Source organism: Collinsella vaginalis, assembly GCF_900176655.1.
GTDB classification, from domain to species: domain Bacteria; phylum Actinomycetota; class Coriobacteriia; order Coriobacteriales; family Coriobacteriaceae; genus Collinsella; species Collinsella vaginalis.
In genome coordinates, this window is sequence record NZ_LT838844.1 from 442,823 (window position 1) to 500,493 (window position 57,671).

Consider the following 57,671-nt stretch of genomic DNA (forward strand, 5'->3'; position numbering starts at 1 on the left):
GCGAGCCACGCTGGCACGACCCTCGCCGAGGCGGGTATCGGTCTTGCGGTGGGCGTCGCCCTGGGCGTGGCATCTGCGGTGGTGATGGACCGGTTCGAGATCCTCTACCGCGCGTTCTACCCCCTCGTGGTCCTCACCCAGACGATCCCCACCGTGGCCATCGCCCCGCTGCTCGTGCTCTGGTTCGGCTACGACATGCTGCCGAAGATCGTCCTCATCGTGATCTCGACCTTCTTCCCGATCACAGTGGGTGTCCTCGGCGGCTTCCGCTCGGTGGACCCCGACGAGATCGACCTCATGCGCTCCATGGGCGCCACGGAGCTCCAGATCCTGCGCCACGTGAAGTTCCCGGCGGCCCTGCCGCAGTTCTTCTCGGGGCTCAAGATCTCGGCCGCCTACGCCCTTGTGGGCGCGGTCATCGCCGAGTGGCTCGGCGGGTTCTCGGGTCTCGGCGTCTACATGACGCGCGTTCGCAAAGCCTATTCGTTCGACAAGATGTTCGCGGTCATCCTGCTCATCTCGGTCCTGAGCCTCGTGCTCATGTGGGCCGTCGAGCTCGTGCGCCGCCTCGCCACCCCCTGGGAGCGCGCCGGCTCGTCCGAGAGCCGCTGAGCGCCCCTGTCAACCTCAATGCGGGCCGCGCATTCGCGCCCGCGGAATTAGGAGTATCACATGTCCCACCAGATGATGAGCCGCCGTGCCTTCGCCCTCTCCGCCCTGGCAGGTGCCGCCGCTCTCACCGGTTGCACCGCAAACCAGGCCGCGAGCAGCGGCTCCACGGCCGGCTCCGGCTCGAGCTCGTCCGATCTCAAGAAGATCACCTTCGCCCTCGACTGGACGCCCAACACCAACCACACGGGCCTCTACGTGGCTCAGGAGCGCGGCTACTTCAAGGATGCCGGTTTCGACGTCACGATTCTCCAGGCCCCTGAGAACGGCGCCGATTCGCTCGTGGCCACGGGTGAGGCCCAGTTCGGCGTCAGCTTCCAGGACTCCATGGCGAGCTACCTCACGGGCGACTCGGTCCTGCCCGTCTCGGCCATCGCGGCGATCATCCAGCACAACACCTCGGGCATCATCAGCCTGGCCGACAAGGGCATCACGAGCCCGGCCAAGATGATGGACCACACGTACGCCACCTGGGAGATGCCCATCGAGCAAGGCGTCATCAAGCGCTGTGTCGAGGCCGACGGCGGCGATTACTCGCGCGTGAAGATGGTCCCCGAGACCATCACCGACGAGGTCAGTGCCCTCTCGTCCAACCAGGTCGACAGCATCTGGATCTTCTGGGCCTGGGCGGGGGAGAAGTGCAAGCTCGCCGGCCTCGATGTGAACTACTTCGCCTTCGCGGATATCGACTCCGTGTTTGACTACTACACGCCGGTGATCATCGCGAACGACGACCTCATCAAGAACGACCCCGACACGGTCCAGGCCTTCATGGATGCAACGCGCAAGGGGTACGAGGACTGCATCAAGGATCCGGACGGCACCGCGGATATCCTGCTTAAGGCCGCGCCCGAGCTCGACCGCGACCTCGTCGTCGCCTCGCAGCGCTACCTCGCCGACCAGTATCAGGCCGACGCCTCCGCCTGGGGCCTCATCGACCAGAACCGCTGGGACGCCTTCTACAGCTGGATCGCCGAGCAGGGATTCGTGCCCGAGCTCGCCTCGGGCGCCGGCCTCTCCACCGATTTCATCAAGGCGTAGGGGATCCGGAACGCGGCAGCAGGGAGGAGGAGCGATGGCTGATCTCGAGGTCATGCATGTGAGTCAGGCGTTCGGCGCCCTCACGGTCATCGAGGACGTGAGCCTCACCGTGGCGGCGGGCGAGATCGCCTGCCTGCTCGGCCCCTCAGGCGCCGGCAAGACGACGCTCTTCCACGTGATCGCCGGTCTCACGCGTCCGAGTGCGGGCCGCGTGCTCCTCGGCGGCCGCGACATCACGGGCGCGCCCGGCGAGCTCGCCTACATGCTGCAGAAAGACCTCCTCCTCGCCCATAAGACCATCCTCGACAACACGGCCCTCCCCCTGGTGCTCAAGGGGGAGCGGCCCGCTGCCGCCCGCGAGCGGGCACGCTCGCTCTTCGGGACCTTCGGGCTCGCGGGCACCGAGGACCGCTGGCCGGCGGAGCTCTCCGGCGGCATGCGCCAGCGCGCGGCCCTGCTGCGCAGCTACCTCTTCAACCAGGAGTTCATGCTGCTCGACGAGCCCTTCTCGGCGCTCGACGCCTTCACGAAGGCCGATATGCACCGCTGGTTCATCGAGGTGACCGAGGCCGTCGGCACCACGGCCCTCGTGGTCACCCACGATATCGACGAGGCCCTAGGGCTCGCCGACGTTATCTACGTCATGAGCGGCGCCCCGCGTGAGGGCGCGCCCACGCATATCGCGGGATCGGTGCGCGTGGGCCGCCCCCGCAGCGAGCGGGAGGACTTCGAGCTCACAGAGGAATTCATCGCCGCCAAGCGCGAGGTGCTCGCGTTGCTCCGGGGCGACCTGCCTGCGGCGTGAGTTTCATTTCAGCACTGCCGCTCGAACTGTGCGGCCACTGTGGTTAGATGCCGGGGCATGCAGGGGGCATGGGGCTGTGGGCGAACGCTGCAGGCCCCAAGCAGGGCCCGTGAAAGACAAGGGCAGGGCAGGAACCTCAAGAGCCCAGTCCCTCCACACATCCCCTCAGTTCCCGCGCGTGGAGGCGCGGACGATCACGCGTCCGGGGGCCACTGCCGTCCGCGCCGGCCCATCCGTGCCCCTCCCATCCAAGAGCGCGTCGAGCGCCGCCGCGGCGAGTCCCGCGGTGTCCTGCACGGCGGTGGTGATCCCGCCGAAAAGCGCACGGTTCCAAGCGTACTCATCGAAGGTTGCGATGCGGAGCGTGCCGGGGGCGGAAAGGTCTGTCTCGCCGAGCGCCTCCACCAAGCGGAGCAGCACGAGGCCGTTCACGGCGATGAGGCCGATGGGGGATACGGCACCTCTTACGAGCTCCTCCAGCTGCCGGGCGGCGTCCGCGGCCGGCGATGCGAGCGCGACCGTCCCGCCCGTCATCCCGCGTGCGGCGAGCTCACGCTCGAAGGATCGCGCACGCTCACGGCGGATGGCGCTCGTGCGGCCCCGCTCATCCAAGAGGTGGCAGATGGCGCATCCACGCCGATGGATCTCCTCAACCATCTCGCGCATGAGTCGGTCGTTGTCGGAGGTGACGAGGGGTAGGCCGCTGCCGGGCACGGCCCGGTCCAGCAGGACGATCGGGACGAGGCGCCCTGCCGCCGCAAGGGAGGCGGCCGCCTCGTCGCCCGCACGGCAGGAGTTGACCACGAGTCCGTCCACGCCGGCTGCGATGAGCCGCTCGCAGGCACGCTCCTCCTGTTCGGCGTCGTTGCCGCTGACGGCGGTCATGAGCGCGAGGCCCCGGTTGCCCGCATCGGCCGCGAGGGCCTCGAGCATGGCGCTCGAGTAGGGGTTGCACATATCGGCGAGGATGAGTCCGATGGCCCCTGTGCGCCCGCGGCGCAGGCTCCGGGCGGCATTGCTCGGCTGGTACCCGGTCCGCTCGATCACGGCCTTGACCCGGGCGCGCGTCTCGTCCGACATGGTGCCTGGCCGGTTGTTGAGGACGCGCGAGACCGTGGCTGGGCTCACGCCCGCCTCAGCCGCGATGTCCTTAATGCGCATGCGCCCCATCGTTCTCCCCTGTGATTCCGTCCCCGGATACGAAGTTTAAGAAATCGGTTTCTCTTTTCCGCTAGGGGGAGTATACTCCACGCGTAGAGAGAAATCGATTTCGTAATGCACGAGACCTTGGGCCGCAGCAGGGAGAGGAGCCACGATGGATACAAACACGACCGTCCTGACCTTCGGTGAGATCATGATGAGGCTCTCGCCGCCCGATCACTTGAGGATCGAGCAGGCCACGAGCTTCGACGTCCGCTATGGCGGCGCCGAGGCGAATGTGGCCCTCTCCCTTGCCTACCAGGGCGATCGGTCGGCATTCGTCTCCATCGTTCCAGCGAATCGCCTGGGTGACTGCGCCCTCAGGAGCCTCAGCGCCTATGGGGTGGACACCGGCCGCGTGGTCCGCGCGGGCGACCGTCTGGGGAGCTACGTCTTCGAGGTGGGCGCCTCCGTGCGCGGCAACGGCGTGGTGTACGACCGCAAGTACTCGGCCATCAGCCGGGCCTCTCACACGGACCTCGATTGGGCATCCATCCTCGACGGTGTCGGCGTCCTCTACCTCTCGGGTGTGACGCCGGCGGTATCGGACGAGATGGCCGTTGCCAGCCGCGAGGCCCTCGCGGCCTGCCGTGAGCGCAGGATCACCACGGTGCTCGACGTGAACTACCGCGGCAAGATGTGGACCCCCGAGCGTTCTCAGGAGGTCATGGCCGGCCTGCTCCCCCTTGTCGACGTCTGCATCGCGAACGATGAGGACGCCCCGCGCGGCCTCGGCATCACCTGCGTCTCGGGCTCGCTCGCGAACGGCATCGAGGAGCGGGACGGCTACGTTGAGATGGCGCGCGAGATCACGGAGCGCTATGGCTGCAAGCAGGTGCTCTCGGTGATCCGAAACATCTCGTCGGTGGAGAGCTCGGAGTGGATGGCCATGCTCTACCGCGCGGAGGGGGACGATCTTCTGCCGGGCACCGTCTCGGCCGGCGGCGCGCATGTCTTCAGCCCCGTCTACCCCGTGCACGTGCTCGAGGGTGTGGCCGCGGGGGATGCCTTCTCCGGTGCCTACCTGCATGCGCTCCTACACGGCTACGCGCCGCAGGAGGCCATCGACTACGCAATCGCCGGATCGGTGCTGAAGCTCACGATCCGCGGGGACTCGAACCTGGTCACCGAGGACGAGATCCGCGCGGTTGCTCAAGCGGGAGGAGGCGGCACCCGCGTGGCCCGGTAGGTCGGGCGCGCCTGAGCCCCCGCCCCCGATGAGCGAGGCGGCGCGCGAAAAGCCACCTGCTCTCTGTGAACGACTTGAGCGTCGCCCCTGGGATGGGGTGGCGTCCATCAGCTGCAGATCACGCACGTCGGTGATGCGGCCGCGCCCCTGCGGATGGGGCAGCACCTATACAACCTGCCGGGCGCCCTGTGCGCCGGACACTGCCTGAGAGGAACCCATTATGTTCGAATCGTTCTACCAGACCTTAGAGGAGCTGCTGATCGTGCCCGTCGTCGTGCTCGATGACGAGGCGGACGCGGCTCCGCTCGCCGATGCCCTCATGGCCGCCGGCATGCGTTCCGCCGAGGTGACCTTCCGCACCGCTGCTGCGGCGGGTTCGATCCGCGCCATGCGCGCCGCCCATCCCGACATGCACGCGGGCGCGGGCACGGTGCTCACGGTCGAGCAGGTGGACGAGGCGCTCGCAGCTGGCGCGGAGTTCATCGTCGCCCCGGGATTCGACGCTGAGGTCGTTTCCCATTGCATCGAGCGTGGCGTGCCGGTGCTGCCGGGCACCGTGACCCCGACCGAGGTGGGCTCGGCGCGCAAGCTCGGCCTCACCGTGACGAAGTTCTTCCCGGCGGCCCAGTACGGCGGCCTCGGCACCATCGCGGCGCTTTGCGCCCCGTTCGTCGGCCATCGCTTCATGCCGACCGGGGGCGTCAGCAAGGAGAACCTGGGCTCGTATCTCGGGAGTCCGGATATCATCGCCGTGGGCGGCACCTGGATGGTCAAGCCGGCGCTGTTCGCCGGGGGCGATTTCAGCCGCGTGTGCGAGCTCGCGGCCGAGGCCATGGCGGCTGCCCGCGCGGCCCGCGGATAGGGGCGCGCCGCCGGCATCGTTCAGGATATCGAGGGAGGCCGCCCGCACGGTTTGCGGGCAGGGGCATCGCTTCCCCGCAGGTGGGGCAACGCTTCTTCGCACGTGGGGCCACCGGCCGATGAAGGCGAGCCCCGCGGCCATGGGATGGCGTCGTTTCCCGGGATTGCGGCCGGTCGGCCGGCTCGGACCGCTCGCGTGTTTTGCATTTTTGCGAGCTATGCATAGATGTATCGGGGAAGAGGGCGCGTTGTGAACCCCGCTATTCATAACGCGCCTTTTTGCACCATAGTTTACCTGCGGTTTTGTGATTGGTACTCGCAGAGGCCCGATCTAGGTGTTCATAACTCAAGAAAATGCAATTTCAGCGGGCCCCGGCGGGCGGAAAGACGGCTTCCGGGGGGGGCAACCCGGGCCGACCGGAAAACCGCTTCAGGACCGAAAGCAACCGCACGTCGAGCAGCCGCCGCCACCAACACCCCGCGTGGCCTGCCGTGGTATAAAACAATACAGGTCAACCGAGGCCGCAGGGAGGATGCCGTGTGGGAGTCATCGCAGCGCGACGCGCGCCGGGTGCCGATCGATGAGCGCCGCGCCATGATCGTCGAGGAGGTCAACCTCCGCTCCTCCATCCGGGTGTCGGACATCTGCGAGCGCTTCAGGGTCTCAGAGGTCACGGCCAGGAATGACCTCGACAAGCTCGAACGCGGCGGCAAGCTCCGCCGCACGCATGGCGGTGCGGTCTCCATCGCGCGCACCATCACGGTGTCCTATCCCGATCAGCGCCTGAACATCAACGTCGAAGCGAAGCGCGCGGTTGCGAAGCGCGCCGCCGCGCTCGTGTCGAACGGCGACTCCCTGCTGGTCGACACGGGGACGACGACCTTCGAGTTCGTGCGCTTCCTGTCCGACAAACGCGATATCACGATCGTCACGAGCGACCTGTCGATCGCCAGCTTCGCGGATTCGAACCTTCCCCATGCCGACGTGCTGCTGCTGGGAGGCGCCCTGCGCAAGAACCACCGGTACATGACCGGCCCCATCACCAACCGCACCTTAGGCGACCTCTACCTCGACAAGGCCTTCCTCGCGACGGACTCCTTCCATCCCGATCACGGGTTCACCACCGAGTTCACCGGGAACGCGGACGTCAAGCGCCTCATGGTCGCGCGCGCCCGCGTCAAGATCATGCTCATGGACGCTTCGAAGGTGCGGTGCCCGTGCTTCGTCCGGTTCGCCGGGATCTCAGACATCGATGCCGTCGTGATCGACGAGGACCCCGGTGGGGCCCTTGCCGGCGCGATCGCCGCGGCCGGCGCCTCCACGGAGCTTGTGATCGCGGGCGATAGGACCACGCCTGGGCGGCGCGCGGCGGGCGCCGGCTCGGATGAGGACGGCGAGCGGGGAAGGCAGTTGACCGGGCACGTGGGTCGCACGCTCTGACGAACCCGTGTCGGAGGGGTCGCCGCAGGTGGTCCCTGCCATTTTATCGAAACGAAATATAACGAAACTATTTGTTCAATTACTTCCCTTGTAGTCGTTATATCTCACAAAAACGAAATATATCGAAATATAAAATATCCTTCGAAATAGTATTATTTCGTGGGTTATTTTCTATAAAGTACCAGGTAAATAGCCTAATTTAGGCAAAACGGGAAGCGCATATCTGAGAACTTTTCGTGATTCACATACCACTTACGTACGAAATAATCCCGTTCACCGACTGTTGGAGGACGAGCCGCCCGTGATCCCGTTCAATAAAGCTGTTCGAAGGCATCCCTCATACGCACGGAGAGAGGCACGGCACATGGATCTGAGCGAGATTCTGAGCGAGGACATCATCGACCTCGACCTCAAGGGGACCACGAAGGATGAGATCCTCCGCGAGCTCTCGGGGCACCTGTTCGAGGCGGGCTACATCTCCGATATCGAGCAGTTCGTGAGGGATATCTACGTCCGCGAGGCCGCCGGCATCACCGGTGCCGGCAACCATATCGCCATCCCGCACGGCAAGAGCGCGGTGGTCAAGAAGATCACGATCGCCATCGGGCGCTCGGAGCACCTGGTCGCATGGGAGAGCTACGACGACGAGCCCGTCAACCTGTTCTTCCTGTTCTGCGTGTCCGATGACGAGGGATTCGCCCAGAACCACATGCGGCTCTTGGCTGAGCTCGCCGGCAAGATCGGCAAAGACAGCCTGGTCGCCGCGCTTCAGGGGGCGAGGACCCCTTCCGAGGTCATTTCGATTCTCACGGCGTGACGAGCGCCGAAGGAACGCGCGCGGCGCGCGCATGGACGCCGGGGGCTGCGGCGTTCGAACCACACGAGAGAGGGGAAGCCAATGAAGATCGTCGGAGTCACCGCCTGCACCGCGGGCATCGCCCACACCTACATCGTCGCCCAGAAGATCAAGGACGCGGCGGAGGCGGCGGGCCACGCCTGCAAGATCGAGACGCAGGGGACGATCGGCGCGGACAACGTGCTCACCGGGGAGGAGATCGCAGCCGCCGATGTGGTGATCATCGCCCATGACATCGCGGTCGATACGGCCCGCTTCACGGGCAAGAAGGTTGTCGACATCCCCATCAGCGTGGCGATGAAGAACCCCAAGAGCCTGATCGCCACCATCGAGAAGAAGCTCACGCAGTAAGGGCAAGTGACCATCGCGCGGGCGGGAGGACGCCTGCGCGAAGAGAGGGGAGAACGATGTCCACCATCAAACGAGTTGGCGTCATGAAGACCATCATGACAGGCATTTCCTACATGATTCCCATGGTCGTGGCCGGCGGAATCCTCGGGGCCCTCGCCAAGGGCTTCGGCGGCTATCTGATCGGCGACTACTACGCTGCGGTCGCCGGTTCCTGGCCCACGCCGTTCACCGGCATGGAGCCCTTCACCTGGGGAGGGTTCTGGTGGGGCGTGAACATGCTCTCGGGCTACGCGATGAACTTCGCCGTCGCGATCCTCTGCGCCTACATGGCCTACTCGATCGCCGAGCGGCCCGGCATCGTGCCCGGCTTCATCATCGGCTACACGTGCACGATGTCGAAGGCCGGGTTCCTCGGCGGCCTGGTCATGGGCTTCGTCATCGGGTACTTCCTGCTGTGGATGAAGACCTGGAAGCTGCCGTCGTGGTGCGCCGGCCTGATGCCCGTCCTGATCATGCCCGTGCTCGCCACCTTCGTGTGCGGCATGCTGTTCCTCGCGGTCTTCGCCCAGCCCCTCGCATGGATCATGGACGTGTTCCAGGCGTGGATCATCTCGCTGAACGGCGGCTCCAAGGCCATCATCGGCGCTGTGATCGGCGCCTGCATGGGCTTCGACATGGGCGGCCCCGTCAACAAGACCGCCTCGATGGCCGCGAACGGCCTCGGTGCCGACGGCATCTACGGCCCCATGTCCGCGAAGATCATAGGCGGTATGACCCCGCCCGTCGGCGCCTTCGTGGCATCCCTCATCGCCCGCGACAAGTTCAGCCAGACGGAGCGCGACACCGCCATCACGGCGTTCCCCATGGGGCTCTGCTTCATCACCGAGGGCGTGCTCCCCTTCGCGGCGGCCGATCCGGTCCGCTTCATCCCGGCCTCGATGCTCGGCTCGGCGACGGCCGGCGCGATCGCCGTCGGCATGGGCGTCGAGTCCGTGGCCGGCCATGGCGGCATCTTCGTGTTCCCCACGATGGTGAACCCGGTGTGGGCCGTCATCGCCCTCGTCGCCGGCTCGCTCGTGACGGGCGTGGTCTACGCGCTCATCAAGCGCAGGCCGGAGGAGACCGAGAAGGTCGAGGAGGAGATCGTCGAACTCGACATCGACCTCTAAGCGCACACAAGGTGCCAGCGGACAGCTGGCACCTTCCATTTTCGTAGAGAAATCGAGGCAGGTCATGCTTGTTTCCATGAAGTCCCTTCTGGATCACGCCGATGAGAACACCTACGCGGTCATGGCGATGAACTCCATCAACATCGAGATGGTCCGCGCCGGCATCGAGGCGGCGACCGAGGAGCGGTCCCCGATCATCATCCAGATGGGCCCGGGCCAGATCGCGAAGCATGCGCATCTGGACGCGATCGTCCCCGTGGTCCGCGCCCTCGCCGAGAAGGCCCCGGTGCCGATCGCCCTGAACCTCGATCACGGGGCCCGGCTCGAGGACGAGGTCCGCGCCATCCAGGAGGGGTTCACCAACGTCATGATCGACGCCTCCTCCCTGCCCTTTGAGGAGAACGTGCAGCGGACCCGCACCGTTGTCACCCTGGCGCATCCCAAGGGCGTCTCCGTCGAGGCGGAGCTCGGCCATGTGGGGCAGGCGGCTGCGGGCGACGGTCGGACGGACGATATGTACACCGATGTCGCCCAGGCCTGCGAGTTCGTGGAGCGCACGGGTTGCGACGCCCTCGCCGTCGCCATCGGGACCGCTCACGGCACCTATCCCAAGGGGTACGTGCCGAAGCTCGACTTCAATCGCCTCGCCGAGTTGAAGCGGGCGCTCCAGATGCCGCTCGTGCTGCACGGCGGCTCCGGCTCGGGCGAGGAGAACCTCAAGGCGGCCGTCGCCGGCGGCATCAACAAGATCAACGTCTGCACCGATGCCTTCCAGGCGGCGAAGGAGGGCATGCTGGCGCTCCTCTCGGAGAACCCGGCCGCCGACTTCCTCGCCCTGCAGATGGCCGCCGAGGCGTCGATCAAGGCGTTCGTCAAAAAGTACCTGCACATCATCGGGTCGAACGACCGCTATACCTACGCGGCGTTCGATTCGGGGTCTAAGGAGTAGCGTCATGAAGATCGCACTGATCCAGGAATTCTCACAGGCGTCGAAGAACGACCTCATCCTCGGGCAGCTCAGAGGGGTCGCGGAGCCGCTGGGGCACACCGTGTTCAACACGGGTATGCACTACGTCGACAACCCCCGCGACCGGCCGGAGGACTATTCAGACGAGAACCCCCGCCTCACCTACCTCCACATCGGGATCCAGGCGGCGCTGCTGCTGAACTCCCGCGCGGTGGACTTCGTGGTCACGGGATGCGGCACCGGCCAGGGGGCGCTGATGAGCTGCAACATGTACCCCGGCGTCGTGTGCGGATACTGCATCGAGCCCACCGACGCCTACCTGTTCCTGCAGATCAACGACGGCAACGCGCTGTCCATCCCCTTTGCCAAGGGGTTCGGGTGGGGCGCCGAGCTCAACCTTGAGGGCATCTTCACCCGTGCCTTCGCCTCGCCGAAGGGGCAGGGGTATCCGGCGGATCGCAAGGAGGCGCAGGGCAGAAACGTGCGCCTGCTCGATGACGTCAAGCGCCGCGTCGCCAAGCCCCTTCCCGAGATCCTGCGCGCGCTCGACCCGGAGATGGTGAGGACGGCCCTCACCAAACCCTTCCTCGACTGCTTCCTCACGGGCTGCGAGGACGGCGAGCTCGAGGCGATCGTGCGCGAGCTCGCGGCATGACGGGGCGGGCGCCCAGGGACCGCGAGCCCTAAGGGGCGCTTGCGTGTGAACGACGATGCGGGGAGGGGACGAATGCAGCTATCGGAGTACGTGCAGATCGCCTGCGCGGCGCTCGGCCTCAGCGGCGTCGCGCTCGTCAGGGTCTCGTACATGAGGCGGCGCCAGGCCGATCCGTCGGTTGGGGCATACGACCGGCGCGAGCGCCTGATACGCGCCCTGTCGTGGGCGCTGATCGCCGTCGGCCTCGTCCTCGTCTTCATCCCCTTCGCGTGAGGGCGGCTGGGCGCGGCGAATCGTATGCGATGGGAGCATGTGATGGATTACCTCGAATTTGATGCACACCGGCCGTTGGACCTCGTGCTGTTGGGACGGATCGCCATCGATTTCAACCCGGCGTACTCCGACACGGTCAAGGAGGCCTTCAAGCCGCTCAAGGAGGTGCGGTACTTCGAGAAGTACGTGGGCGGCTCCCCGGCGAACATCGCGGTGGGCGCGGTGCGCCACGGCATGAAGGCGGGGTTCATCGGGAAGATCTCCAACGACCAGTTTGGCGATTTCGTCCTCGAGTACTTCGAGCGGCAGGGCATCGATACGAGCCATGTGACGCGGTGCCGGGGAGGGGAGAAGCTGGGCCTGACGTTCACGGAGATGCTGTCCCCCTCCGAGAGCCGGATTCTGATGTATAGGAACTGCATCGCGGACCTGCAGCTCTCCGTCGACGACATCGACGGCCCGTATATCGCGGACGCCAAAATGCTGCTGATCTCTGGCACCGCGCTGGCGGAGAGCCCGAGCCGGGAGGCGGCCCTGAAAGCCGCGCTGCTGGCGCGGCAGGTGGGCACGCCGATCCTGTTCGACATCGACTACCGCGCCTACAACTGGAAGAGCGCTGACGAGATCGCGATCTACTATGCGGCCATCGCCCGCCAGGCCGACGTCATCATGGGGTCGCGTGAGGAGTTCGATCTGACGGAGGCGCTGATCAGGCCCGGGATGACGGACGAGGAGAGCGCATCGTATTGGCATGGTGAGCGCGCGAAGATCGTCGTCATCAAACACGGCATGCAGGGCTCGACGGCGTATGTGTCCGACGGGGGCTCGTACTCCATCAAACCGTTCCCGGTGACGGCCCGCAAGGGGTTCGGCGGCGGCGACGGATACGGATCGGGGTTCATCTACGGCCTGCTCAGCGGATGGGACATCCAGCGGTGCCTCGAGTTCGGATCGGCCGAGGCCTCGATGATGGTCCGGGCCAACAACTGCTCCGACGCCCTGCCGACCCCCGAGGAGGTGCGCGCCTTCATCGCCGAGGAGAAGGCGCTGTACGGTGAGATGGTGGCCCAGGTCGCGCCCGATGGCGCTGCGGGGCCAACGAGTGAAGGAGGTGCCTGATGGGGGAGAGCACGGATGTGCGCCCGGTTCAAACTCCGGCGACAAGGAGGCTTCCCGCGGTCCAGCTCGCGGGGGCCTGCGATCGGTTTCTGCTTTCGAACGGCGTTGAGATCCCCTGCCTTGGCTTTGGGACCTACATGGTGCCCCCTGATGAGCGCGGGGCGCGATCCATCCGCTTCGCCCTCGACAGAGGGCTCCGCCATATCGACACGGCGACCTCATACAAGAACGAGCACGTGGTGGGCGAGGTCATACGGGACTCGGGTATCCCGAGGAGCGAGATCTTCATCACGAGCAAGCTGAACAACCCGGATCAGGGCGCGGAGGCGGCGCGTGCGGCATTCGACCGCACGCTCTCGTGGCTGCAGGTGGACTACCTCGACCTCTATCTGATCCACTGGCCCCGCGTGGCCGGCTGGGAGGATGTCTGGGAGGAGCGCATCGCCGAGACCTGGCGGGTTTTCGAGGAGCTGCACCGGTCCGGCCGGATCAGGGCGATCGGCGTGTCGAACTTCCTCGTCCACCATCTCGAGGCGCTCGTCTCCCGCGCCGATATCGCCCCCATGGTCGACCAGATCGAGCATAACCCCGGGTACCAGCAGCGCGACACGGTCGCATGGTGCGAGCGGAACGGGGTGCAGCTGGAGGCGTGGGGCCCGCTCGGCCGGGGCAGGCTCATGGGGCATCCGGTGATCCGGGAGATCGCCGCGAGCCACGGAAAGGACCCGGGTCAGGTTTGCGTGCGGTACGCCCTGCAAAAGGGGTTCGTCACGATGCCGAAGTCGAATCGGGTGGAGCGGATCAGGAGCAACGCCGACGTGTTCGACTTCGCTCTTTCCGAGGACGAGATCGCGGCGCTGGATGCGCTCGACACCGAGGATGGATACACCTTCCATCCGGATCGCCTGGACGAATGGGCCGAGCGCGTCGCCCGCGCCCACGCCGAGTCGGGCGTGGCGTAGGCGAGAGAGGAGAGGGATATGGATGCGTGTCAGCACGGGCCGTGGTCGTTTCTGACCCCGCAGGAGATCCTGTACGGAGACGGCGCCCTTGAGCGCTTGGCGGACGCGTTGCCGAGTTTGGGCACCAAGGCGCTGGTGGTGACCGATGCGACGATGGTGGGGCTCGGCAACGTCGCGCGCGCCTGCGCGGTGCTGGACCGCGCCGGGATAGCCTGGGAGATCTTCGATCAGGTGAGCGGCGAGCCCACCGACACGATGGTGCGCGCGGGCGCGCAGCTGTTCCGGTGCTCCGGCTGCGACTTCATGGTGGGTCTCGGCGGCGGCAGCCCCCTCGACACGATGAAGGCGATCGCCCTGGTCGTCGCAGGCGGCGGCGAGATCTCGTCCTATTTGGGCAGGACCGCGGAGGGGCCGGTGTGCCCGATGGTCGCCGTGCCCACGACCGCCGGCACCGGATCGGAGGCGACGCGGTTCGCCATCATCACCGACACGGCGCGCGACGTGAAGATGCTCATCGCGGGGCCGTCGCTCATCCCGCATACGGCCGTCGTCGATCCGGTCTTCACCCTCACCGCCCCGGCGTCCGTCACGGCGGCGACGGGCGTGGATGCGCTCTGCCATGCGATCGAGTCCTTCACCTCGCGCAAGGCGAACCCGCTGTCCGAGACGTTCTCCCTCTCCGCCGCGCGGCGGATCTTCGGGAACCTCGCGACCTGCGTCCGGGAGCCGGAAAACAGGGAGGCGCGCGTGCAGATGTCCCTTGCGGCCACGGAGGCGGGGATCGCGTTCAGCAACGCCAGCGTGACGCTCATCCATGGCATGAGCAGGCCGATCGGCGCCCTGTTCCATGTGCCCCACGGGCTCTCAAATGCCATGCTCATGGACGTGTGCCTGACCTTCGCGCTCGACGGGGCGCCGGAGCGGTTCGCGCGCATCGCGCGGTACTGCGGGATCTCCTCGAGCCCGTCTGAGCGCGAGGCCTCGGCCGCGCTGATGCGCGCGATACGCGACCTGCTCACCGAGCTGGAGATCCCCTCGCTTGCGGCATACGGGGTTCCCCGCGAGGCGTACTTCGGGGCGATCGAGAAGATGGTCGCCGATGCGATCGAGAGCGGGAGCCCCGCGAACACCATCAGGGACGTGGGCCCGGAGGATCTTCGGCGGCTGTACGCGGACGCGTATGATCGAGGCGCCCGGTAGGTGCACCTGTCCGGTGCAGACTCCGCTATATACCCCGACCGCGGCCTTGTCATACAATCCGTAGGTCGCAACCGCATGTTTTGCAAAAGATGCACGCCAGGTCTTCACATCCCCTGCGTGACGTGATAGTTTACGTAAGCGAACATAGATGAGGTTAACTTAGGTCCGCATGCTGCGATCAGCAGACGGGCGTGCGGGCCGCCTTGCTTTGTTCAGAGCGAGCGAGTGTGGAAGCAGGTGGTGAGTATGCCAACGGGAATGCCGGCGATGCCGCTCTCCCTGGTGCGTGCCGGTGAGACCGTCACGGTCGCACGGGTGCGCGGCAACCAGGATATGAAGCGCCACCTCCAAGATCTCGGCTTTGTCGAGGGGTCCCAGGTACACGTGGTGACCTCGAGCGGCAGCAACGTCATCGTCATGGTGAAGGGCGCGCGCTTCGGCCTCGATGTCAAAGTGGCCCAGTATGTGATGACGGCCTGAGCATTCGATCGTCGCAAAGGCATGGGGCGGGCCGCCGATGAGCTGGCCTGTCCAATCAGGACCATCACCTGAAAGGAGGAAGTAATGAAGACGATGGGAGATGTCGCTGTGGGGGACTCCTCCACGATCATCAAGCTGCACGGTTCCGGTGCGCTTCGTCGCCACCTCATGGACCTGGGCCTCATCAAGGGGACCCTGTTCAAGGTCGTGAAGGTCGCGCCGCTCGGCGATCCGATCGAGATCACCGTGCGCGGCTACGAGCTGTCCATCCGCAAGGAGGAGGCGGCGATCGTCGAGGTCGCGTAAGGCGCGCACAATCGACGATTCAGGCAGGTAGAGACGCTTCCTTGAGCATATGCCGGGTCTGCGCCGGCGGCCGGGGAGGCGCTCGGTAACTTCGCCAAAAGTTTCAAAGCCTCAGGAAGAAGGAGTTTCATGGCAGCTTCAGAGCTCCATATCGCATTGGCGGGCAACCCCAACTGCGGCAAGACGACGTTGTTCAACCTGATCACCGGCCAGAACGGCTACGTGGGCAACTGGCCCGGCGTGACGGTTGAGAAGAAGGAGGCCAAGCTCTCGAGCGACAAGAGCGTGACCGTCACAGACCTCCCCGGCATCTATTCCCTGTCCCCCTACAGCCCCGAGGAGCAGGTCTCGCGCGACTACCTCATGAGCGGCGAGCCCGATGCGGTCATCCAGGTCATCGACGCCACCAACCTCGAGCGCAACCTCTATCTGGCGCTCCAGGTCATCGAGACGGGTCTTCCCACCGTCGTCGCCCTGAACATGGCCGACCTCGTGGAGCGCAACGGCGACAAGATCGACACCGCGGCGCTCTCCCGCAAGCTCGGGTGCCCGGTGGTGCTCATCTCCGCCCTCAAGAACACGGGCATCAGCGAGCTCTTCGACGCGGTCCGCGCGGCCGCCCAGAAGGGTTCCGTGCCCGAGCACAAGTTCGACTCCGCGATCGAGGACGTCCTCGACCGCATCGAGAGCCTGCTGCCCCAGAGCGTGCCGGCGGGCAAGTGCCGCTACTACGCCGTCAAGCTCTTCGAGCGCGACGAGGCGGCCACCAAGCTCCTGAACCTCTCCGCCGATAAGGCGGCCGACGTCGAGCGGATCGTGGCCCAGTGCGAGGCCGACTGCGACGACGACGCCGAGTCCATCATCACGAGCGAGCGCTACGCGGTGATCGCCCATATCATCGACGAGTGCCTGCACCGCGCCCCCGCCCGGATGAGCGTCTCCGAGAAGATCGACCGCGTCGTCACCAACCGCTGGCTGGGCCTCCCTATCTTCGCCCTGGCCATGTTCTGCGTGTACTGGCTCGCCATCTCCACCTTCGGCACGGCGGCCACGGACTTCACGAACGACCAGATCTTCGGTGACGGCTGGTTCGTGCTCGGCCAGGGCCGCGAGGCCTACGACGAGGCCTCCGGCGAGTTCGAGACCTCCAAGACCGAGATCGCCGCGTTCATGGACGCCGCCGCCGAGCAGGGCATCGACGTGAGCTCCTACACCGAGGCCATGGACGCCGAGGACACCGAGGGCGCGTTCGCCGCCGCCGAGAAGATCGCCTCCGAGCCCGCCGCCTCCAAGATCACGGCGACCGCCGAGTTCGAGGACGAGGACTCCGGCGAGGTGACCACCAGCGAGGTGGACGCCGCGACCGTGGCGAAGGACGCGCAGGTGGCCGAGCCCGATCCGACCGAGTTCGGTCCCTGGGTCCCCGGCATCCCCGACGTCGTGACCGGCTGGCTCGAGGCCGCGGGCGCGAGCGCCGTGGTCACCGGCCTCGTGGTCGACGGTGTCGTCGCCGGCGTGGGCGCCGTGCTCGGCTTCATCCCGCAGATGTTCGTCCTCTTCGTGCTCCTGTCCTTCCTTGAGGACTGCGGCTACATGGCCCGCGTCGCGTTCGTCATGGACCGCGTGTTCCGCCGCTTCGGCCTCTCCGGCAAGTCCTTCATCCCGATGCTCGTCTCCACGGGCTGCGGCGTTCCCGGCGTGCTCTCCACCAAGACCATCGAGAACGAGAAGGACCGCCGCATGACGGTCATCACCACGACCTTCATCCCCTGCGGCGCCAAGCTGCCCCTCATCGCCCTGCTCATGGGCGCCCTGGTGAGCGACAACAAGGCCTCCTGGATCGCCCCGCTCTTCTACTTCCTGGGCGTGTTCGCGGTCATCGTGTCGGGCATCATGCTCAAGAAGACCAAGATCTTCGCCGGCCGCCCGACGCCCTTCGTCATGGAGCTGCCGTCCTACCACCTGCCCTCCGTCCGCTCCTGGGCCCTGCACGTGTGGGAGCGCGTGAGCGCCTACATCAAGAAGGCCTTCACGATCATCTTCGCCTCCACCATCGTGGTGTGGTTCCTCTCCAACTTCGGCGTGTACGAGGGCACCTTCGGGTTCCTCCCCGAGATCACCAACGGCCTCGAGGAGTTCACGGACTACTCCGTGCTCGCCATGGTCTCGACCGCGCTGGGCTGGATCTTCGCCCCGCTGGGCTTCGAGTCCTGGCAGGCCACGGCCATGAGCGTCACCGGCCNCGTGCGCGCACGGGTTGGCGCGCGAGGACGCCGCGCGTGTCGGCGCGCCCGGGTGCCACGCGTGGGTTAACGTTCCCCAATCCCGCGGCGCGGGCGCTATCATGGAGGCCGACGGACGTGCGTTGAGATGGGGTCGATCCGATGGCGCAGCATACAGACGGCGGCAGGGTGACGATGAAGGACATCGCCGCCGCGCTCGACGTCTCGATCAACACGGTGCACAAGGCGCTGACGGGGAAGTCCGGCGTCTCCGATGCGGTCCGCTGCCGCATCGTGAAGCTGGCCGACGAGCTGGGCTACCGGCGCAACGCCGCCGCGTCGAACCTGCGTCGTAAGCGCGTGCGCATCGCGATCTGCTTGCCTGCGGCCACGGGGACGGGGCGCTACTTCCACGCGTACCTGTGGGAGGGCTGCCGCCGCCACCTCGACGAGGCCCGGGATTCTGGCATCGAGGCCGAGTTCATCGACTTCGAGATCGGCAGCTACGCCCCGTGCCTCTCCCGTCTCGTGGAGCGCGTCGAGGCGGGCGGCCATCTGGACGGCCTGCTCGCCCTCGCCCCGGCGGAAGGGGAGGAGACCTCCCTGCTCCGGCGGCTCACCGATGCGGGGGTTTCCCTCATCCTGCTCAACGGGGACCGGCCGCAGACCAAGCGCGTGGGCGCGGTGGTGGCTGACTTTGAGTCCGCGGGCGGCCTCTTGGCCGAGCAGGCGGAGAACCTGCTGCGCTTCGCGGGGCCCGGCGCGCGCGTCCTGCTGCTCTCCGGCGATGCGGCCATGCCCTCCCATGAGCTCGTGGCCCGCGCCTTCCGCGAGCGCCTGCGACGGCGCTGGCCCGGCCTTGTCATCGACGAGGTTCCCGGGGCCCACGGCCAGGCCGATGAGCTCCATCGCGCCCTGCTGGCCCACCTCGAGGCGGCCCGCCCCGCGCTGGCCGTGAGCGTCTTCGCGCTCGGCAGCGAGATCCTCGCCGACACCCTGGTGGAGCTCGGCCTTGCAGGGGAGGTCGCGGCCCTCGGCAGCGACCTGTTCCCCGAGAGCATCGCGGCGCTCCGGCAAGGGGTTTTCACGAACCTCGTGTACAAGGACCCTGTCGGGATGGCGTACCGGGCGATCGGCGACCTCATCGATGCGGTCCTCTGGCACGCGCTCCCTGCGAACGAGGTGCAGACGGGCTCCGTCGAGCTGGTGTTCCAGAGCAACCTCGCCCAGGTGTGCGCCCGGGCGAGCGCGAACCTCCGGTAAGGGCACAGCGGCACCCAGGCGGGGAGGCTCGATGCCGCTCCGCCTCCGGGATGCCCTGCGAGGCCGACCCCGGCCGCGTCTCGCGCGGTATCGCGGATCCGCATGGCGGGCCGCTCGACCTGCCCTGCTCCGTTCCCGGCACCCGCCATTCGCCGAAAAACCGCGCCGTCCGCCGCCCGAGAAAGTGAACGTTCACTTTCTCGCTAGACAGCCGCATGGCCGAAGAGGTAACGTTCACCTTGTTCATGCGGCCGCTCGCCTCCGACCGGTCGCTCCGTCCAGATTCCCCTGATGGGGGACGAGAGGGAAGACGATGAAGCAGTTCATGGATGACCGGAGTTTTCTGCTGAGCACACAAACCGGAGAGGAGCTCTACCACGAGGCGGCCGAGGACCTGCCCATCATCGACTACCACTGCCACATCTCGCCGCGCGAGATCTTCGAGGACAGGCGCTTCGAGAACATCGCCGAGGCCTGGCTCGGCGGCGATCACTACAAATGGCGCCTCATGCGCGCCTGTGGCGTGGACGAGCGCCTGATCACCGGTGACGCACCGGCTCGCGACAAGTTCCAGGCATGGGCGGAGACCCTCGAGCGCTCCATCGGCAACCCGGTCTTCGAATGGAGTCACCTGGAGCTCAAGCGCTACTTCGGCTACGAGGGCGTGCTCTCGGGCAAGACCGCCCAGGAGGTCTGGGACCTCACGGCCGCGAAGCTCGCCGAGGCCGACTTCACCTGCCGGGAGATCGTGCGCCAAAGCGGCGTGCGCCTGATCTGCACCACGGACGACCCCGCGGACAGCCTCGAGTGGCACAAAAAGCTCGCGGCGGATCCGAGCTTCGACGTGCAGGTGCTACCCGCGATGCGCCCCGATGCGGCTCTCAGGATCGAGCGGACCTCCGCGTTCACGGCCTACCTCGAGCGCCTGGGCGGCCTCGTGGGCGAGCCGATCACCTCGTTCGCCGCCCTCAAGCGCGCCATCTCCGCGCGCTACGACGAGGCGCACGCCCTCGGGTGCCGCGCCTCCGATCACGCCCTCGACTACGTCATGTACGTGCCCGCCAGCGATGAGGAGATCGAGGGCATCTTCGCGCGCGCCCGCGCCGGCCAGGCGCCGACCGAGCGGGAGGCGCTCGCCTACAAGACCGCGTTCATGCAGTTCGCGGCCGGCGAGTACGTGCGCCTCGGCTGGGCGATGCAGCTCCACTTCGGATGCCGGCGCGACAACAACAGCGCCATGCTCGCGAAGCTCGGCCCCGACACCGGCTACGACGCCGTGGCCAACTACACCCCCGCGGATCAGCTCGCCGCGTTCCTGAACGCCATCCATGAGCGCACCGGCCTGCCGAAGACCATCCTCTACAGCCTGAATCCGGCGGACGCCATCGTCATCGACACCGTCATGGGGTGTTTCCAGGAGGGACCCGTCGCCGGCAAGATGCAGAACGGCAGCGCGTGGTGGTTCAACGACCATGAGGTCGGCATGCGCGACCAGCTCACGACCTTGGCGAACGAGGGCGTTCTCGGCACGTTCATCGGCATGCTCACCGACTCGCGGAGCTTCCTGTCCTACCCACGCCACGAGTACTTCCGCCGCGTGCTCTGCGGCCTTGTGGGCGAGTGGGTCGAGGCGGGCAAGTTCCCCGATGACCGCGACCTCCTCCACCGGCTCGTACGCGATATCTCCTACAACAACGCCGTGCGCTACTTCGGCTTCGACCTCGATACCGTGACGGCCTGATGCGAGGCTGAGGGCCGGCGGGCCCAACCGGATCGGACCGAGCGGGAGGGGATCCCATGGACAGCTTGAGGTACCGAACCCTCGAGAACACCGGCTACGACGGCTACCTCGTGCCGCGCGATGCGCCGGAGCGGGTGCTCCAATTCGGGGAGGGCAACTTCCTGCGCGCCTTCGTGGACCGGTTCTTCGACCTGGCGAACGAGGCGACGGGTTGGAACGGCCGCATCGCCATGGTGCAGCCGATCGACGGCTCCTTCGACCTTGCCGACGGCATCAACGCGCAGGACTGCCTCTACACCGTCTGCATGCGCGGCCGCGAGGAGGGGGAGCGCGTCGACGCGTGCCGCCTCATCTCAAGCTGCAGCCGGTGCCTGAACCCCCACCGCCCCGCCGACTTCCAGGCGATCCGGGAGATCGCCGTCTCCGACGACCTTGCGATCATCGTCTCGAACACCACGGAGGCGGGCATCGCCTACGACCCCGCGTGCGGGCCCGATGACGAGCCGCCGGCGAGTTTTCCAGCCAAGCTCGCGCAGGTCCTGCACGCGCGCTGGGCCGCCGGCAAGCCGGGCGTCATCATCCTCTCCTGCGAACTCATCGACGAGAACGGGGCCGAGCTCGCGCGCATCGTCCACCGCCATGCGGCCGACTGGGGATGGGAGGGGGCGTTCGGCGCGTGGCTCGATGGGGACTGCGTCTTCTGCACGACCCTCGTCGATACGATCGTGCCCGGCCGGATCCGCGATCCCGAGGAGGAGGCCGCCCTGGCCGCGCGCCTGGGCTACGTCGATCCGTTCCTGACCGTGCGCGAGCCCTTCCAGATGTGGGGCATCCAAGGTGACGAGGACCTGGCGGCGCGCCTCCCCTTCACGGCGGCGAAGCTCCCCGGCGTCTTCGTGACCCCCGACGTCGCGCCCTACAAGAAGCGCAAGGTCCGCATCTTGAACGGCGCGCACACGGGCTTCGCGCCGGGCGCCTGGCTCGCGGGCTTCGATATCGTGCGCGATTGCATGCACGACGCCGTGGTGCGCGGCTTCATGGACCGCATGTTCGAGCGCGAGGTTATCCCCACGCTTTCGGGCGAGCTTGACGAAGAGGATGTGCGGGCCTTCGCCGCCGCGGTTCGAAACCGGTTCGACAACCCCTTCATCGACCATCAGCTCCTCTCCATCTGCCTGAACTCGACGGCCAAATGGCGCGCCCGCAACCTGCCGACCCTGCTCGACTACGTCGCCGCCGAAGGTACGCCGCCGCGCTGCCTGACGACGAGCCTCGCCGCCCTGATCGCCTTCTACACGACGGGCTGCACCGGTCGCGACAAGGCGGGGCTGCACCTCACACGCGCGGACGGCACGGCCTACACGGCACGCGATGATGATGCCGTGCTCGATTTCTACGCCGCGCATGCGGACGACACCGATGCGGACCTCGTGCCCGCCGTGCTTGCGAACGAGCGCCTGTGGGGGTGCGATCTGCGCTCCGTCGCCGGGCTCGAGGGGGCCGTCGCATCCGCCCTCGCGACCGTGCGCGCCGAGGGCGCCCGCGCCGCGTTCGCAGCTTGCTTAGACGAGGTGGGGCCAGCATGAAGGCGATACGGATCAACCCGGCCGACAACGTGGCCGTCGCCCTCGAGCCGCTGGCGGCCGGTACCGCAGTGGAGGTCCCCGGTGCCGGCGCCGTCACCGCGGTCGAGGACATCCCGCAGGGCCACAAGCTGGCGCTGTCACCGCTCGCTGCGGGGGAGGACGTCATCAAGTACGGCCTGCCCATCGGGCGCGCCACCACGGCGGTGGCGCGCGGGGCCTGGCTTCATACCCATACCATGGGGACGAGCCTCTCCGGTGAGGTCGCCTACGCATACCGGCCCACGCATCCGGTGCTGAGCCCCGTGCCGCCCGAGACCTTCTTGGGGTTTCGGCGGGCGGACGGGAGGGCCGCCATCCGCAACGAGATCTGGATCATCCCCACGGTCGGCTGCGTGAACGAGGTCGGCCGCGCGCTCGCCGCCGGCGCCCAGGACCTCGTTGGCGGCCCGCTCGAGGGCATCCATTGCCTCCCGCACCCCTTCGGCTGCTCGCAGACGGGAGCCGACCACGCGCGGACCCGTGCGCTCCTGGTCGCGCTCGCGCGCCACCCAAACGCAGCCGGCGTGCTCTTCCTCTCCCTCGGATGCGAGAACTGCACCCACGACCAGGTCATCGAGGAGCTGGGCGACTTCGATCCCGCGCGCATGCGGTTCCTGAACTGCCAGGACGTCGCGGACGAGCAGGAGGCGGGCCGCGAGATCCTCGCCGACCTCGCCGAGCTCGCGCGCGCCTCGTCCCGCGAGCCGATCCCCGCCAGCGAACTCGTGCTCGGGCTCAAGTGCGGTGGGTCCGATGGGCTCTCGGGCATCACCGCGAACCCCGTGATCGGCCGCGTGAGCGACATGGTCGTCGCACGCGGCGGGTCGAGCGTGCTCACCGAGGTGCCGGAGATGTTCGGCGCTGAGAGCGTCCTTCTCGGCCGCTGCGAGAGCCGCGCCGTCTTCGACGCGGCGGCGAAGATGCTCAACGGCTTCAAGGACTATTTCATCAGCCACGGCGAGGCGGTCTTCGAGAACCCGAGTCCCGGCAACAAGGACGGCGGGATCACCACGCTTGAGGACAAGAGCTGCGGCTGCGTGCAGAAGGGCGGCACCGCGCCCGTCGTCGACGTGCTCGCCTACGGGGACCGGGTGCGCCGGAGCGGGCTCTCGCTGCTGTGCGGTCCCGGCAACGATATGGTCTCCACCACGGCCCTCACCGCAGCGGGCTGCCATGCGATCCTGTTCTCGACCGGGCGCGGCACGCCCTTCGGCGCTCCGGCCCCCACGATCAAGGTCTTCTCCAACGACGCGCTCGCCGCGCGGAAACCCGGATGGATGGATTTCAACGCGGGTGCCATCGCCACCGGCGAGCGGGACCTCGACGAGGCGGCTGCGGGCCTGTGGGATCTCGTGCTTCGGGTGGCCTCAGGGGAGCGGACCGCGGCGGAGCGGCAGGGCTTCCGTGCGATCAGCATATGGAAGGACGGCGTTGTCCTCTAGGAGGCGATGGGTGCGCGGGCTGATCGCCCATCGCGCGACGTCCTGCGCGGTCCGGCCCGTCCCGCGGCCCGCCCACGCCGGGGCGCGCTCAGGCGAAGCAGTCGGGGAAGGCCTGCATCACCGCGCCGCGCTCCTCGAGCATGAGGTGGAGGTGCGACGCGATGAGGTACTCGACCTCGTCGGGCCTTCGCTGCTCGATGGCGCGGTACAAGGTGCGGTGCTGCGCGATGATGTGGTCCCAGGAGAGCTCGCCCACCAGCACGCGCAGCCAGCGGTACCGGAGCAGGTTGATGCTCGACGCATCGAGCCAGCCCCAGAGCAGCGCCCTGTCCGCGATCTCGAACAGGTGCTGATGGAAGAGGTTGTCGGCATCGAAGAAGGCCCGCTTCTGGCCCTCCTCCGCGAAGCGCTCCTGCTCCTCGATGTCCGCGGCGAGGAGGGCGAGATCGGCCTTCCCGGCGCGGACGCAGCACTCGACCGCGACGGTGCGCTCGAGCTGCTCGCGCATGAACCGCGCCTGCTCGGCCGCGTTCATGTCGATCTTGGAGACGAAGGTCCCGCTCTGCGGCACGGTGTAGACGATGTCCTGCTGACCGAGGCGGACGAGGGACTCGCGGATGGGCGTCCGGCCCATCTCGAGGTCCTCGCTGACCTCTTTGAGCACCAGTTTCATGCCCGGGCGATACTCCGAGTAGATGATGCGCTGCAGGAGCGCATGGTACGCCTGCTCCTGGAGCGACTGTGCGGCGTCGGTCATAGGTCTCCTCCACGATCTGTCATATCAGTAGCGTAGCGTATTCACCCCGCCAGCGCAGGGATGTTCCTCAGGTGATTCCCCAGGGCAAAACAAATATACTAGTTAGGGAGGATGTGTGCACAGCGTGAGAGGGCGAAGTGGGGCCCTTATCTGAAATACTGACGTTTACCTGGAGAATATAACCGTCCACCGGAATTCTCACCGAGATGGTCCGTGACGATCGGCAAGCGGCCCGCGCCTTTGTATGATATCAGCCAGCAAACTAATATATCAGTTATGGGAGAGAAGGAGCAGAAATGGGTTTTTCGCTTGCAACCTGGCAGGACAGCGCGAAAGAGATCGAGTCGCTCGGTGTCGAGCTGCCCTCCTATGAGGTGGCCGAGGTCAAGCGGGCCGGCCGTCGGCAACCGGTCTGGATCCATGTGGGCGGCGGCAACCTGTACCGCGCCTTCCATGCGCAGATCGCCCAGGCGCTCGCGAACAAGGGGCTGCTCGATCGGGGCGTGGTTGTGGCCGAGACCTTCAGCCCCTACACGGTGGACACCGTGTACGCGCCGTTCAACTGCGATATCCTGCAGGTCGAGATGGGCGGCGACGGCTCCCTCACAGAGCGCCTGCTCGCCGCCACCTCCGACGCGCTCTTCGCCAACCCGCAGCGGCCCGCCGAGTTCGAGCGCATGAAGCGCTACTTCGCAAGCGCCGAGCTGCAGCTGGTGACCTTCACGATCACGGAGAAGGGCTACGGCCTCACCGATGCGCGCGGCACCCTGCTGCCGCAGGTCGCCCAGGAGATCGAAGCGGGCTCGGACGCCGCCGCGAGCAGCATGGGCATCGTATGCGCGCTCCTGCTCGAGCGCTACCGCGCCGGCGCCGCGCCCCTCGCCCTGGTCTCAACCGACAACTTCTCCCAGAACGGCAAGCGGTTTCGCGACGCCATCCTGGTCGTGGCCGAAGGCTGGCGCGAGCGCGGGCACGTCGCGCAGGGGTTCATCGACTACGTCTCCGATGAGGGGCAGGTGAGCTTCCCGTGGTCCATGATCGACCGCATCACCCCCAACCCGTCCCCTGAGACCGCCGCGGTCCTCAAGAGCCAGGGTTGGGACGATCTCGACCTGATCGATTCCGGCAGGGGGCCCCGCTTCGCGGGCTTCGCGAACACCGAGCCCGCGCACTACCTCGTCATAGAGGACTCCTTCCCCAACGGGCGCCCCGCGCTTGAGGAGGGCGGGGTGATCATGTGCGACCGCGCCACCGCGGAGCGGGCCGACACCATGAAGGTCACCGCGTGCCTGAACCCGCTGCACACCTGCCTGGCCGTGTACGGCTGCCTGCTGGGCTACACGCGCATCTGGCAGGAGATGGAGGATCCCGACCTGGTGGCGCTCATCCGCCATCTCGGCTACGACGAGAACCTGCCCATGGTCGAGGACCCCGGCGTCATCGATCCCGTGGCCTTCCTGGCCGAGCTGCTCGAACACCGCCTCCCCAACAAGAGCCTGCCCGATGCGCCGCAGCGCATCGCCGCGGACACCTCGCAGAAGATGCCCATCCGGTTCGGCCACACGCTGAACGCCTACCGCGCCGCCGGCAGAGAGACGGCCGGGCTCACCTACATCCCCCTGGTGATCGCCGGGTGGCTGCGCTACCTCATCGCCGTCGACGACGCGGGTGCGGCCTTCACGCCGAGCCCGGATCCGCTGTTGGACGAGCTGCAGGGGCAGCTTGCGGGGATCGCATGGGGCGAGCGGGACGCCGCGCGCATCCACGCCGCTGTGGGGCCCATCCTCTCCAACGGGGCCATTTTCGACTGCGACCTCTACGATCTCGGTCTCGGGGAGACGGTCGAGCGGATGCTCATGGAGGAGCTCGCCGGCCCCGGAGCGGTGGCGGCGACGATCAAGCGATATCTGTAACGGGCCCGGCACGGGCGGGAAAGGAAGGGGAGCCATGGAGCTCACATTTCGCTGGTACGGTCCTGAGGATGAGAAGATCACCCTCGAGCAGATCCGTCAGATCCCGGGATGCTCGGGTATCGTGGGGACGCTCTTCGACATTCCCGTGGGGGAGGTCTGGCCGCGCGAGCGCATCCACGCCCTCCGCACGCTGATCGAGGGGCATGGCCTCACCCTCAAGGTGATCGAGAGCGTGAACGTCTCAGATGACATCAAGATCGGTACGGCCAAGCGCGGCGAGCACATCAGGGCCTACAAGCAGACCATCCGAAACCTCGGTGCCGAGGGCGTCAAGGTCATCTGCTACAACTTCATGCCGGTCTTCGATTGGGTGAAAAGCGATCTCGACTACCGCCTGCCGGACGGCTCCTCGACGCTCGCGTTCATTCGCGGGAACATCCCTGACGATCCGCAGGAGATCATCGATCGCGTGAGCGCGGGTTCCGGTGACTTCACGCTGCCAGGTTGGGAACCAGAGCGCTTGGCGCAGGTCAGGGGCCTCCTGGATGCCTATCGCGAGGTAGATGAGGACCGCCTGCGTGAGAACCTCGTCTACTTCCTCAGGGCGATCATGCCCGTCTGCGAGGAGTGCGGCGTCAAGATGGCGATTCATCCCGACGACCCTCCGTACTCCATGTTCGGTCTGCCGCGCATCATCAAGAGCCGCGATGACCTCGATTGGCTCTGCCGCGCGGTTGACACGCCGTATAACGGCATCACGCTGTGCTGCGGCTCAATCGCCGAGGAGCCGGGAAACGACATCTACGACATCCTCGCCGAGTTCTCCCGCCGCGGGAGGATCCATTTCGTGCACATGCGCAACATCAAGTACATCTCACCCGAGGAGCCGGGCAACAAGGATTTCTACGAGGCGCCGCATCCGAGCCCTTGCGGATCGCTCGACATGTACCTCATGATGCGCGCCCTGCATGACAACGGGTTCGACGGCTTCATGCGGCCCGATCATGGGCGCATGATCTGGGGGGAGACGGGGAGGCCGGGTTACGGTCTCTACGACCGTGCCCTCGGGATCGCCTACATCAACGGCATGTGGGAGGCCATCGAGAAGGAAGCGCGATAGCAACGGGTGGGCGATGGCCCAGCCCCTCTCATTTCGCCTGTATAAGGTTGTGTGCCAGTCCATATTTCTCTGATGAGAGCTGGTCTGACAAGATGAAAATCGAGGGTCTTCATACAGCTGGAAGGGCCCTTATCGAGGGCGGTGGATCTGCCGTGTCAGCGCGGATTTCGCGTGACCTCCTGCCCCGAATGGGGTAAAGTTTCCTTAGTCAAACATCAGGAGGTCACCATGAATCCCGTCGACCTTATCATCATCGCCCTGCTCNCGCGCGCCCGCCCGCCGGGGTGGGAGCGCACCGCGACGCGCCCGGCCATCGTCAGGGCCAGCTTCTTGTTTGCCCAGGTCATAAGCTCTTTATGCGCGTCCCGGGCACTTGATTCATGCGCCATGCCCCTCCATCCCACCTCCGGCCCGCTGAAACTGACTTGTAACATTGCCCCCATACCATGGGAGGGCAATGCGGTGATCCGCTCGATACCCGGTGAGAGGGGCTGTCATATGGACCAGCAGCAGAACATCGACTTCGTCCTCCGCACCATCGAGGAGCGCGGGATCCGATTCGTGCGCCTCTGGTTCACGGACGTGCTCGGCCGCCTGAAGAGCCTCGCGATCAGCCCCGAGGACCTCGAAGTCGCCTTCGAGGAGGGCATCGGCTTCGACGGCTCGAGCATCGAAGGCTTCGCCGCGCCCGATGAGGCCGACATGCTCGCCTTCCCCGACCCCTCCACCTTCCAGGTCCTCCCCTGGCGCCCGAGCACCGACGGCGTCGCCCGCATCTTCTGCGATGTCTGCACGCCCGACCGCAAGCCCTTCCTCGGCGACCCGCGCGAGTGCCTGCGCCAGATGTTCTACAAGGCAGAGAAGCTCGGCTACATCCTGAACGTCGGCGCTGACGTGGAGTTCTACTACTTCCCCGACGATCACACGCCCGAGCCGCTGGACGAGGTTGGCTACTTTGACCTCACGCCGAGCGACTCGGCCCGTGACCTGCGGCGCTCGATGGTTCTCATGCTCGAGAAGATGAGCGTCCCCGTCGAGTACACCTACCACAGCGCCGGTCATTCGCAGCACGGCATCAGCCTGCGCCACGCCGAGGCCCTCTCGATGTCGGACGCCATCATCACGGCCAAGCACGTCATCCGCCTGGAGGCCTTCGAGAGCGGCATCCATGCCACGTTCATGCCCAAGCCGCTCGCCAGCCAGGCGTCGAGCGCCATGCTCCTGCAGCAGTCGCTGTTCAACCGCGATGGCGAGAACGTCTTCTGGGGCGCCGACGATGACCGCTACCACCTCTCAGACATCGCGAAGAGCTACATGGCGGGCATCCTCGATCACGCGCCCGAGCTCTCGGCCATCACCAACCCCACGGTCAACTCCTACAAGCGCCTGGTGGCGCGCGGGGGCAAGCTCCCGGCCGTCCCGACGCACGCCACCTGGGGCCTGCTCAACCGTTCGGCCATGATCCGCGTGCCCATCTACAAGCCGGGCAAGCACCTCTCGAGCCGCATCGAGCTGCGCACGCCGGATCCCATGTCCAACCCGCACCTGGTCAACGCCGTCACGCTGGCGGCCGGCCTCGACGGCATCAAGCGCGGCCTCACCCTGCCCGAGGAGGGCACGAGCGAGCTGCTGCGCCTCTCCGATCGCGAGCTCGCCGATCGCGGCATCCGCGCCCTCCCGAAGAGCCTTGGCGAGGCCCTGGACATCTTCGAGCGCTCGGAGTTCATGAAGGAGGCTCTGGGCGAGCACATCCACGGCTACTTCCTCGCGAAGAAGCGCGATGAGTGGAACCGCTACGCCTCTACCATCACCGAGTGGGAGCTCAAGTACTATCTGGCGAATTCGTAGTCGCCTGCACGGGCGTCGGGTGGTTGATCGTGCGCCCGACGCCCGGTTCTTGTTATCATGCCGAAGAGGAGAGGGAGGATGCCATGTCTGAGAAGAACGTCCTGTTCATGGCGCGCACGACGCGGTTCCACGAGTTCGTGAGGTCCCTCATCACGTCCATGGGTGCCGAGGTCTTCGCGGCCACGCCCGATTCCCCGGGTGTGTCCAGCGATTTTGACCTCCTGGTGCTTGATGCGGACGGCGTTCGATCGGACCGCCTCGAGCAGATCTCGAAATGGCTCGAGGGCCGCGGCAACGTCCCCATGCTCCTCATCGTACCCGAGGAATCCCTGCACGACCTGCACCTGCCTGCGCGGGCGCGCGCTGATTTTATCTGCTCCGGGGCGAGCGAGGCCGAGCTCGAGGTGCGGGCGCGCCGCCTGCTCGGCGAGGAGGACCCCTTCATGGCCGACGACGTGATCACGATCGACGGCATGACCATCAACCTCGCGACCTACCAGGTTTACCTGGATGACGAGCCGGTCGACCTCACCCTCATGGAGTACTCGCTCCTATCCTTCCTGGTGACCCACCCCAACCACACCTTCAGCCGCGAGGTCCTGCTGCACCGGGTGTGGGGCTTCGAATACTGTGGCGGCACGCGCACGGTGGACGTGCACATCCGACGGATCCGCTCCAAGGTGGGCCCCTCCATCGCCGCGCACATCACCACGGTTCGCGGGGTCGGTTACCTGTTCAAGGAGTAGCTTCGGCGGGTGCCGAATGTGCGGAGGCGGGTTCGTCCGATCCGCCGGCGCGGCTCGAGCCCAGTTGCTTACGGCCTCCTTGTGCCGATGTGGGCGCGATCTGCGCTACCTCTCTCAACAACTTGCATTTTCATTAAGGTGATCTCCTCGTCCCGCCACACCATTTTGATGTGGGGTACAACGGATGCAGGTTTTCGAGTAAGAGAGGACTGCTATGAGCGATGATCAGACCCCCCAGCGTCCCGGGGGATTCGGCGCAGGTGCGCCGCGTGTCGAGGTCGAGTCGACGCCGCAGGCGCCGTCTGGCGCGGAGAGCGGCCCGACGCCGCCCGCGGGGATGGCCGAGCCGACGGCCCAGATCCCGACGGTGCCTCCGGTGGGTGCCACCGCAAGCGTCCCACCGGTTGCCACTGAGACCGTCAAGCACACGGTGGTGAAGACCAGGACGAAGAAGTTTCCGGTGTTCATCGCCTCCCTCGCTGGCCTCGTGGTCGGCGCGATCCTGGTCGTCGCTCTGGTCATGATCGGCGCTTTCCGCGTCCCCGGCAACAGCACGGCGTCGACCGGAGCCACCACCAGCCAGCAGACGATCGACATCAACTCCGAGGACACCACGCTGGCCGAGGCCGTCTCGGCGAAGGCCCTGCCGTCGGTCGTGTCCATCAGGGCGACGACGGGGGAGTCCACATCCGGTGACACCTCCACGGCCTCCAGCTCCTCGGGTAGCATCGGGTCGGGCGTGATCCTCGACTCGAACGGCAACATCCTGACGAACTACCATGTCGTCTCCGGGGCGACGAGCCTGACCGTGACCCTCGACAGCGGCGAGACCCGCGAGGCCGAGCTCGTCGGCTCCGACCAGTCGAGCGACCTTGCGGTCATCAAGATCAAGGACACCTCGGGGCTCACGCTGACGCCCATCAGCATCGGCGACTCCGACAACCTCAAGGTGGGCACCTGGGTCATGGCGATCGGCAGCCCGTTCGGCAACGAGCAGTCCGTGTCGACGGGCATCGTGAGCGCCCTCTACCGCTCGACCGCCCTGCCGAGCACCACGGGGACGAGTATCTACGCCAACATGATCCAGACCGACGCGGCCATCAACCCGGGTAACTCCGGCGGTGCCCTGGTCAACAGCAACGGCGAGCTCATCGGCATCAACTCCGTGATCGAGAGCTACTCCGGCTCGAGCTCGGGTGTGGGCTTCGCGATCCCCATCAACTACGCGAAGAACATCGCCGACCAGATCATCGCGGGCCAGACGCCGGTCCACCCCTACCTCGGTGTGACCCTCACCACGCCGCGCACGAGCAGCTCGAGCGATGCGACGGGCGCCCAGGTGGTCTCCGTTGAGGAAGGCGGCCCCGCTGCCGAGGCCGGCATCCAGCAGGGCGATGTCATCACCGCCGTCGACGGCGAGGCCGTGACCTCAGCGGACGGGCTCATCATCGCGCTGCGCGAGCACGCGGTGGGCGACAAGGTGACGCTCACGGTGAACCGCGATGGCAAGGAGCAGGACGTGGAGGTGACCCTGGGATCCGACGAGGCCCTGCAGAACTCTCAGCAGCAGGATGCCACCGAGAACGGATCCGGCAGCGGCATGAGCCGCGAGGAGCTCCTCGAGTACCTCCAGAACCTGCTGGGTGGTCAGGGCAGCAACCAGTAAGATCCGCTAACGGCTGAGCAGGTCGTTCGCCACTAAGGGAGCCTCGCGTGCGACGTGCGCCCGGGGCTCCCTTGCGTTTTCGACGAGTGGCCGCGGGCAGGGCACGATGGGGGCTTGATGCTGATCCGTCTGCATCGATGTGCCCGCCTGCCCTTTCGCCGCGCGCGATCATCCCTTGGCCACGCAGCGCCGCCACAATGCCGACCGTGCGAGATTCGTCCTTTCGCGAGGCTCAATGGCAGAATCCTGCACGCTCACCGCTCCCGGTTCACGTGACAGTGCGTAATTCTGCGTTAGGGGTGGTTTAAAAGGCGAATTCTGCACGCTCGGCATCGGGGTTGCTCATGGGCCACGGCAAGAAACCCTCGGCAAGCTGAACGCCGATCTTGGCCCCATCGCTATGCCGATGTGTATGCAGAGACAACAAAATACCTGGTGAAAGCCGTATATTACGGTATAAAGCCGAGTTTCTCCCCAGCTCCTGAAAAGCGCTAATATGTTGAGTATATGACCGCATACCCGCGCAACCGAATGCGCGCGGTGCTGCGTGTCGAGAAGAGGAGCCGGAAGGGGAGAGATGTTCACTCTTCATGAGACGAGAGGCGGTGTGCACCCGCCTCAGCTCAAGGACATGCGCGATTACGCGTGCAAGCTCATTGACGCGCCGAAGCAGGTGCGGATCCCGCTGAACATGCATATCGGAGGCCCGTGCAAGCCCGTGGTCGCTCCAGGCGATCACGTCTTCGTGGGCACGCTGATCGGCGACGGCGAGGGGCTCTACGCCCCTGTTCACGCGAGCATATCGGGTACGGTTGTGAGCACCGATGTCGAGGATCTGCCCACCGGCGCCGCGGCACCGGTCGTGGTCATCGACTCCGACGGCAAGATGCAGCCCGACCCGGAGCTCAAGCCGCCCACCTATGCGAATAAGGACGAGTTCATCGACGCCGTACGCGCTTCGGGCACCGTCGGCCTCGGTGGCGCGGCCTTCCCCACCTGGTTCAAGATGCGCGCGCCCGAGGGCAAGCGCTTCGAGTTCCTCGTGGTCAACGGTATGGAGTGCGAGCCCTACATCACGAGTGACTTCCGTCAGATGATGGAGCATCCTGATCGCGTGGCCGGCGGCGTTCACCGCATCGCCCAGGCGCTCGAGATCCCCGCCGCCGTCATCGGCGTTGAGGACAACAAGCCCGAGGCCATCGAGCGTCTTCGCGCCACCATCGCCGAGAACGGCTGGGATGACCTGGTCGAGGTCATGGCCATCCCCACCAAGTATCCCGCCGGCGGTGAGAAGGTGCTCATCCATGCGGCAACTGGCCGTGACGTCCCGGCCGGTGGCCTGCCCGTCGACGCGGGCTGCCTCGTCATCAACGTCACGACGGCGGCGCGCGTGGAGTACTTCTGCCAGACCGGACGCCCGCTCGTCTTCAAGGTCATGACCATCGCAGGCGATTGCGTGCGCAATCCGGGCAACTACCTGGTGCCCATTGGCATGTCCGTGCGCGACATCATCGAGGCCGCCGGCGGCCTCGCCAAGGAGCCGCGCAAGATCATCATGGGCGGGCCGATGATGGGCCGCACCCTCACGGACATCGACTGCCCGGTCATCAAGGCCAACAATGCCATCCTGCTCCTGCACGACAACGCGGAGCTCGCCGATGAGTCTCCTTGCATCCGGTGCGGTCGCTGCATGCGGGCCTGCCCCCTCGCGCTCATGCCCTTTGCCCTCGATGCGGCGAGCCGCCGCCAGGACGTCATCGCCCTCGACGAGCACGCGGTCATGAACTGCATGGAGTGCGGCTCGTGCGTGTACGCCTGTCCGGCGCACCGGCGCATCGTCGCGAGTATCCGCACGGGCAAGGCCTTCTATCGCACCGAGACCGCCCGTCTGACCCAACCGAAGGAGGCGTAAGCGAATGGACCTCATCAACGAAGCCTCCCCACATTTGCACGGTCGCCAGTCGACGACGTTCATCATGGGTTGCGTGATCGTCTCGTTGCTCCCGACGCTCGTCGCGGCAACCGTTCTCTACGGCCTTGATTCCTTGATCCTCGTGCTCACGTGCGTGGTCACGGCCATCGTCGCGGAGCAGGCGTGCTGCATGCTCATGTGCCGTCCCACCACGGTGGGGGACCTCTCCTGCATCGTCACGGCCATGCTTCTGGCCTTCACCTTACCGGCGACCTGCTCGCTCGCGGTCGCGGCGCTCGGCACCGCGTTCGCCATCGTCGTGGTCAAGATGGCCTTCGGCGGTATCGGCAACAACTTCGCGAACCCCGCTGTGGCCGGCCGCATCTTCATCATGGTGGCCCTGCCCTCGGCGCTCTCGAGCTACCCTGACACGGTCGGCAAGGCCGTCGACGCCGTCTCAAGCGCCACGCCGCTCGCGATGGCCGCCTCGGGGTCCATGCCCTACAGCCTGGTGGACCTCATGGTGGGCAACTACGCCGGCGCGCTCGGTGAGACCTGCCTCGTCACCCTGCTCGTCGGGTACATCTTCCTGCTGGTCATGAAGATCGTCGACGGATGGGCGACGGTGCCCTTCATCCTCACGGTGGGTGCCATCATGGGCCTCGCCGGCCAGGATGTCGTCTTCCATCTGCTCGCCGGTGGCCTGGCGCTCGGCGCCTTCTACATGGTGACCGACTACACCACCACTCCGATGACGCCCGCGGGCAAGATCATCTTCGGCATCGGCTGCGGGCTCGTCACGGCCCTCGTGCGCCTCTTCGCCCCCGCACCCGAGGGCGTCGCCTTCTCCATCCTGTTCATGAACATGTTCGTCCCGCTGATCGACCGCTATACGCGCAACCAGCTGGTGGGAGGTGCCAAGCATGCCGTCATCTAAGAGCAATTCCCAGAGTGCGGGCCGTATCGCGCGCGCAAAGAATGGAGCCATCTACACGTTGGTGCTCCTGCTGGTTCTGACAGGTGTCGGCGCGGGCGTCGCCGCCCTCGCCAACGTGGGCCTCTACGGTGCATTCAAGGCCTCCGACGCGGCGATCGAGGAGGACAAGGGCGGTGCCCAGCGCGCGCTTATCTTCCCGGACGCCACCTCGTTCGAGCAGGTCAAGGCACCTGATATCGAGGGCCTGAACTCCGTGTGGAAGTCCGATGTCGGTGACTTCGTCTTCGACGTGCAGTCGGCCGGCTATCACGGTGATGTCGAGCTCATGATCGGCATCACCGCCGACGGCAAGGTGGCCGGGATCCAGATCGTCGCCGAGGACGAGACCGAGGGCATCGGCACCAACGCGCTCACTGACGAGTACCTTGCTAGCTTCAAGGACATGGAGGCCACAGGAACGCTCACGGTCAAGGAGGCGGGGTCCGGCGAGACCCATGTCGACGGTGTCTCAGGGGCCACCTTCACCTCGACCGCTGTGGTGGGCGACCTGAACATCGCCTTCGAGGCCTTCGCAGAAGTGGGAGGTAACTAAGATGGCGCTCAATGAAACCATCGCCCGCGCACAGGATCTGCGCGTGCGCTCGATGGTCCACACGCGGACCTTCGTCGTGGTGGCTGCGTCGCTGCCGGGGCTCGCTGCGGCTTCGACGCTGGTGAACGGCGCCTTGATGGGTGCCGCCGTCGCGGTGTCTATCGTGTGTGCGGCGATCCTCACGCGGCTCGTGCCGCGCTTCGCCGGCCGTGTCGCCCAGGTGCCTGTTGCCCTGATGCTGAACGCCGTGGTCGCGATCCTGCTCGGGTTCGCCCTGCGCGCCGTCGAGCCGGTGGCCCATCAGGCGCTCGGCCTGTACCCCGTTCTCGCCTGCGCGAGCGGCATGGCCTCGATCCTCGTCGCCGAGATGGGGCTCGAGACCGCTGAGGGTGAGCGCTTCACGGCGGTCGATATCGTGTTCGCGGCCGTGTCCGCTGTCGTGGTGCTCGCCGCGTGCGGGTGCCTGACCGAGCTGCTCTTCACCGGCCAGGTGCTCGGTGTCGCGGCGGGCCCGCTCGCCAACAGCTCGATCGCGATCTTCGGCAAGTCGTCCGGATCGCTGCTGATCCTCGCGCTCGTGGCCATCATCGTGCAGGCGACGGAGCGGTCGCACGCCGGTGCGGAAGATGGGAAGGAAGGTGAGCGCGCATGAGCTTCATCAACGCGATCTTCACCGCCGCGCTTGACAATAACCTTGTGTTCACGCAGGTCATAGGCCTGCTGAGCGTGATCGTGCTCGCCGGTCGCCCCACGGAGGCGCTGCGCTACGCAGGCCTGCTGGGGCTGGCGACCGCCACCTCGGGCGTGCTCGGCTCGGCGCTCTATGCCGGGTTCCTGGCTCCGTGGGGGACAGGCTACTTCGCGCCCGCCGTGCTCGTCGTGCTGAACGCGGCCATCGTGTGCGGTGCGGCCGCCGTCATGGCCCGCGGGCTTTCGGCGGCGGAGCGCCTGGAGGCCCTCCGTCGGGCGACGATTCCGGCGGTGAGCAGCGCTCTGCTCGGCGTGAGCTTGGCGAATGCGGTCGCAGCCGACGCCGGCACGGCGACGGTCGAGGGCCTCATGGGCACTGCGATCGGCTCTGGCATCGGCGTGTTCCTCGCTGTGGCGCTGTTCTCGCTCATCCGCAACCGCGTCGACGACACCCTGGTCCCCCGGGCCCTGCGCGGCCTGCCCATCTCGCTCGTGACCGCCTCGCTCATGGCGCTGGCGTTCTCGGGTGTGGCGGGTATCGCCGGCGGCATGTTCGCGTAGAGGAGGGAAGAGATGGATCCGCTGATTCAAACCCTGGTTCCGCCCATCATCGCCGTCATGGCGGTTGCGGTGCCTGCCCTGGTGCTCGTTGCGGTGGCCGCCTTCGCCCGCCGTGCCGAGCGTGAGCTCGCCGCTGAGGACGTATCCGCAGCTGCAGAGGACTAAAGGGTTCGATTCCTAGTTTTTGAGATTGCGGGCCGGGGCTGCCGATGTTGGCCGCCCCGGCCCGCGTTCACCAGTCTCGGTGTGGACTGTAGGCGGTGCACTGGAGTCGCTCTCCCACGTTGCGATGTCAACTTTTGGGCCATGAAGCCTTCCGACCGGTGAAGTGCAGAGCTCCGCATGAAAAGTCACCGGTTTGGTACAGGTTTTCGAGGACCTGATAAAAACCTCCTCAGTTTGGTACAGGTTTTTGGCTATCTGCAAAGTAGCCGACGTGTCGGCGATTCATCTGCCAGCGGATCTTTTAGGCCATGCGCGGTCTATACATTGTGTGCTGCGAAAAACCTGTACCAAACTGACCGGGTTTATCAGCTGACTGTGAAAACCCGTACCAATCTGGCTAGGTTTTCAATCTGGGCGTGAGCGCTCAGGCCAAATCAATGAGATCTGATCGTTCCGGCCTCCACGTTTCTTTGTGGACGTAGTCAGTGACAGCCTCTGGCGGCTGCGGCTATGGACGCTGCGCTGCGCCCCTGGCACCTGTTTGCGTCCGGGTGGGCTGGTATTCTTGATGCGCTGGATAATCCACATCGCAGGGTGCGCGCCAGCGGGGCGCTGAGTCCCCGGTGGCATGCGAAGGGAGCAACATCATGTCTGATACGCAGGATAGCCTGTTCGCCTCAACCTCGGATTCCCTGCAAGAGGCGCCGGATACAACGTACGCTGAGGCGGCTGCACGCGCAGCCGACCTGCGTCACCTCCTCGACTACCACGCCTATCGCTACTACGCCCTCGACGCCCCCGAGATCACCGACGCCGCCTTCGACAAGCTCTTGATCGAGCTCCAGGGCATCGAAGCCGCCTATCCCGACCTCATCACGCCCGACAGCTACACCCAGCGCGTGGGCGGCTATGTCTCGGAGCAGTTCGCCCCCGTCACGCACATGGCCCGCATGTACTCCATGGATGACGCCATGAACCTCGAGGAGCTCGATGAGTGGCTCGAGCGCACCGAGGAAGCGCTCGGCGCCGGCGGTGTCACCTACACCTGCGAGCTCAAGATCGACGGCCTCGGGGTGGCGCTCACCTACCGTAACGGTGCGTTCGTGCGGGCGGCCACCCGCGGGGACGGCACCACGGGCGAGGACGTGACCCTGAACATCCGCACGGTGCGCGATGTCCCCATGCATCTCTCCGAGGCCGCCCTCGCCCAGATGGCCGCTGACCGCGATACCCCCATCGAGGTGCGCGGTGAGGTCTACCTGCCCAAGGGGAGCTTTGTGCGCATGAACGAGGAGGCCGACGCCGAGGGCCGGGCCCCCTTCGCCAATCCGCGCAACGCCGCCGCCGGCAGCCTCCGCCAGAAGGACCCCAAGATCACGGCAAAGCGCGATCTCGCGACGTTCATCTACGCCATCGCAGACACGGCGCCGCTGCACGTGCACTCCCAACGCGAGTTCCTCACCTGGTTGGGCACCGCTGGCTTCCATGTGAACCCCAATGTGGCCACCTGCGGCTCGCCGGCCGAGGTGCATGCGTTCTGCGCCGACGCCCTCGCGCACCGCGGCGATCTTGACTACGACATCGACGGTGTGGTCGTGAAGGTCGACAGCTTCGCGATGCAGTCGGAGCTCGGCTTCACCGCCCGCGCGCCGCGCTGGGCCATCGCGTTCAAGTTCCCGCCCGAGGAGAAGCGTACGGTGCTCCGAGAGATCCGCATCCAGGTGGGCCGCACCGGCGTGCTCACACCGGTGGCCGAGTTCGATCCGGTGACGGTGGCGGGCTCCACCATCGCCCGCGCTACCTTGCACAACGAGGACGAGGTGCACCGCAAGGACGTGCGCGAGGGGGATACCATCGTCGTCCACAAGGCCGGCGACGTGATTCCCGAGGTTGTGGGGCCGGTGCCTGAGCTGCGGCCTGAGGGTGCGGAGCCCTGGCATATGCCGGAGACCTGCCCCGCCTGCGGCAACTCGGTGGTGCACGAGGAGGGCGAGGTTGCCCACCGCTGCGTCGCGCTCGACTGCCCCGCGCAGCTTAAGGAGCGCCTGCTCCATTGGGTGAGCCGGGGCTGCATGGACGTGGACGGTGTGGGCGAGGAGCTCGTGGAGAAGATGATCGCTGCGGGCCTCCTGCACGACGTGGCCGACTTCTACCTGCTCACGGCCGAGCAGGTCGCGGGACTTGACACGGGCCGCGCCTACCTCAAGGACGACAAGCGCCGCGGCGTCTCCGCCGGCGATCCGATCCTCGTGGGGCCCACCATCGCCGCAAAGGTCGTGGACGAGCTCGTGAAATCGAAGTCCAAGCCGCTGGGCCGCGTGCTCTTCGCCCTCGGCATCAGGCATGTGGGGAAGAGCGTGGGCGAGCTCATCGCGCGGCGCTTCCTGACCCTGGACGCGCTGGTGCAGGCGAGCGAGGAGGAGATTGCCCAAATCGACGGTATCGGTCCCAAGATCGCCGAGAGCGTGCGCCAGTTCCTTTCGGTCCCGGAGAATCTTGCGGTGCTCCAGCGCCTGCGCGAGGCGGGGGTCTCGATGGAGGAGGACCTGGGTGCCGAGGCGGCGCGCACGGCGGCGGAGACGGGTGTGTCGGCCGACCTCGCCGAGGCACAGCCGCTCGCTGGGCTCACCTTCGTGCTCACGGGCACGCTTGAGCGCCGCACGCGCGATGAGGCGGGCGAGGCCCTGAAGGCCCTCGGCGCCAAGGTGACGGGCTCGGTCTCAAAGAAGACGAGTTACGTGGTGGCCGGTCCGGGCGCGGGCTCAAAGCTCACGAAGGCCGAGAGCTTGGGCGTGCCGGTGCTCGATGAGGACGCGCTCGAGCGGGTGCTCGCCACCGGCGAGGTGCTAGCGAGTGCGTAGGCGCCCCACGCGGCGCCCCCAATGCCCGGGCGCTGCTCAACAGGGCCCAACGCGCCTGCTCATGCCCGCCCGGCGCGGTCCACGGGTGCCAGACGGGCACAGCATGGCCTGCCGTTGCGGGAAGGCGACGGTCGCGCGCTCGGTCCACGCCGTCCGAATGTGATGAAAATGAGACGCACCGGCATGCGCCCGAGTCAAGCGGGAAGATAGACCCCATATGACATGGGATCGGCGCGGGAATGCGGGGAGATGAGCGTGAGGGAGTTTCGGCGGCTGCTATCGTATCTGGGGCCGGAGCATCGGGTCGACGCCATCGTCGGGGTGTTGATCGTCGCGGTGGAGACCTCGCTCGAGCTGTTCATCCCCGTCCTCATGGCCGGTATCATCGATGCCGGCATCGCCCGGGGCGACATCGGCCTCATCATCCGCCAGGGGTTGATCATGGCCGCCCTCGCGCTTCTCTCCCTCGCGCTCGGACTCGGCTACGCCCGCTTCTCAGCGCGTGCCGCGGTGGGCCTCGGCACGAACCTCCGCCGTGCCGAGTACGAGGCCATCCAGGGGTTTGCCTTCCAGAATCTCGACCGTTACCAGACGTCGTCGCTGGTCACACGCATGACGACGGACATCACCGTGATCCAGAACGCATTCTCAGGCGGCTTCCGGCCTATGGTTCGCGGTCCCGTGATGCTCGTCATGGGGCTGGTGTACGCGAGCTATATGAACGTCGAGCTTGCTGGCGTCTTCTTCGTCCTCCTGCCGATTCTCGCGGCCGCCCTAGCGCTTATCACGCGCCGGGTGGCCCCGCTCTACCGGGAGCTCCAGACCTCGATGGATGGGCTCAACGACGTGCTGCGCGAGGATTTCACGGCCATCCGGGCCGTCAAGGCCTATGTGCGCGAGGATCACGAGCGAGGCGTCTTCGACGGCGTGAATGGCCGCCTCGCGGCCACTTCCACCAGGACCTTCGGCACGGCCGTGCTGAACCTCCCCCTCTTCCAGCTCGCCATGTACGCGGCAGCCACGCTCGTGCTCTGGGTAGGAGGCCAGATGATCCTCGATGGCCGCCTCATGGTGGGCGAGCTCGCCGGCTTCATGAGCTATGTGCTGCAGATCATGAACTCGCTGATGATGATCTCAAACGTGTTTCTGTTGCTCACTCGTGCTCTTACGAGCGTGGCGCGCGTGGGCGAGGTGCTCGACGAGGCCCCGGCCCTCGCCTCTCCCGCTCCGGCCCGCGCCCTCGCGACGGTCGAGGACGGGGCCGTGTCCTTCCGCGACGTCTCCTTCCGCTACAGCGCCGACGCGCAGGAGAACGTCCTCGAGCACATCGACCTCGAGGTTCCCGCCGGCAGCTGGCTTGGTGTCCTCGGCGGCACGGGCTCGGGCAAGAGTTCTCTCGTGCAGCTGATCGCCCGCCTTTACGATGTGAGCGAGGGGGCGGTCCTCGTGGGCGGCCGTGACGTGCGCGCCTACGACCTGGCGGCGCTCCGCGATGCCGTGGGCATCGTGCTCCAGAACAACGTCCTGTTCACAGGCACTGTTCGGGAGAACCTGCTCTGGGGGAACGACGGGGCCTCCGACGAGGAGCTGCTCGAGGCCTGCCGTCTCGCTTGCGCCGACGAGTTCCTGGACCGCATCGGTGGACTCGACGGGGACCTCGGCCAGGGCGGGGCCGGTGTCTCGGGCGGTCAGCGCCAGCGCCTGTGCATCGCCCGCACCCTGCTCAAACGGCCGCGTATCCTCGTCTTCGACGACTCCACGAGCGCGGTCGACACGGCGACGGAAGCGAGGATCCGCTCAAACCTGGCGACCCTCTCCGGCGTTACCCTCATTGTCATCGCCCAGCGCGTCACCTCGGTGATGGAGGCGGACCGTATCGCCGTCCTCGATGACGGGCACCTACACGGGGTGGGCACGCACGAGGAGCTCATGGCCTCCGATGAGATCTACCGGGAGATCTTCGACTCGCAGATGGAGTTTGCCGTCGGGTTGCCGCCAGCGGACCCGGCACCCTCGCAGGGGACGGCCCCGGCGCCGCAGCCCGCGATCGGGTGGGGAGGTAGGGCCCATGCCTAGGACTGCCGCTCAGGCGCGTCCCGCGGACCTCGCCTCCACGGCGCGTCGTCTGCTCTCCTACATGGGGCACGCGCGATTCCTGCTCGCCGTCGTCGCTGTCCTTGCGACGGTCTCGGCGCTCGCGAGCCTCATCGGCACCTACATGGTGCGCCCGATCGTGAACGGACTCGCCGCCGGGGATATCGGCCTGCTTCGGGCGCAGGTCCTCTTCACAGCGGGTGTCTACGCCACGGGTGTGCTCTCCTCGCTCGGGTACACGCAGATCATGGTCCGCGCCGCCCAGAAGGTGGTCTTGGATATCCGCTGCGACCTTTTCGCTCACATCCAGACGCTGCCGCTCTCGTATTTCGACCGTACGCGCACGGGCGACGTCATGAGTTACTTCACGAACGACGTAGACACGGTCGCGGAGGCGCTGAACAACAGCTTCGCCAACATGATCCAGGCGGGGATCCAGATGGTGGGCACGACGATCCTCCTGTTCGTGCTCAACTGGCGCCTGACCGTCATCACGATCGTCTGCGACGCGCTCATCGTTCTCTACGTGCGCTTCTCGAGCACGCGGAGCAAGCGGTTCTTCGCGCGCCAGCAGGCGGCCCTCGGCGATCTCGACGGCTATGTCGAGGAGATGACCTCGGGACAGAAGGTCGTGAAGATCTTCAACCGGGAGCGTCAGAACCTCGCCGGCTTCGATGCGCGCAACTCCGAGCTCAGCCGGGCGAGCGCGACGGCCCTCACCTACGCGGCGAGCATGGTCCCCGTGACGGTCTGCGTGGGCTACGCGAACTACGCGATCGTCGCCGTGGTCGGCGGCATCCTCGCCGTGCAGGGGCTCGCCGATGTGGGCGCGCTTGCGAGCTACCTCGTGTTCGTGCGCCAGGCCGCGATGCCGATCAACCAGTTCACGCAGCTCGGGAACTTCCTGCTGAACGCGCTCGCCGGCGCCGAGCGCCTGTTCGCGGCCATGGACCGGGAGCCCGAGGTGGACGAGGGGAGGGTCACGCTCGCGCGCGTCGCCGAGGACGGGTGGGTCTGGGAGCTCCCGGCGGGCCATGGCCTGGGCGCCTGGGGGAAGGTCGTACCGGTGGGCGCGGGGACCGCGCAAACGGGCGCATCTGGCCCGAGCGCCGCCGACGGCACCGTGCTTGCCCGCGGCCCCATCCCGCTTCGCGGCGATGTGCGGCTGCATGCGGTCGATTTCGGCTACGTTCCCGGCCGGCCGGTGCTCAAGGGGCTCGACCTCTACGCGCACCCCGGGCAGAAGATCGCGTTCGTGGGGTCCACGGGGGCGGGCAAGACCACCATCACGAATCTTATCAACCGGTTCTACGACGTGGACGGGGGAGTGATCACCTACGACGGCATCGACGTGCGCGAGATCGCCAAGGCGGACCTCAGGCGGAGCCTCGGCATCGTACTGCAGGACACGCATCTGTTCTCAGGGACCATCGCGGACAACATCCGCTTCGGCAAGCTCGACGCCACCGATGAGGAGGTGCGCGCCGCGGCGGTGGACGCCTGCGCCGACTCGTTCATCCGCCGCCTGCCGGAGGGCTACGACACGCCCGTGACGGGCGATGGCGCGAACCTCTCGCAGGGCCAGCGCCAGCTGATCGCGATCGCGCGTGTGGCCGTGGCCGACCCGCCGGTGCTGATTCTCGACGAGGCCACCTCGAGCATCGACACGCGCACCGAGAAGCTCATCGAGCGCGGCATGGACCGGCTCATGCGCGGCCGGACGACCTTCATGATCGCCCACCGCCTCTCCACCGTGCGCGACGCGGACGCCATCATGGTGCTCGAGCGCGGCAGGATCGTGGAGCGCGGCACCCACGGGGAGCTCCTGGCCCGCCACGGCGAGTACTGGGCCCTCTGCCATGGCCTGAAGGAGCTCGACTAGGGCGGTCTCGCCTTACCCGATCACCTGCAGCAGCCCCGGACCGTAAAGGCTCAACAGGGTCATCGCGATGATCCCCGCGACAACCGAGAGGGAGGTCGCGAGGCCGGCCAGGCCGTAGTCGGCTTTCATCCAGAGGGTGAAGACCGTGCCCATCGTCGCCATGGGGGCCCAGGTGAGAATCGCGATAACCAGGAGCACCTCGCCCTCGAGGGGGAGGAAGGCGAGCACGGCCGCGCACATGCAGGCGCTGAGCGCGATGCGGGCGCCGAGCAACCGTGCGAGCTTCCCCAGCTTCTTTTGGTCCACGGAGAAGTTGATCATCAGACCGAGCATGAAAAGGGAGAGGAAGGCGTTCGCGTCCGCGATGGGGGAGAGGAGCTGCACGATCATCGGCGGCACGCGGATGCCGAAGACGGCAAGGGCGATAAGCAGCAGGTAGGCGTCGAACGGCACGGAGGTGAGCAACCGCTTCGCGATGCCGGCCACCGGGTGCTTCGGCGGCTCATCGGCGGTGATCACCTGGGTCAGGGCGTAGCTGCCGCCGGACATCAACAGCGCGTTCCCCGCGTCGAACATGCAAGTGGCCACCACGGCGGCCGGCGGGAACAGGGCCTGCACGAAGGGGAGGGCGAAGCAGCCGACGTTGAGCCCGCCGATGTTCAGCAGGTACAGGCGGCGGTCCTCGAGCTCGGACGCGCGGGTGAGCGGAATCGCAAGCAGGAAGGGACCGAGGGTGCAGGCGACGCCCACGGGGATCAGGATGAGATGGGTCGGATCGAAGTCCACCGAGCCGAAGGCGTGTATGATGGCGGCGGGCAGCGTGATGTTGAACACGAGACGCGAGATGAGATCGCCCCCGCCCGAGCCGATGAGCTCGATGCGCCGGGCCACGATGCCCGCGATGATGATGCAAACGAACGAGGCGATGGTGATCGCGATGGTGTCCATATGCTCCCTTGCGTGATTGCCGGTGGTGCGGGTGTGACGGGGAGGGGCCAGCAGGCTGTCTCCTAGGCAGCGGACGCTGGCGCACTGCAGGCGCAGTTGCCTAGCGCGCCCTCATGCATCCAGGCAGCGCTCCTCGATGATCGCTTTGAGCTCGTCGATGCCCTGGCCGTCTGAGGAGGAGGTCACGAGCAGGTCGCCGGTTTTCATGCCCAGCTTGCGTGCGATGTTCTGTCGCATCTGCGCGGCCCGGCCGCGGCTGAGCTTGTCGGCCTTGGTGAGCACCACCTGGAAGGGCAACTCGGCCTCTTTCAGGTAGTCGATCATCTGGTGGTCGAGCTGCGAGGGGTCGTGCCTGATATCCACGAGCGAGACCACGAGGTTGAAGCTGCGGTCGAGCTCGAAGAACTCGCCGATGAGGTCGCCCCAGCGCTCTCGCTCAGCTTTTGACCGCTGCGCAAAGCCGTAGCCGGGGAGGTCGACGAAGTGCACGCCGTCGGCCTCGAAGAAGTTGACGTTGGCGGTCTTGCCCGGGGTGCTCGACACCTTCACGAGGTTCTTCCGGCCGAAGATCTTGTTCATGATGCTCGACTTGCCCACGTTGGACCGGCCCACGAAGCTGACCTCCGGGCAGGTTGATTCGGGGATCTGCGACACCTTGCCGTAGCTGGCGACGAAGTGCGCGAGCTGGTAGTTGATATGCTCTGCCATGGCGGCTCCTTCAGGGTGGTCGGGGACGGTGTTGCCGGCGCGGGGGCTATTCGCTGAACGCGGGGTGTCCCAGCTGGGTGGCAAGCCTCCGCACGATGGCGAGGACGAGCCCGCTCGCGGTGCGCGCGTAATCCTCGAGGTCGAACGACCGCTCGCTGAGGGTGTCGTACGCCTCGTCGCAGTTGTCCGAGATCGCGCGGAGCACGAGGCAGTCAACCCCGTTCTTCGCCGCGATGTGGGCGACGGCGGCACCCTCCATCTCAACGCAGTCCGCGTCGGTCGCGGCGGAGACCTGGGCGCGCATATCGGAGCCGGTCACGAACTGGTTGCCGGTGGCGATCGTGCCGCGGCGGTAGCGCTTGAGCTCCGCTGTGGGGTTGTTCCGGCGGAAGGGGGAGGCGTCGGCGGCCTCACGGGCGGCGGACCCGGGTGCGAGTTCGTCATCTGCGAGGTCGACGCTCGCATACCCGTGGGACTTGAGGACGTCCTCGGCGAGGTCGACGAGGAAGCCGCTGCTCCCAAACTCCTCAAGGGAGGGAGAGGACTCTGCGATGAGGGCAGTGTCAGTGTCGAGGTAGCGCAGGCGCTCGCCGATCACCACGTCATCGATGTGCAGGCGCGGGTTGAGCCCCCCGGCGATTCCCGAGAAGATGACGGCGTTCGCCCCGTAGCGGGTGATCAGGAACTGAGTTGCGGCGGCGGCGTTCACCGTGCCCATGCCGGCGACGGTGGCGACGAGGTTGAACCCGGCGTACTCGCCGCCCACCACGGTGAGACCCGCGTCCTCGGCGACCGTGGCGTGTTCGATCTCATGGTAGATTTGGCGGACTTCCTTTTCGAGCGCGCCGATGATGGCGATCGTTGCGGGCATGGGTGCTCCTCATCTGGACCGGGGTTAGGTGTCAATTCTACCAGCTCGCAATGAGGGATCCGAAAACGGTGGCGGATGTCCAATGCCCCTGGCGGCTTCCGGGCCTTCTGAGGTTTCGGTGCGCGTGGGTTGACCAGCTGTCACTGACAAAGCTCCCTGGGATAGATATCCTTAAAATCCTATATTCATATAAATAATTCCAATAATTTGGATGCTACGTTCAGTTGGCTTTAGAGGAGCCGGTTCTCATAGTAGAAAATGTCAGATCTGCGTCATTCTCGCATGAGAGCGGCCCTTTCGAGACTGCCATGACTTCCGTGCTTCCCCTATGCCCGCCCTCGAACGACAAATTGAATAACTATTTATAGTTACGTTGGGAAGTAAAGGATGATACAGACCTTATGCATGACGCAGATCTGGCATTTTCTGCTAGCGCACGTTTGTTTCGGAGGAAAACGGGTCGCTCGCGCTGATGGTTGAAGGCTCGCCAGCGCGATTTGACCTAGCCGGTATGAAAGGCCAGGCGCACCAGGCGGTGCTGAGTCACTTTGACGTGTTTTGCTAGAAACTGGATGAGGCATCCCGCTGCAGGCTGATGCCCCGTGTCGAGATCCCAGAACCCCGCTCTCACAGATACTCGATCTGGGCCCCGTCGGTGTCGCAGGTGAGGATATGCGTCTCGCAGGCGGGGAAGTGCCGGCGCAGCCGCACTTGCAGGAAACGGGCCACGATCGTGTCATCGGTCACGGTCATGAGGGTCGAGCCCGAGCCTGAGATCCAGAGCGTCTTAGCCCCGCCTTCGAGGCAGGTCTCACGGATCGCTTCGTAGTCGGGGATCAGCGCCGCTCGGTAGGGCTCCTGGAGGCGGTCGTCGTTGGCGGCGGCGATGAGCTCGGCGTCACCGGACTCAAGCCCTCGCGTGATGCCGGCGATGCGCCCCATCTGCCAGATCGCCGTGGACAGCGGCACCTCCTGCGGCACAACCTTGCGGGCATCGCTTGTGTGCACCTCGTACGGTGGAATGATGGTCACGAACCGGAGCCGATCGCTCACCTCGTAGCGCAGGCAGCGGGGCAGCTCCCCCTCAGGCGTGAAGGAGCACACGGCCGCTCCGAGGATGGCCGGCGCCACGTTGTCAGGATGGCCCTCGACCGCAGTGGCGATGGACACGAGCTCCTCGCGGGTAACCGGGCGGTCGGTCAGGGCGGCGGCAGCCATGATGCCGGCCACCACACAGGTTGAGCTCGATCCCAGGCCCCGTGCCACCGGGACCTCGGTCTCGATATGCAAACGCACGGGGAAGGGCTCCTCGCCCCACGCCTCGAGCGCGTCGACGAAGGAGACGTACACGAGGTTCCGCTCATTCTGGAACTCCGCCGGGCAGCCGGTGATCTCCAGCTCGTCGGTGCGCTCGAAGGTGAAGCGTGCGTGCAGCGAGACGGCCATGCCGAGGGTGTCGTAGCCGACGCCCAGGTTGGCTGAGGTGGCGGGCACGGTGATGCGGATCATGGGATTCCTCTCGGATTGGATCTTGCTGCTTGGACACTGAGCTGGCGCCGCGGGCGCAGGACTCGTGCGGCTGCTCGGCTGGTGCCGACGGAACTTGCTGCGCGCATGCGTCCCAGGTGGCACGGGCCGCGTGAAGATGCCTGCACGATGGCCGCGGCCAGCTTAGGCGAACCGCTCCGCCGCCTGCTCCACATAGGCGCCGAGCTCGTCGATCTCGGCCACGTCGGTGAAGCGCACGGGCTTCGATGCGAGTTCGGCGAGCTGGCGCGGTGCCTGGGTGCCGGTCGCCTCGGCAAGCGTGTCCATGCAGGCGAAGTCGTCATCTGGGACCTCGAGGCCAAGGGCGCTGGCCACGGCGCGGGGGAACTTGTAGGGGCTCGCCGTGGAGAGGAGCACCCGGGCCCGGGCGTCGGGTGCCGGCTCAAGCGCATCGAGCACGTGGTAGCCGCAGGCGGTGTGCGGGTCGATCACATAGCCGTAACGCTCCCAGCAGTCGCGGATGGCCGCGCTGACCTCGTCCTCGTCGGCCCAGCCACCGTCGAACACGCCCCGGATCCGCTCGATGAGCGCGGACGGCACCGTGTAACTGCCCGTCTCCGCGAGTGAGGCCATGAGCCCGGCCACGAGTTCGCAATCGCCGCCGGAGAGGTGGTAGAGCATGCGCTCGAGGTTTGAGGAGATCAGGATGTCCATGCTCGGGGAGGTGGTGGTGTAGAAGGGGCGGCGACGATCATAGGTGCCGGTTTTCAGGAAGTCGAACAGCACGTTGTTCTTGTCGCTCGCCACGAGCAGGCGCGCCACCGGTAGGCCCAGCTCGCGTGCATAGTATCCGGCGAGGATGTCGCCGAAGTTGCCCGTGGGCACGCAGAACTCCACGGCGTCGCCGGCCGTGATCACGCCGGAGCGCAGCAGCTGCGCGTAGGCCGCGAAGTAGTAGACGACCTGCGGCACGAGTCGGCCCACGTTGATGGAGTTCGCACTCGAGAGCACGGTACCCCGCGCACCGAGCCGCTCGGCGAGCGCGCGGTCGGAGAAGATGAGCTTCACGGCGCTCTGGGCGTCGTCGAAGTTGCCCCGCACGCCGCAGACGGCCACGTTCGAGCCCTCCTGCGCGCTCATCTGCAGCTCCTGCACGCGGCTGACCTTGCCCTCGGGGTAGAAGACCGTGATCGCGCAGCCCGGCGCGTCCGCGAAGCCCGCGAGCGCCGCCTTGCCGGTGTCGCCGGAGGTGGCCGTCACGATCATGATGCGCTCGCCCGCGGCGCCCTCGTCCGCCGTGCGCGCCATGAGGCGGGGGAGCATCTGCAGGGCGACGTCCTTGAAGGCGCTCGTGGGTCCGTGGAAGAGCTCGAGTACGTAGGAGGGGGTGTCCGGGGCCTCGCCCGTGCGCGGGGCGAGGGGTACGACGGGTGTGATCTCGTCGGCGTCGAAGGTGTCCCCGTAGGCCTCGTCCACGCAGGCGGCGATCTCGTCCGATGTGTAATCAGGTAGTAACAAACCCATGACCTCGACCGCGAGCTCCCGGTAGCTCTTCTCCGCGAGGGTCGCTACGTCGAGTTTCGTCGAACCGAGCTCATCAGAGACGAAGAGCCCCCCATCGGGAGCGAGGCCGGTGCGCACCGCCGCCCGGGCGCTGACGGCCTGCTGGCGCGAGCGTGTACTATGATATGTGCCCATATTCCTGCTCCTCTGTGACCGATGACGATCCGTCCCGCTCATGGTAGCCGATGCGTGGGCAGACCCGTCGGAGGGCCGAGAAAGGTAACGTCTTCGTCATGATCAAGATCGCTAAGTTCGGTGGCTCCTCCGTCGCCGATGCGGACCACTTCAGGAGGATCAAGGGGATCGTGGAGTCCGACCCCGCGCGCCGGTTCGTGGTAGTCTCCGCCTGCGGCCGCCGAGGCAAGGGAGACTCCAAGGTCACCGACCTCCTCTACCTGGTGAATGCCCATATCAACTACCGCGTGTCCTACGATGACCTGCTGGACGACATCGCAGGCCGCTACTTCGACATCGCCGATGACCTGGGGCTCGCCTATCCCATCCGCGAGGAGTTCGCCGCGTTCGCCGACGCCGTCCGCGCCGGCGACCTCAGCACCGAGGCCCTGGTCTCGCGCGGCGAGTACTTCACGGCGCGGCTCATGGCCGAGTACCTGGGCCTTCCCTTCCTCGACGCGGCTGACGTGGTGGCCTTCCACCACGATGGGACGCTGGCGCTCGACCGCACGCGCGAGCTCGTGCGCGAGCGCGCTCCCAAGGGCGGCTTCGTGCTCCCCGGCTTCTACGGCGCCACGCGCGAGGGCCAGATCAAGCTCCTCGATCGCGGTGGCGGCGACATCTCCGGCGCCATCCTGGCGACCTGCCTCTCGGCGGATCTCTACGAGAACTGGACGGACGTGTCCGGCTTCCTCTCCGCCGACCCGCGTGTGGTGGACAATCCCGAGTCCATCGCCCGCATCACCTACTCGGAGATGCGCGAGCTCTCCTACATGGGTGCCTCCGTCCTGCACGAGGAGGCCATCTTCCCCGTGCGCGATGCGGAGATCCCCATCGTCATCAAGAACACCAACCGCCCGGACGACCCCGGCACCATCATCAGCGACACCGCCGGCACGTCGGACTCCGAGCCGATCATCACCGGCATCACGGGCAAGCGCGACTTCGTGGCCGTGCACGTGGTCAAGAACCACATGTGTGACGAGGTGGGAATCCTGCGCAAGACGCTCTCAGTCTTCGAGCGCTACCGCGTGAGCGTGGAGCACATCCCCTCGGGGATCGACTCCTTCGCCGTGGTGGTGCAGGGCAAGGATGTGAAGGACAGCCTCTGGTCGATCGCCGCGGACATCAAGACCGAGGTCGAACCCGACGAGATCAAGGTGGCGGAGGGGCTCGCGCTCATCTCCACCGTGGGCCGCAACATGGTGGACCGCCCCGGCGTGTCGGGAAGCCTCTTCGCGGCACTCGGCCAGGAGGGCATCTCGATCCGCATGATCGCCCAGGGTTCGGATGAGATCAACATCATCGTGGGCGTGCGCGACGAGGACTTCGACCGCGCGATCCGCGCGATCTACAGCGCGTTCTCCGACGGCGACCACATCCTTGAGCTCTCGGAGCTCAAGCGCGAGGAGGATGCGCTGCGGCGCTTGCGGTGAGTGGCTGCCCAGCAGGGCGCGGGTGCGTCCGCGGCTTCCGTGCCGGCGGTTAGCGCGGGACGTGCGGTTGGCTCCGGCGTTCCCGGTGACGCGGGCGATGCGGCGGGTACACGGAGTTTTGAGTGGGAGCAACAGGTCAGGAGGCATCATGGCAGGGAATCTGACGGTGGCGATTCTGGGCGCGACGGGCGCGGTGGGCACGCAGATGCTCCAGTGCCTGGATGAGCAGGAGATTCCGGTCGGCAAGCTCAAGCTGCTCGCGAGTGCACGGAGCGCGGGTAAGACCGTGGCGTTTCGCGGTGGCGAGGTCGTGATCGAGGAGGCCCGGCCCGAGGCGTTCGAGGGCTGCGACATCGTGCTCGGCGCGGCGGGTGACGACATCGCCCGCGAGCTGTTGCCCGAGGCTGCGCGCCGTGGGGCCACGGTGGTGGACAACTCCCACGCCTTCCGCATGGATCCCGAGGTCCCGCTCGTCATCCCGGAGATCAACGCGCAGGACATCTCCTGGAACAACGGGATCATCGCGAACCCCAACTGCGCGACGATCATCGGCCTTGTACCTACCTGGCCCCTGCATCAGCTGGCCGGTGTGACGCGCATGATCGTCTCCACCTATCAGGCGGCGAGCGGTGCGGGCGTGCCGGGCATGGAGGCGCTTCGGGCCGAGATCGGGGCGTTGGGTCGCGGCGAGGGGCTGCCGGCGCCTTCCGCCTTCGCGGCGCAGCTGGCGAGCAACCTGATCCCGCAGATTGGCGGCGAGGCGTTCGAGGGCTACACCTCCGAGGAGATGAAGCTCCAGAACGAGGGGCGCAAGATCATGCACCTGCCCGATCTGCGTGTGAGCTGCACCTGCGTGCGCGTGCCGGTGATGCGCTCGCACTCGGAGAGCATCACACTCGAGTTCGAGCGCGCGGTTGGTCTCGATGAGGTGCGAGCGGCGCTCGCGGCGGCGCCCGGCGTGCGGGTGGTCGACGACCTCGCGGCCGAGAACGCGCACGACCGCTTCCCGATGCCGATCGATACGAGCGACCAAGATCTCATCTGGGTCGGACGCATCCGCCGGGACCTCTCTAACCCGGACGAGGCCCGCGGCGTGAGCTTCTGGTGCTGCGGCGACCAGATCCGCAAGGGCGCGGCCACCAACGCCGTCCAGATCGCGAAGCTCCTCTGCGCGTAAGGTCTCACCCGGGTGCCGGCAGCCCAGATGAAGGCATGCGGTTCGGCACCAACATTCGGCATGCGACCCTGACCGTGCAAAATGTCGCCTTTAAGAAGATGAAAAGGCTACATTTTGCACGGTCACCATCTGCCCCCGGAGCTGACCCCGGAGCTGACAGTGCAGGATTGCGGCTTTTGATGGCCCGATAAGGCCGGATTTTGTCCTGTCAGCGTGTGCGGGTCGACACGACGGGAGGGGGTCCGGCCTTTCGCTGCACGCTATCTCAGAACCGTGTTCTTCAGGTATCCGTACCCGCGCCCATCCATCTCAGCGAGGGGGATGAACTCCAGGGCGGCGCCGTTGATGCAGTAGCGGAGGCCGCCAAGTTCCGCGGGCCCATCCGTGAAGACGTGGCCGAGGTGGCTGTCCGCCGCGTCGCTCCGCACCTCGATGCGTGGACGACCGGGAATGCTCGGGTCGGCGTGCTCCGTGATGACAGCATTTGCGATCGGGCGGGCGAAGGCGGGCCAGCCGCAGCCCGAGTCGAATTTGTCCGCGCTTGAGAACAGCGGCTCGCCGCTCACTCGATCCACGTAGATGCCGGGTTCGAATTGCTCGTCATACGGATGGGAGAAGGGCCGCTCCGTCGCCGCGTTCTGCGTGACCTCGAAGGCGAGATCGTCCAGGCGCTCGTGCATTTCCGCTTCATCGGGGCGGTTGTACCGCTGCGCCGCGATCTCGAAGTCATGGGCATGGGCAGCAACAAAACGTTCGGCCCCACCGAGATCGACATGGCAGTAGCCGCCGGGGTTCTTGTCGAGGTAGTCCTGATGATAGTCCTCGGCGGGCCAGAACTCCGTCAGGGGCGCGGCCTCGATGGCCACACGACCGCCGCCGTGCTGGGAGAGCTCGTGCTGCAGCTGGCGCAGCGCGGTTCGCACGACCTCCTCGTCTACGGGGTCGGTCCAGTGGATACCGGTGCGGTACTGGGTGCCGGCGTCTCCGCCCTGGCGGTTCAGGCTCGTGGGATCGATGGTGGTGAAGTATGCCTTGAGCAGCAGGGGGAGCGGGATGATCGCGGGATCGAAGGTGACGCGCACGGTCTCTGCGTGCCCGGTGGCCCCGGTGCAGACCTGCTCGTAGCTGGGGTTCTCGATGCGGCCGTTGCCGTTGGCGTAGCCGACCTCGCAGTTCGTCACCCCGGGGAGTCGTTTCATGAAGGCCTCGGTCCCCCAGAAGCAGCCCCCGGCCAGGTAGATCTCATGGGGGATCGTGGCGGTGGAGCCATTTGCGGTGGAGGGACTGTCTGTGGTGTGCTGGTTCAGATCGTTCGACATTTTGCCTCGCTCAGGTGGTCGCATGGTTGGATCTTGGCATTCTACCCATGTCCCCTACGGCAGGCGCACGATAAACGCGATCTCGTGCTCCCCGCGCCGCTCGACCGTCGCGGTGCCGCCGTGTGCCTCGGCCACCGATCGCACCACCGAAAGGCCGATCCCCGAGCCGCCCGTCTCCGCGCTCCGGGACGCGTCGGGCCGGTAGAAACGCTCGAAGAGCCGGTCGAGGTCACCGTTCGGCAGCGTATCGCAGGTGTTCGCCACGGTGAGCTCGACCCCGTGCCCCCGTGCGCGCAGCATGACCGAGATCACCCCGCCCTCCGGCGTATAGCGCGTCGCGTTGTCCAGCAGGAGCTCGAGCACCTGCGCGAGCGCGGTCGCATCGCCCCGGCAGGTGAACCCCGCTGCGATGTCGGCCGTGAGCTGCTGGCCGCGCGTCTCCGCCACGGCTTGGAAGGTCGACACGGACCGCTCCGTGAGCGCGGAGATCCCAACCATCCCCATCTCGAGCACGCCGCCCTCGTCGATCCGCGCGAGCGTCACCAGCCGTCCGGTGAGCGCCGCGAGGCGTGCGACCTGGTCGTGGATGCTCCGGCTCCACTCATCCTCACCGTGCTCGATCTCGATGACCTCAACCGCCGCGTCGATCACGGAGAGCGGTGTCTTGATCTCGTGGCTCGCATCTGTGATGAAGCGCTTCTGCCGCTCGTAGCCGGTGACGATGGGCTTCACGGCAACGCGGGAGAGGATGAGCGAGAGCACGAGCACGAGCCCGAGTCCAAGGGCGCTGACACCAACGCTCGTGGTGAGGAACGACCAGAAATTTCCCAGGTCGCGACTGCAGTCAACAAAGATGTACATCGTTGTGCCCGAGTCAGCGCTCCCACCGGCCTGCTCGCCCGACACCGCCAGGAACCGATATGAACCGATGAAGCCGGACATCCGCCCCTCATGGAAGAGGGATTGGGCCCAAGATTCGGCGTCTNGGCGCTTGCGCACTGGCGCCGTCCTGCGCGCCGGCGCCTTGGGTGCCCGTGGGGGGCTCGCGCGTGGGGAAGGTGCCCCCGCCCTCGGCCAGAAGGGCGAGCCGCTCATCGGCCATCGAGATGATCTGCAGGTAATTGGTCACGTTGATCGTCACCATGATGCCGGTGAGCACAAGCGCAACCGAGACCATGGCGACGAGCACGAAGGTGCGCCGGAGCCGCTTGATCATGCCGCGCCCCCGTCCGCCTCAGATCCCGCCTCGAGCGCGTACCCCTGGTTCCGCGCCGCAGTGATGCGCGCGGTGGATCCGATCGCGGCGAGCCGCTTCCGCAGGTTTGAGATGTACACCCACACGACGCTCGCTTCATCCGGGGCCTGATCGTCCCAGACCTCCACGAGCAGGCGCTCAGTGGGCACACGCTCGCCGGACCGCTCCATGAGATGCCGAAGCAGGCGGAACTCGAGGTTTGCGAGGTGGACGCTGCCGGAAGGGCCGGTGAGCTCGCAGGAGGGGATGTCGAGGCGCAGGTCGCCCGCCGCGAGGGTGGATGCGTCGACGGCCGCCGCCGAGCGCGTCATCACGCGCAACCGGGCGAGGAGCTCCTTGGCCGCGAACGGCTTCGCCAGGTAGTCGTTGGCCCCGGCGTCCAGCCCCGCCACCTTGTCCTCCACCTCGCCCTTCGCGGTGAGCATGATGATGGGCACCGTGTTGCCGAGGGCCCGCGTGCGGCGGAGGACCTCGATGCCATCTATGCCGGGCATCATGATGTCCAGGATCGCGGCGTCGTAGCTCACGCGTTTGAGGTGCTCGAAGGCGGAGAGCCCGTCGCCGACGGACTCCACCTCATAACCGCTGTGCTCGAGGATGGTCGAGAGGGCCCGCACGAGACCCGGTTCGTCTTCGGCGAGTAGCAGGCGCATGACTGCTCCTTTCGGATGCGGCTTCGTCTGGCCTCATGATAGCGCGCGCACCTTAATCCAACCTAAGCCCTCAAATCTCCCTGGCGGGAAAACCCCAGATGCTGCCTAAGCGGAACCTTAGGCCCTCCTGAAGCCGCCATCTTCGCAGGTGGCGGGCGGTACAAAGAGATCNCGCGGCCATAGCAATCGCCTGCGGACTCGCAGGTGGCCTCGCCGGGGGCGCCATCGCCCAGGCGGCGGGTATCGGCTCGAGCAACCAGGCGAGCATGGGTGCCGGCATGGGCGGCCAGATGCAGGGCGGCATGGGCGGCCAGATGCCCGGCGGCACGACGGATGGCACGACGCAGGACGGCGACTCGTCCAGCTCCACCGTCCCCTCCATGCCCGGCGCTGACGGATCCAGCTCGTCGAGCACGGACGGCACCGGCAATGCATCAACATCCAGCACCACCACGACGGTGAGTGCGACGACCACCGCGTAAGGAAGCGCGGACGACCCCGTAAGGAGGAGCCATGACCACCACCTCTCAGGGTGCGCGCGCACCCGAGCTCATCGGATCTGCCCGTGAGATCGACCTCGATATCGTGATCCCCGTCTACAACGAACAGGCCGAGATCGCCTCGTCCATCATGCTGCTGCGCGCCCGCATGGACGAGCTCGCCCAGAACGGGTTCACCCCGAGCTGGCAGATCGTCATCGCAGACAACGCGAGCACCGATCTCACCTGGGAACTCGCTGGAGCGCTCGTGCGCGAGCACCCGGCAACCGTGCGCGCCATGCGCATCCCGGAGAAGGGCCGCGGGCGGGCGCTCAAGCTCGCCTGGGGCGCCTCTCGCGCCCGGGTGGTCGCCTACATGGACGTCGACCTCTCAACAGATATCGGGCAGATCCCCGAGCTCGTCCAGCCGATTCTGACCGGCCGCGCGGACCTCGCCTTCGGATCGCGCCTGCTGCCCGACTCCGACGTCGAGCGCTGCCTCAAGAGGGAGTTCATCTCGCGCGCCTACAATCTGATGCTCCGCACCTACCTGGGCGTCAGCTTCCACGATGCGCAGTGCGGCTTCAAGGCACTCTCAGCTGAGGCGGCGGCCGTGCTCCTGCCCCGTATCGAGGACAACGAGTGGTTCTTCGACACGGAGCTCCTGGTCCGCGCCGAGCGGCTCGGGCTTGCCAGCGCCGAGATCCCCGTGCGCTGGCGCGAGGACACAGGGTCGACGGTCCACATCGTCGATACGGTGCGGAAGGACATCGCCGGTATGCGCCGTCTGCGCCGCGAGGCGCGCATGGAGCAGGGAGGCACCGGAGGATCGGCCCCGGCAGCGGGGTTCATGGGAACAGGAAGGACGGTTGATGCACGATGACCACGGCAGAATGGACGATTCCCCGCGCGGGATCACGGAGCGGCGCGCCCGCGCACGCGGCGAAGCACACGCGTCCGCGGGCTCGCTCGCGCTCGCTCGCACCGGCGCGCACCCGCGCCGACCTGATCATGCTCGCCGGCCTTCTGGTGAGCGCCACCTTCATCTTCTTCTGGAACCTCACGGCCTCCGGGTACGCGAACGAGTTCTACAGTGCGGCCGCGCAGGCGGCATCGCAGAGCTGGGAGGCCTTCCTCTGGGGCTCGCTTGACGCGGGCAACGCCATCACGGTCGACAAACCGCCGGCTGCGATCTGGTTCATGGGGCTCTCGGTCCGCATCTTCGGGTTGAGCTCGTTCGCGATCCTGTTGCCGCAGGCGCTCATGGGCGTGGGCAGCACGTACGTGATCTACGCGACCACGAGGCGGTACTGGGGCAACCGGACGGGCATCCTCGCCGGCGGGCTCTTCCTGCTCATCCCGGTGGCGGCGCTGATGTTCCGCTTCAACAACCCCGACGCTCTGCTGGTCCTGCTCATGCTCGGTGCTTCGGCATCCACCTTGCGCGCACTCGAGCTCGCCCCAGATAAGGCTGGCAACCGTAGGCGCACGCTGTGGATCGCGCTCGCCGGGTCCCTCGTCGGCCTCGGATTCCTGACCAAGCAGTTCCAGGTCATGCTCATCGTGCCCGGCCTCGCGGCGGCGCTCCTCGTCGCCTCGCCGAGCCGCTGGCCCCGCCGTCTGCTCGACGCCTTCGTCGAGATCGCATCCATCGTGGTCTCGGCCGGCTGGTGGGTGCTCCTCACCGTGATCGTCCCGGCGTCCGAGCGGCCCTACATCGGCGGCTCCCAGACGAACTCCTTCATTGAGCTGACCTTCAGCTACAACGGTCTCGGCCGCCTCACCGGCGACGAGACCGGGTCGGTGGTTNGCGCGCTCGCGGCCCAGGCTTCCGGCGGGACGAACCTCGAGCTTGCATCCGGCCAGGTCATGAGCACGCCCGAGGTGCTCGCCCTCGCCCGCCTGCGCCAGGCCTTCATGATCATCTTCGCCGCCTGGCTTGTGGTCACCTGGCTCGTGTTCAGCTTCATGGCGGGCATCTTCCACTCCTACTACACGGTCGCCTTGGCGCCTGCGGTG

General features: G+C 66.6%; 50 protein-coding genes and 1 pseudogene (1 of these 51 cut by a window edge). 41 read left to right on the top strand and 10 right to left on the bottom strand.

The window, feature by feature from the left end; translation table 11 throughout:
• From CAP13_RS08085 to CAP13_RS08095, 3 genes are all read left to right on the top strand, one after another.
• Positions 1 to 612: ABC transporter permease (locus CAP13_RS08085; RefSeq protein ID WP_085831086.1), on the top strand; the 612-nt coding region annotated here is incomplete at its 5' end.
• A 60-nt stretch (positions 613 to 672) separates the two neighbouring features.
• Positions 673 to 1,710 carry an ABC transporter substrate-binding protein gene (locus CAP13_RS08090; RefSeq protein ID WP_218775334.1) on the top strand — a complete coding sequence of 346 codons (1,038 nt, stop codon included), beginning with the start codon at positions 673 to 675 and terminating at the stop codon, positions 1,708 to 1,710.
• A 34-nt stretch (positions 1,711 to 1,744) separates the two neighbouring features.
• Positions 1,745 to 2,515 (top strand): ABC transporter ATP-binding protein, encoded by a 771-nt coding sequence (locus CAP13_RS08095; RefSeq protein WP_085831087.1) that lies wholly within the window; start codon positions 1,745 to 1,747, stop codon positions 2,513 to 2,515.
• Between the two features lie 165 nt (positions 2,516 to 2,680).
• Here CAP13_RS08095 and CAP13_RS08100 read toward each other — a convergent pair whose 3' ends face one another.
• Entirely contained in the window at positions 2,681 to 3,676 is a 996-nt protein-coding gene (locus CAP13_RS08100; protein WP_179185006.1) for a LacI family DNA-binding transcriptional regulator, read from the bottom strand.
• Between the two features lie 154 nt (positions 3,677 to 3,830).
• On the opposite strand from CAP13_RS08100, the gene CAP13_RS08105 reads away from it, so the two are divergent.
• From CAP13_RS08105 to CAP13_RS08195, 19 genes and pseudogenes are all read left to right on the top strand, one after another.
• Positions 3,831 to 4,904, top strand: a complete 1,074-nt coding sequence (locus CAP13_RS08105) for a sugar kinase (RefSeq protein WP_085831089.1) — start codon at positions 3,831 to 3,833, stop codon at positions 4,902 to 4,904.
• A gap of 220 nt (positions 4,905 to 5,124) precedes the next feature.
• A complete protein-coding gene (gene eda, locus CAP13_RS08110; RefSeq protein ID WP_085831090.1) occupies positions 5,125 to 5,766 on the top strand; it encodes a bifunctional 4-hydroxy-2-oxoglutarate aldolase/2-dehydro-3-deoxy-phosphogluconate aldolase in 642 nt (213 codons plus the stop codon).
• 537 nt (positions 5,767 to 6,303) lie between these two features.
• Positions 6,304 to 7,206 (top strand): DeoR/GlpR family DNA-binding transcription regulator, encoded by a 903-nt coding sequence (locus CAP13_RS08115; protein ID WP_085831091.1) that lies wholly within the window; start codon positions 6,304 to 6,306, stop codon positions 7,204 to 7,206.
• Positions 7,207 to 7,570: 364 nt separating this feature from the next.
• A complete protein-coding gene (locus CAP13_RS08120; RefSeq protein WP_085831092.1) occupies positions 7,571 to 8,023 on the top strand; it encodes a PTS sugar transporter subunit IIA in 453 nt (150 codons plus the stop codon).
• An 81-nt stretch (positions 8,024 to 8,104) separates the two neighbouring features.
• Positions 8,105 to 8,413: a PTS fructose transporter subunit IIB gene (locus tag CAP13_RS08125; protein ID WP_085831093.1), complete on the top strand. Its 309-nt coding sequence runs from the start codon at positions 8,105 to 8,107 to the stop codon at positions 8,411 to 8,413.
• 56 nt (positions 8,414 to 8,469) lie between these two features.
• On the top strand, positions 8,470 to 9,582 hold the full coding sequence (locus CAP13_RS08130) for a PTS fructose transporter subunit IIC (protein ID WP_085831094.1): 1,113 nt from the start codon (positions 8,470 to 8,472) through the stop codon (positions 9,580 to 9,582).
• A gap of 64 nt (positions 9,583 to 9,646) precedes the next feature.
• Entirely contained in the window at positions 9,647 to 10,531 is an 885-nt protein-coding gene (locus tag CAP13_RS08135; protein WP_085831095.1) for a class II fructose-bisphosphate aldolase, read from the top strand.
• 4 nt (positions 10,532 to 10,535) lie between these two features.
• Complete coding sequence (locus CAP13_RS08140) at positions 10,536 to 11,204, top strand: RpiB/LacA/LacB family sugar-phosphate isomerase (protein WP_085831096.1); 669 nt, start codon at positions 10,536 to 10,538, stop codon at positions 11,202 to 11,204.
• A 72-nt stretch (positions 11,205 to 11,276) separates the two neighbouring features.
• A complete protein-coding gene (locus CAP13_RS08145) occupies positions 11,277 to 11,477 on the top strand; it encodes a hypothetical protein (RefSeq protein WP_085831097.1) in 201 nt (66 codons plus the stop codon).
• Between the two features lie 42 nt (positions 11,478 to 11,519).
• Positions 11,520 to 12,596 (top strand): 5-dehydro-2-deoxygluconokinase, encoded by a 1,077-nt coding sequence (gene iolC / locus CAP13_RS08150; protein WP_085831098.1) that lies wholly within the window; start codon positions 11,520 to 11,522, stop codon positions 12,594 to 12,596.
• Entirely contained in the window at positions 12,596 to 13,558 is a 963-nt protein-coding gene (locus CAP13_RS08155) for an aldo/keto reductase (RefSeq protein ID WP_085831099.1), read from the top strand. Before iolC ends, CAP13_RS08155 begins: the two co-directional genes overlap by 1 nt.
• An 18-nt stretch (positions 13,559 to 13,576) precedes the next feature.
• Positions 13,577 to 14,758 carry an iron-containing alcohol dehydrogenase gene (locus tag CAP13_RS08160; RefSeq protein WP_085831100.1) on the top strand — a complete coding sequence of 394 codons (1,182 nt, stop codon included), beginning with the start codon at positions 13,577 to 13,579 and terminating at the stop codon, positions 14,756 to 14,758.
• 246 nt (positions 14,759 to 15,004) lie between these two features.
• Positions 15,005 to 15,238 carry a FeoA family protein gene (locus tag CAP13_RS08165; RefSeq protein WP_085831101.1) on the top strand — a complete coding sequence of 78 codons (234 nt, stop codon included), beginning with the start codon at positions 15,005 to 15,007 and terminating at the stop codon, positions 15,236 to 15,238.
• Positions 15,239 to 15,322: 84 nt separating this feature from the next.
• Positions 15,323 to 15,544: a FeoA family protein gene (locus tag CAP13_RS08170; protein WP_085831102.1), complete on the top strand. Its 222-nt coding sequence runs from the start codon at positions 15,323 to 15,325 to the stop codon at positions 15,542 to 15,544.
• Between the two features lie 129 nt (positions 15,545 to 15,673).
• Positions 15,674 to 17,791 (top strand): annotated as a pseudogene (gene feoB, locus CAP13_RS10330) (ferrous iron transporter B); the annotation flags it as partial.
• 137 nt (positions 17,792 to 17,928) lie between these two features.
• Positions 17,929 to 19,029 (top strand): substrate-binding domain-containing protein, encoded by a 1,101-nt coding sequence (locus CAP13_RS08180; protein WP_085831104.1) that lies wholly within the window; start codon positions 17,929 to 17,931, stop codon positions 19,027 to 19,029.
• Between the two features lie 313 nt (positions 19,030 to 19,342).
• Positions 19,343 to 20,770, top strand: a complete 1,428-nt coding sequence (gene uxaC, locus CAP13_RS08185; RefSeq protein WP_085831105.1) for a glucuronate isomerase — start codon at positions 19,343 to 19,345, stop codon at positions 20,768 to 20,770.
• Positions 20,771 to 20,826: 56 nt separating this feature from the next.
• Positions 20,827 to 22,356, top strand: a complete 1,530-nt coding sequence (locus tag CAP13_RS08190) for a tagaturonate reductase (RefSeq protein ID WP_085831106.1) — start codon at positions 20,827 to 20,829, stop codon at positions 22,354 to 22,356.
• Positions 22,353 to 23,837: a UxaA family hydrolase gene (locus tag CAP13_RS08195; RefSeq protein WP_085831107.1), complete on the top strand. Its 1,485-nt coding sequence runs from the start codon at positions 22,353 to 22,355 to the stop codon at positions 23,835 to 23,837. The genes CAP13_RS08190 and CAP13_RS08195 overlap by 4 nt, the downstream gene beginning before the upstream one ends.
• Positions 23,838 to 23,925: 88 nt before the next feature.
• Here CAP13_RS08195 and CAP13_RS08200 read toward each other — a convergent pair whose 3' ends face one another.
• Positions 23,926 to 24,594 carry a GntR family transcriptional regulator gene (locus CAP13_RS08200; RefSeq protein ID WP_085831108.1) on the bottom strand — a complete coding sequence of 223 codons (669 nt, stop codon included), beginning with the start codon at positions 24,592 to 24,594 and terminating at the stop codon, positions 23,926 to 23,928.
• A 296-nt stretch (positions 24,595 to 24,890) separates the two neighbouring features.
• Here CAP13_RS08200 and CAP13_RS08205 point away from each other — a divergent pair, with 296 nt between their 5' ends.
• From CAP13_RS08205 to CAP13_RS08265, 14 genes are all read left to right on the top strand, one after another.
• On the top strand, positions 24,891 to 26,507 hold the full coding sequence (locus CAP13_RS08205; protein WP_085831109.1) for a mannitol dehydrogenase family protein: 1,617 nt from the start codon (positions 24,891 to 24,893) through the stop codon (positions 26,505 to 26,507).
• A gap of 34 nt (positions 26,508 to 26,541) precedes the next feature.
• Positions 26,542 to 27,627 (top strand): mannonate dehydratase, encoded by a 1,086-nt coding sequence (gene uxuA / locus CAP13_RS08210; protein WP_085831110.1) that lies wholly within the window; start codon positions 26,542 to 26,544, stop codon positions 27,625 to 27,627.
• Positions 27,628 to 28,125: 498 nt separating this feature from the next.
• Positions 28,126 to 29,475, top strand: coding sequence for a glutamine synthetase family protein (locus CAP13_RS08215; RefSeq protein WP_085831111.1), 1,350 nt, complete (start codon positions 28,126 to 28,128; stop codon positions 29,473 to 29,475).
• Positions 29,476 to 29,558: 83 nt separating this feature from the next.
• Entirely contained in the window at positions 29,559 to 30,221 is a 663-nt protein-coding gene (locus CAP13_RS08220; RefSeq protein ID WP_085831112.1) for a winged helix-turn-helix transcriptional regulator, read from the top strand.
• 214 nt (positions 30,222 to 30,435) lie between these two features.
• Positions 30,436 to 31,887 (top strand): S1C family serine protease, encoded by a 1,452-nt coding sequence (locus tag CAP13_RS08225; protein ID WP_085831113.1) that lies wholly within the window; start codon positions 30,436 to 30,438, stop codon positions 31,885 to 31,887.
• A gap of 577 nt (positions 31,888 to 32,464) precedes the next feature.
• A complete protein-coding gene (rsxC, locus tag CAP13_RS08230) occupies positions 32,465 to 33,799 on the top strand; it encodes an electron transport complex subunit RsxC (RefSeq protein WP_085831114.1) in 1,335 nt (444 codons plus the stop codon).
• Positions 33,800 to 33,803: 4 nt separating this feature from the next.
• On the top strand, positions 33,804 to 34,736 hold the full coding sequence (locus CAP13_RS08235) for an RnfABCDGE type electron transport complex subunit D (protein ID WP_085831115.1): 933 nt from the start codon (positions 33,804 to 33,806) through the stop codon (positions 34,734 to 34,736).
• Positions 34,723 to 35,328 carry an FMN-binding protein gene (locus CAP13_RS08240; protein ID WP_245798968.1) on the top strand — a complete coding sequence of 202 codons (606 nt, stop codon included), beginning with the start codon at positions 34,723 to 34,725 and terminating at the stop codon, positions 35,326 to 35,328. The genes CAP13_RS08235 and CAP13_RS08240 overlap by 14 nt, the downstream gene beginning before the upstream one ends.
• Position 35,329: 1 nt before the next feature.
• Positions 35,330 to 35,980, top strand: coding sequence for an Rnf-Nqr domain containing protein (locus CAP13_RS08245; protein WP_085831116.1), 651 nt, complete (start codon positions 35,330 to 35,332; stop codon positions 35,978 to 35,980).
• On the top strand, positions 35,977 to 36,579 hold the full coding sequence (locus CAP13_RS08250) for an Rnf-Nqr domain containing protein (protein WP_085831117.1): 603 nt from the start codon (positions 35,977 to 35,979) through the stop codon (positions 36,577 to 36,579). The genes CAP13_RS08245 and CAP13_RS08250 overlap by 4 nt, the downstream gene beginning before the upstream one ends.
• Positions 36,580 to 36,591: 12 nt before the next feature.
• Positions 36,592 to 36,744, top strand: coding sequence for a hypothetical protein (locus tag CAP13_RS10000; RefSeq protein WP_179185007.1), 153 nt, complete (start codon positions 36,592 to 36,594; stop codon positions 36,742 to 36,744).
• Between the two features lie 647 nt (positions 36,745 to 37,391).
• A complete protein-coding gene (ligA, locus tag CAP13_RS08255; protein WP_085831118.1) occupies positions 37,392 to 39,605 on the top strand; it encodes an NAD-dependent DNA ligase LigA in 2,214 nt (737 codons plus the stop codon).
• Positions 39,606 to 39,854: 249 nt separating this feature from the next.
• Entirely contained in the window at positions 39,855 to 41,681 is a 1,827-nt protein-coding gene (locus tag CAP13_RS08260) for an ABC transporter ATP-binding protein (protein WP_218775335.1), read from the top strand.
• The gene (locus tag CAP13_RS08265) at positions 41,674 to 43,581 is read left to right on the top strand and encodes an ABC transporter ATP-binding protein (RefSeq protein ID WP_085831119.1); all 1,908 of its coding nucleotides are present in this window, start codon (positions 41,674 to 41,676) and stop codon (positions 43,579 to 43,581) included. The genes CAP13_RS08260 and CAP13_RS08265 overlap by 8 nt, the downstream gene beginning before the upstream one ends.
• Positions 43,582 to 43,593: 12 nt before the next feature.
• Here CAP13_RS08265 and CAP13_RS08270 read toward each other — a convergent pair whose 3' ends face one another.
• From CAP13_RS08270 to thrC, 5 genes are all read right to left on the bottom strand, one after another.
• Positions 43,594 to 44,529, bottom strand: a complete 936-nt coding sequence (locus CAP13_RS08270) for an AEC family transporter (RefSeq protein WP_085831120.1) — start codon at positions 44,527 to 44,529, stop codon at positions 43,594 to 43,596.
• 111 nt (positions 44,530 to 44,640) lie between these two features.
• Entirely contained in the window at positions 44,641 to 45,237 is a 597-nt protein-coding gene (yihA, locus tag CAP13_RS08275) for a ribosome biogenesis GTP-binding protein YihA/YsxC (RefSeq protein ID WP_085831121.1), read from the bottom strand.
• 46 nt (positions 45,238 to 45,283) lie between these two features.
• Positions 45,284 to 46,108 (bottom strand): 5'-methylthioadenosine/S-adenosylhomocysteine nucleosidase, encoded by an 825-nt coding sequence (locus CAP13_RS08280; RefSeq protein WP_085831122.1) that lies wholly within the window; start codon positions 46,106 to 46,108, stop codon positions 45,284 to 45,286.
• Between the two features lie 627 nt (positions 46,109 to 46,735).
• Entirely contained in the window at positions 46,736 to 47,617 is an 882-nt protein-coding gene (gene thrB, locus CAP13_RS08285; protein WP_085831123.1) for a homoserine kinase, read from the bottom strand.
• A gap of 162 nt (positions 47,618 to 47,779) precedes the next feature.
• Positions 47,780 to 49,294: a threonine synthase gene (gene thrC, locus CAP13_RS08290; RefSeq protein WP_085831124.1), complete on the bottom strand. Its 1,515-nt coding sequence runs from the start codon at positions 49,292 to 49,294 to the stop codon at positions 47,780 to 47,782.
• Positions 49,295 to 49,392: 98 nt separating this feature from the next.
• Between thrC and CAP13_RS08295 the strand changes: the two genes are divergently transcribed.
• On the top strand, positions 49,393 to 50,769 hold the full coding sequence (locus tag CAP13_RS08295; RefSeq protein ID WP_085831125.1) for an aspartate kinase: 1,377 nt from the start codon (positions 49,393 to 49,395) through the stop codon (positions 50,767 to 50,769).
• Between the two features lie 148 nt (positions 50,770 to 50,917).
• Positions 50,918 to 51,946, top strand: a complete 1,029-nt coding sequence (locus CAP13_RS08300) for an aspartate-semialdehyde dehydrogenase (protein ID WP_085831126.1) — start codon at positions 50,918 to 50,920, stop codon at positions 51,944 to 51,946.
• Positions 51,947 to 52,206: 260 nt separating this feature from the next.
• Here CAP13_RS08300 and msrA read toward each other — a convergent pair whose 3' ends face one another.
• The 3 genes from msrA to CAP13_RS08315 form a co-directional block, all read right to left on the bottom strand.
• Positions 52,207 to 53,265 carry a peptide-methionine (S)-S-oxide reductase MsrA gene (msrA, locus tag CAP13_RS10540; RefSeq protein ID WP_085831127.1) on the bottom strand — a complete coding sequence of 353 codons (1,059 nt, stop codon included), beginning with the start codon at positions 53,263 to 53,265 and terminating at the stop codon, positions 52,207 to 52,209.
• Between the two features lie 54 nt (positions 53,266 to 53,319).
• A complete protein-coding gene (locus CAP13_RS08310) occupies positions 53,320 to 54,207 on the bottom strand; it encodes a sensor histidine kinase (RefSeq protein WP_179185008.1) in 888 nt (295 codons plus the stop codon).
• A 270-nt stretch (positions 54,208 to 54,477) separates the two neighbouring features.
• The gene (locus CAP13_RS08315) at positions 54,478 to 55,173 is read right to left on the bottom strand and encodes a response regulator transcription factor (RefSeq protein ID WP_085831129.1); all 696 of its coding nucleotides are present in this window, start codon (positions 55,171 to 55,173) and stop codon (positions 54,478 to 54,480) included.
• 266 nt (positions 55,174 to 55,439) lie between these two features.
• Between CAP13_RS08315 and CAP13_RS08320 the strand changes: the two genes are divergently transcribed.
• From CAP13_RS08320 to CAP13_RS08330, 3 genes are all read left to right on the top strand, one after another.
• Positions 55,440 to 55,655, top strand: coding sequence for a hypothetical protein (locus CAP13_RS08320; protein WP_179185010.1), 216 nt, complete (start codon positions 55,440 to 55,442; stop codon positions 55,653 to 55,655).
• Between the two features lie 31 nt (positions 55,656 to 55,686).
• Complete coding sequence (locus CAP13_RS08325; RefSeq protein WP_085831131.1) at positions 55,687 to 56,535, top strand: dolichyl-phosphate beta-glucosyltransferase; 849 nt, start codon at positions 55,687 to 55,689, stop codon at positions 56,533 to 56,535.
• A gap of 128 nt (positions 56,536 to 56,663) precedes the next feature.
• Positions 56,664 to 57,671: the 5' portion of a mannosyltransferase YkcB-related protein gene (locus CAP13_RS08330; protein WP_425429850.1), read on the top strand. It continues 939 nt past the right edge of the window; only the first 1,008 of its 1,947 coding nucleotides appear in the window; the start codon lies at positions 56,664 to 56,666; its stop codon lies off the right edge, out of view.

Coding starts and splice junctions, on each gene's coding strand:
- CAP13_RS08105 (WP_085831089.1), top strand. CDS start 3,831: ATGGATACAAACACGACCGTCCTGACCTTCGGTGAGATCATGATGAGG.
- ligA (WP_085831118.1), top strand. CDS start 37,392: ATGTCTGATACGCAGGATAGCCTGTTCGCCTCAACCTCGGATTCCCTG.
- CAP13_RS08260 (WP_218775335.1), top strand. CDS start 39,855: ATGAGCGTGAGGGAGTTTCGGCGGCTGCTATCGTATCTGGGGCCGGAG.
- yihA (WP_085831121.1), bottom strand. CDS start 45,237: ATGGCAGAGCATATCAACTACCAGCTCGCGCACTTCGTCGCCAGCTAC.
- CAP13_RS08325 (WP_085831131.1), top strand. CDS start 55,687: ATGACCACCACCTCTCAGGGTGCGCGCGCACCCGAGCTCATCGGATCT.
- CAP13_RS08135 (WP_085831095.1), top strand. CDS start 9,647: ATGCTTGTTTCCATGAAGTCCCTTCTGGATCACGCCGATGAGAACACC.
- CAP13_RS08155 (WP_085831099.1), top strand. CDS start 12,596: ATGGGGGAGAGCACGGATGTGCGCCCGGTTCAAACTCCGGCGACAAGG.
- CAP13_RS08220 (WP_085831112.1), top strand. CDS start 29,559: ATGTCTGAGAAGAACGTCCTGTTCATGGCGCGCACGACGCGGTTCCAC.
- thrB (WP_085831123.1), bottom strand. CDS start 47,617: ATGATCCGCATCACCGTGCCCGCCACCTCAGCCAACCTGGGCGTCGGC.
- rsxC (WP_085831114.1), top strand. CDS start 32,465: ATGTTCACTCTTCATGAGACGAGAGGCGGTGTGCACCCGCCTCAGCTC.
- iolC (WP_085831098.1), top strand. CDS start 11,520: ATGGATTACCTCGAATTTGATGCACACCGGCCGTTGGACCTCGTGCTG.
- CAP13_RS08240 (WP_245798968.1), top strand. CDS start 34,723: ATGCCGTCATCTAAGAGCAATTCCCAGAGTGCGGGCCGTATCGCGCGC.
- CAP13_RS08300 (WP_085831126.1), top strand. CDS start 50,918: ATGGCAGGGAATCTGACGGTGGCGATTCTGGGCGCGACGGGCGCGGTG.
- CAP13_RS08280 (WP_085831122.1), bottom strand. CDS start 46,108: ATGCCCGCAACGATCGCCATCATCGGCGCGCTCGAAAAGGAAGTCCGC.
- CAP13_RS08145 (WP_085831097.1), top strand. CDS start 11,277: ATGCAGCTATCGGAGTACGTGCAGATCGCCTGCGCGGCGCTCGGCCTC.
- CAP13_RS08215 (WP_085831111.1), top strand. CDS start 28,126: ATGGACCAGCAGCAGAACATCGACTTCGTCCTCCGCACCATCGAGGAG.
- CAP13_RS08315 (WP_085831129.1), bottom strand. CDS start 55,173: ATGCGCCTGCTACTCGCCGAAGACGAACCGGGTCTCGTGCGGGCCCTC.
- CAP13_RS08090 (WP_218775334.1), top strand. CDS start 673: ATGTCCCACCAGATGATGAGCCGCCGTGCCTTCGCCCTCTCCGCCCTG.
- CAP13_RS08270 (WP_085831120.1), bottom strand. CDS start 44,529: ATGGACACCATCGCGATCACCATCGCCTCGTTCGTTTGCATCATCATC.
- CAP13_RS08140 (WP_085831096.1), top strand. CDS start 10,536: ATGAAGATCGCACTGATCCAGGAATTCTCACAGGCGTCGAAGAACGAC.
- CAP13_RS08235 (WP_085831115.1), top strand. CDS start 33,804: ATGGACCTCATCAACGAAGCCTCCCCACATTTGCACGGTCGCCAGTCG.
- CAP13_RS08320 (WP_179185010.1), top strand. CDS start 55,440: ATGGGTGCCGGCATGGGCGGCCAGATGCAGGGCGGCATGGGCGGCCAG.
- CAP13_RS08130 (WP_085831094.1), top strand. CDS start 8,470: ATGTCCACCATCAAACGAGTTGGCGTCATGAAGACCATCATGACAGGC.
- CAP13_RS08120 (WP_085831092.1), top strand. CDS start 7,571: ATGGATCTGAGCGAGATTCTGAGCGAGGACATCATCGACCTCGACCTC.
- CAP13_RS08165 (WP_085831101.1), top strand. CDS start 15,005: ATGCCAACGGGAATGCCGGCGATGCCGCTCTCCCTGGTGCGTGCCGGT.
- CAP13_RS08180 (WP_085831104.1), top strand. CDS start 17,929: ATGGCGCAGCATACAGACGGCGGCAGGGTGACGATGAAGGACATCGCC.
- CAP13_RS10000 (WP_179185007.1), top strand. CDS start 36,592: ATGGATCCGCTGATTCAAACCCTGGTTCCGCCCATCATCGCCGTCATG.
- CAP13_RS08170 (WP_085831102.1), top strand. CDS start 15,323: ATGAAGACGATGGGAGATGTCGCTGTGGGGGACTCCTCCACGATCATC.
- uxaC (WP_085831105.1), top strand. CDS start 19,343: ATGAAGCAGTTCATGGATGACCGGAGTTTTCTGCTGAGCACACAAACC.
- CAP13_RS08265 (WP_085831119.1), top strand. CDS start 41,674: ATGCCTAGGACTGCCGCTCAGGCGCGTCCCGCGGACCTCGCCTCCACG.
- eda (WP_085831090.1), top strand. CDS start 5,125: ATGTTCGAATCGTTCTACCAGACCTTAGAGGAGCTGCTGATCGTGCCC.
- CAP13_RS08310 (WP_179185008.1), bottom strand. CDS start 54,207: ATGTCCGGCTTCATCGGTTCATATCGGTTCCTGGCGGTGTCGGGCGAG.
- CAP13_RS08125 (WP_085831093.1), top strand. CDS start 8,105: ATGAAGATCGTCGGAGTCACCGCCTGCACCGCGGGCATCGCCCACACC.
- CAP13_RS08225 (WP_085831113.1), top strand. CDS start 30,436: ATGAGCGATGATCAGACCCCCCAGCGTCCCGGGGGATTCGGCGCAGGT.
- CAP13_RS08245 (WP_085831116.1), top strand. CDS start 35,330: ATGGCGCTCAATGAAACCATCGCCCGCGCACAGGATCTGCGCGTGCGC.
- CAP13_RS08250 (WP_085831117.1), top strand. CDS start 35,977: ATGAGCTTCATCAACGCGATCTTCACCGCCGCGCTTGACAATAACCTT.
- uxuA (WP_085831110.1), top strand. CDS start 26,542: ATGGAGCTCACATTTCGCTGGTACGGTCCTGAGGATGAGAAGATCACC.
- thrC (WP_085831124.1), bottom strand. CDS start 49,294: ATGGGCACATATCATAGTACACGCTCGCGCCAGCAGGCCGTCAGCGCC.
- CAP13_RS08295 (WP_085831125.1), top strand. CDS start 49,393: ATGATCAAGATCGCTAAGTTCGGTGGCTCCTCCGTCGCCGATGCGGAC.
- CAP13_RS08100 (WP_179185006.1), bottom strand. CDS start 3,676: ATGCGCATTAAGGACATCGCGGCTGAGGCGGGCGTGAGCCCAGCCACG.
- CAP13_RS08200 (WP_085831108.1), bottom strand. CDS start 24,594: ATGACCGACGCCGCACAGTCGCTCCAGGAGCAGGCGTACCATGCGCTC.
- CAP13_RS08195 (WP_085831107.1), top strand. CDS start 22,353: ATGAAGGCGATACGGATCAACCCGGCCGACAACGTGGCCGTCGCCCTC.
- CAP13_RS08160 (WP_085831100.1), top strand. CDS start 13,577: ATGGATGCGTGTCAGCACGGGCCGTGGTCGTTTCTGACCCCGCAGGAG.
- CAP13_RS08205 (WP_085831109.1), top strand. CDS start 24,891: ATGGGTTTTTCGCTTGCAACCTGGCAGGACAGCGCGAAAGAGATCGAG.
- msrA (WP_085831127.1), bottom strand. CDS start 53,265: ATGTCGAACGATCTGAACCAGCACACCACAGACAGTCCCTCCACCGCA.
- CAP13_RS08190 (WP_085831106.1), top strand. CDS start 20,827: ATGGACAGCTTGAGGTACCGAACCCTCGAGAACACCGGCTACGACGGC.
- CAP13_RS08095 (WP_085831087.1), top strand. CDS start 1,745: ATGGCTGATCTCGAGGTCATGCATGTGAGTCAGGCGTTCGGCGCCCTC.